Origin of the sequence: Amycolatopsis thailandensis (assembly GCF_042723255.1) — a bacterium.
GTDB classification, from domain to species: domain Bacteria; phylum Actinomycetota; class Actinomycetes; order Mycobacteriales; family Pseudonocardiaceae; genus Amycolatopsis; species Amycolatopsis thailandensis.
Genome location: NZ_JBHXJK010000031.1, coordinates 1 through 56,915, shown reverse-complemented (window position 1 = coordinate 56,915; position 56,915 = coordinate 1). Strand labels below are relative to the sequence as shown.

51 protein-coding genes and 1 pseudogene (1 of these 52 running past the window's edge) are annotated in these 56,915 nt (G+C 69.3%); 22 read left to right on the top strand and 30 right to left on the bottom strand.

All coding sequences use genetic code 11. The features are described 5' to 3' along the window. Positions 1 to 662, top strand: a pseudogene (locus ACFWMR_RS15170) (ABC transporter ATP-binding protein) (it extends 249 nt beyond the left edge of the window). After that, a complete protein-coding gene (locus ACFWMR_RS15165) occupies positions 659 to 1,423 on the top strand; it encodes an ABC transporter permease (RefSeq protein WP_378378779.1) in 765 nt (254 codons plus the stop codon). Before ACFWMR_RS15170 ends, ACFWMR_RS15165 begins: the two are co-directional and overlap by 4 nt. A 9-nt stretch (positions 1,424 to 1,432) precedes the next feature. Here the strand turns inward: ACFWMR_RS15165 and ACFWMR_RS15160 are convergent, their stop codons facing one another. From ACFWMR_RS15160 to ACFWMR_RS15150, 3 genes are all read right to left on the bottom strand, one after another. Beyond that, a complete protein-coding gene (locus ACFWMR_RS15160; RefSeq protein ID WP_378378778.1) occupies positions 1,433 to 2,935 on the bottom strand; it encodes a SulP family inorganic anion transporter in 1,503 nt (500 codons plus the stop codon). Positions 2,936 to 3,143: 208 nt separating this feature from the next. Next, positions 3,144 to 4,523: an amino acid permease gene (locus ACFWMR_RS15155; protein WP_093939044.1), complete on the bottom strand. Its 1,380-nt coding sequence runs from the start codon at positions 4,521 to 4,523 to the stop codon at positions 3,144 to 3,146. 163 nt (positions 4,524 to 4,686) lie between these two features. Then, positions 4,687 to 5,592, bottom strand: a complete 906-nt coding sequence (locus tag ACFWMR_RS15150; RefSeq protein ID WP_378378799.1) for a LysR family transcriptional regulator — start codon at positions 5,590 to 5,592, stop codon at positions 4,687 to 4,689. A 72-nt stretch (positions 5,593 to 5,664) separates the two neighbouring features. Between ACFWMR_RS15150 and ACFWMR_RS15145 the strand changes: the two genes are divergently transcribed. Next, positions 5,665 to 6,660, top strand: a complete 996-nt coding sequence (locus ACFWMR_RS15145) for a YeiH family protein (protein WP_378378777.1) — start codon at positions 5,665 to 5,667, stop codon at positions 6,658 to 6,660. A 2-nt stretch (positions 6,661 to 6,662) separates the two neighbouring features. Here the strand turns inward: ACFWMR_RS15145 and ACFWMR_RS15140 are convergent, their stop codons facing one another. The 3 genes from ACFWMR_RS15140 to xsc form a co-directional block, all read right to left on the bottom strand. Then, positions 6,663 to 7,649, bottom strand: coding sequence for a phosphotransacetylase (locus tag ACFWMR_RS15140; RefSeq protein WP_378378776.1), 987 nt, complete (start codon positions 7,647 to 7,649; stop codon positions 6,663 to 6,665). 70 nt (positions 7,650 to 7,719) lie between these two features. Next, entirely contained in the window at positions 7,720 to 9,084 is a 1,365-nt protein-coding gene (locus ACFWMR_RS15135; protein WP_378277880.1) for an aspartate aminotransferase family protein, read from the bottom strand. Between the two features lie 208 nt (positions 9,085 to 9,292). Further along, a complete protein-coding gene (gene xsc / locus ACFWMR_RS15130) occupies positions 9,293 to 11,101 on the bottom strand; it encodes a sulfoacetaldehyde acetyltransferase (RefSeq protein ID WP_378378775.1) in 1,809 nt (602 codons plus the stop codon). A gap of 144 nt (positions 11,102 to 11,245) precedes the next feature. Here xsc and ACFWMR_RS15125 point away from each other — a divergent pair, with 144 nt between their 5' ends. From ACFWMR_RS15125 to ACFWMR_RS15115, 3 genes are read left to right on the top strand one after another with little or no spacing between them, the layout of a single operon-like run. Continuing rightward, on the top strand, positions 11,246 to 12,046 hold the full coding sequence (locus ACFWMR_RS15125) for an IclR family transcriptional regulator (RefSeq protein ID WP_378378774.1): 801 nt from the start codon (positions 11,246 to 11,248) through the stop codon (positions 12,044 to 12,046). Positions 12,047 to 12,055: 9 nt separating this feature from the next. Beyond that, positions 12,056 to 12,988, top strand: a complete 933-nt coding sequence (locus ACFWMR_RS15120) for an AAA family ATPase (protein ID WP_378378773.1) — start codon at positions 12,056 to 12,058, stop codon at positions 12,986 to 12,988. Then, a complete protein-coding gene (locus tag ACFWMR_RS15115; RefSeq protein ID WP_378378772.1) occupies positions 12,985 to 14,673 on the top strand; it encodes a cobaltochelatase CobT-related protein in 1,689 nt (562 codons plus the stop codon). The genes ACFWMR_RS15120 and ACFWMR_RS15115 overlap by 4 nt, the downstream gene beginning before the upstream one ends. Here ACFWMR_RS15115 and ACFWMR_RS15110 read toward each other — a convergent pair. Continuing rightward, positions 14,656 to 14,862, bottom strand: a complete 207-nt coding sequence (locus tag ACFWMR_RS15110; protein WP_378378771.1) for an antitoxin — start codon at positions 14,860 to 14,862, stop codon at positions 14,656 to 14,658. The two genes, ACFWMR_RS15115 and ACFWMR_RS15110, sit on opposite strands and share 18 nt — an antisense overlap. A gap of 117 nt (positions 14,863 to 14,979) precedes the next feature. Further along, the gene (locus tag ACFWMR_RS15105) at positions 14,980 to 15,159 is read right to left on the bottom strand and encodes a hypothetical protein (RefSeq protein WP_378378770.1); all 180 of its coding nucleotides are present in this window, start codon (positions 15,157 to 15,159) and stop codon (positions 14,980 to 14,982) included. A gap of 31 nt (positions 15,160 to 15,190) precedes the next feature. Between ACFWMR_RS15105 and ACFWMR_RS15100 the strand changes: the two genes are divergently transcribed. After that, entirely contained in the window at positions 15,191 to 15,706 is a 516-nt protein-coding gene (locus ACFWMR_RS15100) for an OmpA family protein (RefSeq protein ID WP_378378769.1), read from the top strand. Beyond that, complete coding sequence (locus ACFWMR_RS15095; RefSeq protein ID WP_378378768.1) at positions 15,703 to 16,905, top strand: polysaccharide pyruvyl transferase family protein; 1,203 nt, start codon at positions 15,703 to 15,705, stop codon at positions 16,903 to 16,905. Before ACFWMR_RS15100 ends, ACFWMR_RS15095 begins: the two co-directional genes overlap by 4 nt. Positions 16,906 to 17,048: 143 nt before the next feature. Here the strand turns inward: ACFWMR_RS15095 and ACFWMR_RS15090 are convergent, their stop codons facing one another. From ACFWMR_RS15090 to ald, 5 genes are all read right to left on the bottom strand, one after another. Continuing rightward, positions 17,049 to 18,488 (bottom strand): sodium:solute symporter family protein, encoded by a 1,440-nt coding sequence (locus tag ACFWMR_RS15090; protein ID WP_378378767.1) that lies wholly within the window; start codon positions 18,486 to 18,488, stop codon positions 17,049 to 17,051. Continuing rightward, positions 18,488 to 18,700 (bottom strand): DUF3311 domain-containing protein, encoded by a 213-nt coding sequence (locus ACFWMR_RS15085; RefSeq protein ID WP_378378766.1) that lies wholly within the window; start codon positions 18,698 to 18,700, stop codon positions 18,488 to 18,490. Before ACFWMR_RS15085 ends, ACFWMR_RS15090 begins: the two co-directional genes overlap by 1 nt. Further along, positions 18,697 to 20,355, bottom strand: coding sequence for an amidohydrolase (locus tag ACFWMR_RS15080; RefSeq protein ID WP_378378765.1), 1,659 nt, complete (start codon positions 20,353 to 20,355; stop codon positions 18,697 to 18,699). Before ACFWMR_RS15080 ends, ACFWMR_RS15085 begins: the two co-directional genes overlap by 4 nt. Before the next feature lie 112 nt (positions 20,356 to 20,467). After that, positions 20,468 to 21,931, bottom strand: a complete 1,464-nt coding sequence (gene pdxR, locus ACFWMR_RS15075; protein WP_378378764.1) for a MocR-like pyridoxine biosynthesis transcription factor PdxR — start codon at positions 21,929 to 21,931, stop codon at positions 20,468 to 20,470. A 65-nt stretch (positions 21,932 to 21,996) separates the two neighbouring features. Beyond that, on the bottom strand, positions 21,997 to 23,100 hold the full coding sequence (gene ald, locus ACFWMR_RS15070) for an alanine dehydrogenase (RefSeq protein WP_378378763.1): 1,104 nt from the start codon (positions 23,098 to 23,100) through the stop codon (positions 21,997 to 21,999). A 326-nt stretch (positions 23,101 to 23,426) separates the two neighbouring features. On the opposite strand from ald, the gene ACFWMR_RS15065 reads away from it, so the two are divergent. The 3 genes from ACFWMR_RS15065 to ACFWMR_RS15055 all read left to right on the top strand — a co-directional run bounded on the left by ACFWMR_RS15065 (position 23,427) and on the right by ACFWMR_RS15055 (position 26,703). Further along, a complete protein-coding gene (locus ACFWMR_RS15065; protein ID WP_378378762.1) occupies positions 23,427 to 24,137 on the top strand; it encodes a TSUP family transporter in 711 nt (236 codons plus the stop codon). Positions 24,138 to 24,224: 87 nt separating this feature from the next. Beyond that, on the top strand, positions 24,225 to 25,439 hold the full coding sequence (locus tag ACFWMR_RS15060; protein ID WP_378378761.1) for a DUF1800 domain-containing protein: 1,215 nt from the start codon (positions 24,225 to 24,227) through the stop codon (positions 25,437 to 25,439). Between the two features lie 10 nt (positions 25,440 to 25,449). Next, complete coding sequence (locus tag ACFWMR_RS15055; RefSeq protein ID WP_378378760.1) at positions 25,450 to 26,703, top strand: DUF1501 domain-containing protein; 1,254 nt, start codon at positions 25,450 to 25,452, stop codon at positions 26,701 to 26,703. On the opposite strand, the gene ACFWMR_RS15050 is transcribed toward ACFWMR_RS15055, so the two are convergent. Next, the gene (locus ACFWMR_RS15050) at positions 26,684 to 27,964 is read right to left on the bottom strand and encodes a sensor histidine kinase (RefSeq protein ID WP_378378759.1); all 1,281 of its coding nucleotides are present in this window, start codon (positions 27,962 to 27,964) and stop codon (positions 26,684 to 26,686) included. The genes ACFWMR_RS15055 and ACFWMR_RS15050 overlap by 20 nt on opposite strands. Continuing rightward, on the bottom strand, positions 27,961 to 28,635 hold the full coding sequence (locus ACFWMR_RS15045; RefSeq protein ID WP_378378758.1) for a response regulator transcription factor: 675 nt from the start codon (positions 28,633 to 28,635) through the stop codon (positions 27,961 to 27,963). Before ACFWMR_RS15045 ends, ACFWMR_RS15050 begins: the two co-directional genes overlap by 4 nt. Positions 28,636 to 29,004: 369 nt before the next feature. Here ACFWMR_RS15045 and ACFWMR_RS15040 point away from each other — a divergent pair, with 369 nt between their 5' ends. From ACFWMR_RS15040 to ACFWMR_RS15020, 5 genes are all read left to right on the top strand, one after another. After that, positions 29,005 to 30,198 (top strand): DUF418 domain-containing protein, encoded by a 1,194-nt coding sequence (locus ACFWMR_RS15040; protein WP_378378757.1) that lies wholly within the window; start codon positions 29,005 to 29,007, stop codon positions 30,196 to 30,198. Positions 30,199 to 30,330: 132 nt separating this feature from the next. Continuing rightward, a complete protein-coding gene (gene eno, locus ACFWMR_RS15035) occupies positions 30,331 to 31,614 on the top strand; it encodes a phosphopyruvate hydratase (protein WP_378378756.1) in 1,284 nt (427 codons plus the stop codon). A gap of 97 nt (positions 31,615 to 31,711) precedes the next feature. Then, a complete protein-coding gene (locus ACFWMR_RS15030; RefSeq protein WP_378378755.1) occupies positions 31,712 to 32,929 on the top strand; it encodes a cytochrome P450 family protein in 1,218 nt (405 codons plus the stop codon). An 85-nt stretch (positions 32,930 to 33,014) separates the two neighbouring features. Then, complete coding sequence (locus ACFWMR_RS15025) at positions 33,015 to 33,515, top strand: GNAT family N-acetyltransferase (RefSeq protein WP_378378754.1); 501 nt, start codon at positions 33,015 to 33,017, stop codon at positions 33,513 to 33,515. 35 nt (positions 33,516 to 33,550) lie between these two features. After that, the gene (locus ACFWMR_RS15020; RefSeq protein WP_378378753.1) at positions 33,551 to 34,195 is read left to right on the top strand and encodes a hypothetical protein; all 645 of its coding nucleotides are present in this window, start codon (positions 33,551 to 33,553) and stop codon (positions 34,193 to 34,195) included. Here the strand turns inward: ACFWMR_RS15020 and ACFWMR_RS15015 are convergent. Continuing rightward, positions 34,192 to 34,971 (bottom strand): endonuclease I family protein, encoded by a 780-nt coding sequence (locus tag ACFWMR_RS15015; protein ID WP_093937138.1) that lies wholly within the window; start codon positions 34,969 to 34,971, stop codon positions 34,192 to 34,194. The two genes, ACFWMR_RS15020 and ACFWMR_RS15015, sit on opposite strands and share 4 nt — an antisense overlap. Before the next feature lie 184 nt (positions 34,972 to 35,155). On the opposite strand from ACFWMR_RS15015, the gene ACFWMR_RS15010 reads away from it, so the two are divergent. After that, positions 35,156 to 35,551 carry a hypothetical protein gene (locus ACFWMR_RS15010; protein ID WP_378378752.1) on the top strand — a complete coding sequence of 132 codons (396 nt, stop codon included), beginning with the start codon at positions 35,156 to 35,158 and terminating at the stop codon, positions 35,549 to 35,551. Positions 35,552 to 36,006: 455 nt separating this feature from the next. Here ACFWMR_RS15010 and ACFWMR_RS15005 read toward each other — a convergent pair whose 3' ends face one another. Beyond that, positions 36,007 to 37,203, bottom strand: coding sequence for an FAD-dependent monooxygenase (locus ACFWMR_RS15005; RefSeq protein WP_378378751.1), 1,197 nt, complete (start codon positions 37,201 to 37,203; stop codon positions 36,007 to 36,009). A 14-nt stretch (positions 37,204 to 37,217) separates the two neighbouring features. Beyond that, on the bottom strand, positions 37,218 to 38,660 hold the full coding sequence (locus ACFWMR_RS15000) for an MFS transporter (RefSeq protein WP_378378750.1): 1,443 nt from the start codon (positions 38,658 to 38,660) through the stop codon (positions 37,218 to 37,220). A gap of 96 nt (positions 38,661 to 38,756) precedes the next feature. Between ACFWMR_RS15000 and ACFWMR_RS14995 the strand changes: the two genes are divergently transcribed. Beyond that, a complete protein-coding gene (locus ACFWMR_RS14995; RefSeq protein WP_378378749.1) occupies positions 38,757 to 39,392 on the top strand; it encodes a TetR/AcrR family transcriptional regulator in 636 nt (211 codons plus the stop codon). A 25-nt stretch (positions 39,393 to 39,417) separates the two neighbouring features. After that, positions 39,418 to 39,855: a PPOX class F420-dependent oxidoreductase gene (locus ACFWMR_RS14990; protein WP_378378748.1), complete on the top strand. Its 438-nt coding sequence runs from the start codon at positions 39,418 to 39,420 to the stop codon at positions 39,853 to 39,855. A gap of 8 nt (positions 39,856 to 39,863) precedes the next feature. On the opposite strand, the gene ACFWMR_RS14985 is transcribed toward ACFWMR_RS14990, so the two are convergent. Further along, positions 39,864 to 40,928 (bottom strand): DUF6348 family protein, encoded by a 1,065-nt coding sequence (locus tag ACFWMR_RS14985; RefSeq protein ID WP_378378747.1) that lies wholly within the window; start codon positions 40,926 to 40,928, stop codon positions 39,864 to 39,866. Positions 40,929 to 41,010: 82 nt separating this feature from the next. Here ACFWMR_RS14985 and ACFWMR_RS14980 point away from each other — a divergent pair, with 82 nt between their 5' ends. Beyond that, positions 41,011 to 41,532: a MarR family winged helix-turn-helix transcriptional regulator gene (locus tag ACFWMR_RS14980; protein WP_378378746.1), complete on the top strand. Its 522-nt coding sequence runs from the start codon at positions 41,011 to 41,013 to the stop codon at positions 41,530 to 41,532. A 10-nt stretch (positions 41,533 to 41,542) separates the two neighbouring features. Further along, positions 41,543 to 42,688 carry a cytochrome P450 gene (locus ACFWMR_RS14975; RefSeq protein WP_378378745.1) on the top strand — a complete coding sequence of 382 codons (1,146 nt, stop codon included), beginning with the start codon at positions 41,543 to 41,545 and terminating at the stop codon, positions 42,686 to 42,688. Here ACFWMR_RS14975 and ACFWMR_RS14970 read toward each other — a convergent pair. Genes ACFWMR_RS14970 through ACFWMR_RS14925 form a run of 10 tightly spaced genes read right to left on the bottom strand, consistent with a single transcriptional unit; the run spans position 42,648 to position 55,172 of the window. Continuing rightward, positions 42,648 to 44,765 carry a S9 family peptidase gene (locus ACFWMR_RS14970; RefSeq protein WP_378378744.1) on the bottom strand — a complete coding sequence of 706 codons (2,118 nt, stop codon included), beginning with the start codon at positions 44,763 to 44,765 and terminating at the stop codon, positions 42,648 to 42,650. The genes ACFWMR_RS14975 and ACFWMR_RS14970 overlap by 41 nt on opposite strands. Next, on the bottom strand, positions 44,731 to 46,260 hold the full coding sequence (locus ACFWMR_RS14965) for an isochorismatase family protein (protein ID WP_378378743.1): 1,530 nt from the start codon (positions 46,258 to 46,260) through the stop codon (positions 44,731 to 44,733). Before ACFWMR_RS14965 ends, ACFWMR_RS14970 begins: the two co-directional genes overlap by 35 nt. Beyond that, positions 46,247 to 46,900 (bottom strand): SRPBCC family protein, encoded by a 654-nt coding sequence (locus ACFWMR_RS14960; protein WP_378378742.1) that lies wholly within the window; start codon positions 46,898 to 46,900, stop codon positions 46,247 to 46,249. Before ACFWMR_RS14960 ends, ACFWMR_RS14965 begins: the two co-directional genes overlap by 14 nt. Continuing rightward, positions 46,897 to 47,397 (bottom strand): (2Fe-2S)-binding protein, encoded by a 501-nt coding sequence (locus ACFWMR_RS14955; RefSeq protein ID WP_378274942.1) that lies wholly within the window; start codon positions 47,395 to 47,397, stop codon positions 46,897 to 46,899. The genes ACFWMR_RS14960 and ACFWMR_RS14955 overlap by 4 nt, the downstream gene beginning before the upstream one ends. Further along, on the bottom strand, positions 47,394 to 49,787 hold the full coding sequence (locus ACFWMR_RS14950; RefSeq protein ID WP_378378741.1) for a xanthine dehydrogenase family protein molybdopterin-binding subunit: 2,394 nt from the start codon (positions 49,785 to 49,787) through the stop codon (positions 47,394 to 47,396). The genes ACFWMR_RS14955 and ACFWMR_RS14950 overlap by 4 nt, the downstream gene beginning before the upstream one ends. Continuing rightward, on the bottom strand, positions 49,784 to 50,650 hold the full coding sequence (locus ACFWMR_RS14945; protein ID WP_378378740.1) for an FAD binding domain-containing protein: 867 nt from the start codon (positions 50,648 to 50,650) through the stop codon (positions 49,784 to 49,786). Before ACFWMR_RS14945 ends, ACFWMR_RS14950 begins: the two co-directional genes overlap by 4 nt. Next, positions 50,647 to 52,047 (bottom strand): MFS transporter, encoded by a 1,401-nt coding sequence (locus ACFWMR_RS14940; protein WP_378274939.1) that lies wholly within the window; start codon positions 52,045 to 52,047, stop codon positions 50,647 to 50,649. The genes ACFWMR_RS14945 and ACFWMR_RS14940 overlap by 4 nt, the downstream gene beginning before the upstream one ends. Before the next feature lie 35 nt (positions 52,048 to 52,082). Then, positions 52,083 to 53,354, bottom strand: coding sequence for an FAD-dependent monooxygenase (locus tag ACFWMR_RS14935; protein WP_378378739.1), 1,272 nt, complete (start codon positions 53,352 to 53,354; stop codon positions 52,083 to 52,085). Beyond that, positions 53,332 to 54,129, bottom strand: a complete 798-nt coding sequence (locus ACFWMR_RS14930) for a maleate cis-trans isomerase family protein (RefSeq protein ID WP_378378738.1) — start codon at positions 54,127 to 54,129, stop codon at positions 53,332 to 53,334. The genes ACFWMR_RS14935 and ACFWMR_RS14930 overlap by 23 nt, the downstream gene beginning before the upstream one ends. Then, positions 54,126 to 55,172, bottom strand: a complete 1,047-nt coding sequence (locus tag ACFWMR_RS14925; RefSeq protein WP_378378737.1) for a leucyl aminopeptidase — start codon at positions 55,170 to 55,172, stop codon at positions 54,126 to 54,128. Before ACFWMR_RS14925 ends, ACFWMR_RS14930 begins: the two co-directional genes overlap by 4 nt. Before the next feature lie 187 nt (positions 55,173 to 55,359). Between ACFWMR_RS14925 and ACFWMR_RS14920 the strand changes: the two genes are divergently transcribed. Continuing rightward, positions 55,360 to 55,860, top strand: coding sequence for a MarR family winged helix-turn-helix transcriptional regulator (locus ACFWMR_RS14920; protein WP_093937165.1), 501 nt, complete (start codon positions 55,360 to 55,362; stop codon positions 55,858 to 55,860). Positions 55,861 to 55,993: 133 nt separating this feature from the next. On the opposite strand, the gene ACFWMR_RS14915 is transcribed toward ACFWMR_RS14920, so the two are convergent. Beyond that, positions 55,994 to 56,782: an alpha/beta fold hydrolase gene (locus ACFWMR_RS14915; protein ID WP_378378736.1), complete on the bottom strand. Its 789-nt coding sequence runs from the start codon at positions 56,780 to 56,782 to the stop codon at positions 55,994 to 55,996. Between the last annotated feature and the right edge of the window lie 133 nt (positions 56,783 to 56,915).

Sequence of the window (56,915 nt, the reverse complement as noted above, 5' to 3'; positions counted from 1 at the left end):
GTCCACGGCGGACGCGTCGCCTTCGACCACCTGTACTGCCTGGCCCGCAGCAACGGCATCGGCAAGGCACGCGTGCGCGCGGTGCTGGACCGGGTCGGCCTCGCCAATGTGGCCGACAAGCGGATCGGCGGCTTCTCCCTCGGCATGAAACAACGGCTCGGGATCGCGGCGGCCCTGCTCGGCGACCCCGGCGTCTTCCTGTTCGACGAACCGGTCAACGGGCTCGATCCGGAAGGCATCCGCTGGATCCGCGACCTCATGCACTCCCTGGCGGCCGAAGGCAGGACCGTCCTCGTCTCCAGCCACCTCATGAGCGAAATGGAACTCACCGCCGACCACATCGTGGTCATCGGGCGAGGCAGGCTGATCGCGGAGGCCTCGATCGCCGAACTCGCGGAGCGGTTCCGGCGCGACGTGCTGGTGCGCACGCCGAACGATGCCGAGCTGACCCGCCTGCTGCGGTCGGCGGGCGCGACCGTCACCCGGCAGCCCGACGGAAGCCTTGCCGCACAAGGCCTCGCGCCGTGAGCATCGGCGACATCGCCGTACGGCACCGGATCGCCGTGCACGAGCTCACGCCGCGCAGCGACTCCCTCGAAGACGCCTATCTCAAACTCACCGACGACAGCATCGAGTACCGCGCGGGAAGGACGACCTCGTGATCGACGTCATCGCTTCGGAGACCATCAAGGCGAGATCGGTCCGCTCGACTCGCGCCCTGCTCGCTTTCTCGGCCGCGGCCGTTCTCGTCGGCGGCCTGATGGCCCTCGTCTCCGCCGGGGCCTGGGACGCGGCCACCCCGGACGAACGCTCCCATTTCGGAGGCCTCGGTGACGGCGCCTCCGTCCTCACCGTCGTGCAGCTGTGCCTGATGACGTTCGGCATCCTGACCGCCACTTCCGAGTACTCCACCGGAATGATCCGCACCAGCCTCGTCGCCGTCCCCGTGCGGCGGAAACTCGTGCTGGCCAAGGGCCTGCTCGTCGCGGCGATCACCCTGGTCGCGGGTGAGGTGATCGCGGTCGCGACGTTCTTCGCGAGCAGGCTGCTGATCGGCGACCGGCCGATCGGGTCGCTGACGTCGGTGGCCATCGGGCTGCCGGTGGTACTGGCCGAGGGCCTGCTCATGATGGTCGTCGCCCTGATCGCGTTCGGCCTCGCTACGTTGATCAAGTCCACCGCCGGAACCCTGGTCACCATGGCGGTGCTGCTCTTCGCCCTCCCGATGGTGCCGCGGATGCTGCTGCCCGCGCCCTGGGGCTGGCGGATCGCCTCGGTCCTGCCCTCGGAACTGGCGGGCCAGCTCAGCGGGGCGGCGACGGAAACGTCTCTCTCGCCGCTGGGAGCGCTCATCGCGATGGCGGTGTGGGTGACGGTGGCGATCTGGGCCGGACTCGCCGCCATCACCAAGCGAGACGCTTGATCGAGCCCGTCAGTGGCCACCGACGAGTTCGCCGGACAGCTTCCCGTGGATCCGGGCGCTGTGCTTGTCCAGGCCGACGATGTCGACGGTCTTGCCCCGCGACCCGTACTTGGCGGTGATCGCGTCGAGCGCGGCGACGGTGGAGGCGTCCCAGATGTGGGCGTCGGTCAGATCGATGACGACCTGGGCCGGGTCGTTCGCGTAGTCGAACCGGTGGACCAAATCGTTGCTGGAGGCGAAGAACAGTTCGCCCGTGACGGCGTAGACGACCTGGGTGCCGTCCGGGTCGAGAGCCGCGGTGACGTCGACCAGGCGCGCGACCCGGCGGGCGAAGATCACCATCGCGACGATCGAACCGACCACCACGCCGATGGCGAGGTTGTCGGTGGCCACGACGACTCCCACGGTGACGACCATGACGATGATCTCCCCCGCGGGCATCCGCTTGAGCGTGGCCGGGGCGACGCTGTGCCAGTCGAACGTCCCGAACGCGACCAGGACCATCACCGCCACCAGGGCGGCCATCGGGATCCGCGAGACCAGCGGGCCGAAGACGATGCACAGGATCATCAGGAACGTCCCGGCCAGGAAGGTCGAGAGTCGGGTCCGGGCGCCGGAGGTCTTCACGTTGATCATGGTCTGCCCGATCATCGCGCAACCGCCCATCCCGCCGAAGAAGCCGGTGACGACGTTGGCCACACCTTGGCCGATCGCCTCGCGGGTCTTGTTGGAGCGGGTGTCGGTGATGTCGTCGACCAGCTTCGCGGTCATCAGCGACTCCATCAGCCCGACCAGCGCGAACGCGAGCGCATAGGGCGCGAGCAGGCCGAGGGTGGCGAAGGTGAAGGGCACGTCCGGCACCCCCGGCGTCGGCAGCGAGGAGGGCAGCGCGCCCTTGTCACCGACCGTCGGGATCGCGATGCCCGCGGCGATCGTCAGCGCCGTCAAGGCCACGATGGACACCAGCGGCGCGGGAATCACCCTGGTGAGCTTGGGGAACAGCACCATCACCACGAGTCCGGCCGCGAACAGCGGGTACACCGGCCACGGCACGTCGATCAGCTCCGGCACCTGCGCCAGGAAGATCAGGATGGCCAGCGCGTTGACGAAGCCGACCATCACGCTGCGCGGCACGAACCTCATCAGCTTGGCCACTCCCAGCGACCCGAGCACGATCTGGAACAGACCACCCAGGACGACCGTGGCGACGAGGTACCCGAAGCCGTGTTCCCTGGCCAGCGGCGCGACGACCAGCGCGATCGCCCCGGTCGCGGCGGAGATCATCGCCGGCCGTCCACCGACGATCGAGATCACCACCGCCATGGTGAACGAGGCGAACAGCCCGACGCTCGGGTCGACACCGGCGATGACGGAGAAGGAGATCGCCTCCGGGATCAACGCGAGCGCGACCACCAGACCGGCGAGGATCTCGGTGCGCGCCACCTTCGGCGACAACCACGACGGGCGTGTGCCGCGCAGCCGCGCCGACACCTGAGTCACGAGACTCGACACAGACGGACAACCTGACTTTCTCGGGCGCCGCGAGACGCGGAACGACCTCACGCGATGGGCCGGTGGGCATGATCGTCACCACCGTCGACGACGCTCACCTTACGTCAGAGGCGAGACCGGCCGGCCCACGACGTCGCCCGGCTCGGGCCCGTCGGGAACAGCGACCCTGACGAACGGCGCGGCGCACCGTCCATCAGGGATCGCCGGGTCACTCCCGGAGCGCCGCGGGGGCCGCGCCCCGCTCGGGTTCGACGGGGGCGGGCTCGGCAGGCACCCCGGCCACCGGCTTGCCGCGACGCCTGCGGAACTCGAATCCGACGAGGATCAGCGCGAGCGTCACGGCGCTGAGCCAGAACTGCGAACGGGTCGACGGCAGCAGCGCCATCGCCAGGATCACCCCGGCCATCAGCGCGATGGTCGCGTAGCTCAGCCACGGGAACAGCCACATCTTGAGCGTGAGCTTGTCCGGGTCCTCCCGCTCCAGCCTGCGTCGGAGCCGCACCTGCGCGAGCGCGATCGAGAGGTACACGAACAACGCGACCGCGCCGTAGGAGTTGACCAGGAACTGGAAGATCAGGTTCGGCGAGGTGTAGGCGGCGATGACGGACACGTACCCGATGACCGTCCCAGCCAGTATCGCGCGCCTCGGCACACCGCTGCGGGAAAGCCGGGTGAACGCCTTCGGCGCGTCGCCGTTGCTGGTGAGCGCGAACAGCATCCGCGACGAGGTGTACAGGGCCGAGTTCAGGCAGGACAGCACCGCGGTCAGGACGATCGCGTTCATGATCGTGGCGACGGCCGGGATGCCGAGCACCTCCAGCACGGCCGCGTACGGGCTGACCGCGGTCGCCGGATCGTCCCAGGACTTGATCGCGACGACGAGGAACACCGAACCGACGTAGAACAGCACGACCCGGAGGATGATCGACCGCATGGCCTTCGCGACCGCCTTCTGCGGCTCCGCGGACTCGGCGGCGGCGATGGTGACGATCTCCGCGCCGGTGTAGAAACCGATGCACGGGACCACCGCCGCGAGCACCGCGCCGATCCCGAGTGGCGCGAAGCCGCCGTGGGAGACCAGATTCGTCACACCGCCGTGGGCGCCAGGCCAGAAACCGAACAGGTACAAGGCGCCGACGACCAGGAAGACGACGATCGCGACGACCTTGATCGAGGAGAACCAGTACTCGAACTCGCCGTAGGAGCGGGCCGAGACCATGTTGGTGCCGGTGAGGATCAGGAGCAGGCCGAGACTGAGCACCCACAGTGGCACGTCCGGTACCCACAGCTGAAGGATCCGGCCGCCCGCGACCGCTTCGACCGCCACGACGATGACGAAGAAGTACCAGTACATCCAGCCGACGGCGAAGCCCGCGCGGTTGCCGAGCGCTTCCCTCGCGTAGACGTAGAACGACCCGAGCGCGGGTTTGGCGATCGTCATCTCGGCGAGCATGCGCATGATGAGCACGGTGATCAGGCCCGCGATGAGGAACGAGACCACCGCGGCCGGACCGGCCGACTGGATGACCACGCCACTGCCGACGAACAGTCCGGCTCCGATGACGCCGCCGAGGGCGATCAAGTTCATATGTCGCTGCTTGAGCCCTGGTTTCAGGCCGCTGCTCTGTGCCGGGTCGGACGCTGAAGTCACGTCTCCTCCTTCTCGCACGCACCGCCGGAGCGGTGGCGCTGGGAGCTCCATTGTGGTTCCGGTCACCGTAGGAACAAGTCGGGCCGTGGGCGAGTGCCAGTTACGATGTGGGAAAGGGGTCCAGATCCCGGCGCACCGCCAGAGCGAGCAGTTCCGCCGCGGGACCGGCGAGGCGCCGTCCTTCCGGCCACACCGCGCGCAAGGTCCGGCCGAAGTCGACGCCCTCCACCGCGACGGGCACCAGTCCGGGGTCCGCGACGTCCAGCGCGCTGATTACCGCAGGGCCGGCGCCCGCGATGACGGCGTTGCGGACGGCGGACGCGGAACCCAGCTCCAGCAACGGTTTCACCGGCCCGACCCCGGCCTCGCGCAAGGTGTTGTCGACGGTTTCCCTGGTTCCGGAACCGGGTTCCCGCACGATGAGCGGCGTGCTCGCCAGCTCCGCCGGGGTCAGCGGACGGCTTACGCGCGCCCAGGGATGGGCGCCGGGGACGACGACCACGAGATGGTCCACGGCGACCTTCAGCGACGTGAGCCCGGGCAGCGCGCCGGGTGACTCGACGAAACCGAGGTCGACCTTGCCTTCTCGGGCGAGTTCGGCGACCTGATCGGAGTTCGTGACTTCGAGGCCGAGGCGGAGGCCGGGATTCGTGCGGTTGAGCTCGCCGATCCACACCGGGACCAGGTGCTCGGCCGGTGTCATGCTCGCCGCGACCCGGAGTCCGGCCTGGTGCCGGGCCCGCAAGGCCTCCGCGCCGTCGAGCAGTCCGCCGAGTTCGTCGAGCACACGCCGCGCCCAGCCCGCGATCACGCGGCCGTCGGGGGTGAGCACGGAGCCGCGGCGGGTCCGGTCGATCAGCACAAGGCCAAGCCTGCGTTCCACAGTGGACAGTCGCTTGCTCGCCGACGGCTGCGTCGTCCTGAGGACGGCGGCGGCCTGGCCGATGCTGCCCAGTTCGCCGACGAGCACGAGCAGGCGCAAGGCGTCCAGCTCCGGCGCTGTCATAGCCAAGGTGCATGACCTACCCGTCGCTCTTCCGGCTACCGGCACGGTTCTCTCCGGACGACGCTCGTCGGCATGGGCACCATCACCGCGCGGCGAACGAAGCCGCACCTGACCGGTCTGGCCGTCACCGCCCTCGGTGTGGCCGTCGCGTACCTGCTGAGCACCGCGGTTCCCGTACTCAGCGCGCTCACCCTCGCCGTCGTACTCGGAGTGCTCGCCGGTTCGCTGCCGGTGCTCTCGGACGGCACCCGGCAGGCGATCGCGAAGGTGACGAAGAAGCTCCTGCGGGCCGGGGTCGTCCTTCTCGGCTTGCAACTCGCGCTCCCGTCCGTGCTCTCCCTCGGGCCCGGCACCCTGCTCGCGGTCGTGCTGACCGTCGGCCTCACGTTCCTCGGCACGATCGGCCTCGGCAGGCTCATCGGTGTTCCGCGCGGGCTCGCGATGCTCGTCGCGACCGGGTTCTCCATCTGCGGCGCGTCGGCGATCGCGGCGATGGAAGGGGTCGTCGAACGGGAGGACTCCGACGTCGCGACCGCGGTCGCCCTGGTCACCTTCTACGGCGGCCTGGCGATCGCGGCGGTCCCGCTCCTCGGCGGCTGGCTGGGGATGGACGCGCTGCGGATCGGCGGCTGGGCCGGGCTGGGAGTGCACGAGGTCGCCCAGGTGGTCGCGGCCGCCACCCCGGCCGGGACCGCCGCCGTCGCGGCCGCCGTGGTGGTGAAGCTGAGCCGGGTCGTCCTGCTGGCGCCGATGGTCGCCGCGGTCAGCGTGCGCGAACGCCGTCGCCGTCCGTCCGCGGGCGGGAAGCGCGCCCCGCTGGTCCCCTTGTTCGTCCTCGGGTTCCTGGCGATGGTGGTGCTGCGGAGCACCGGGATCCTGCCGGGCGTGGCGCTCGACGTCGCCAAGGTGGTGTGCACGCTCCTGCTGGCGGGAGCGCTGTTCGGGCTGGGCTGCGCGGTCCGGATCGGCTCGCTGATCCGGACCGGTGGCCGGGCGCTGCTGCTCGGCCTGCTCTCCACCCTGCTGGTCGGCACCATCGCCTACGTCGCGCTGGCCCTCCTCGGCTAGCTTCACGGAACGTCCAGGGCTTGAGCGGCGGTCAGGAGGGCGAGCGTCTCGATGTCGGAGGCCGAGCAGCCGCGGGAGAGGTCGTTGAGCGGGGCCGCGAGCCCCTGGAGGATCGGGCCGAGCGCGACGGCGCCCCCGAGCCGTTCGGCGATCTTGTAGCCGATGTTGCCGGCGTCCAGATTCGGGAACACGAGGACGTTCGCGCGGCCGGCGACAGCGGAGCCGGGCGCCTTCGCCGCCGCGATGGACGCCACCAGCGCGGCGTCGAACTGGAGCTCACCGTCCACCGGAAGGCCGGGTTTCCGCCGTCGCACCAGTGAAGTCGCCTCACGGACGACCTCCACGCGCTGATGGTCGGCACTGCCCTGCGTGCTGAACGACAGCATCGCGACCACCGGCTCGTCCCCCGTCAGCCCGCGATGGGTCGCGGCGGCGGCGAGGGCGATGTCGGCCAGCTGCGCGGCGCCCGGCTCGGGAACCACGGCGCAGTCCGAAAAGGTCAGCCGCCGTCCGTCCGGGAGCAGCAACAGGAAGCAACTGCTCAAAGTGGACACTCCCGGCGCCAGGCCGACCACCCGCAACCCCGCGCGCAGAACGTCCGCGGTCGGCCGGGTCGCCCCGGCGACACAGGCGTCCACCCGGCCCGCCCGCAGGGCCGCGGCCGCGACGAACACCGGATCGCGCCGGGCCTCGGCGAGCTTTTCCGGACGACTCGCGAATCCCGCCGCCAGCGCGGCCGCCGTCCCCTCGTCGGCGAGGGCGTCCGCGACGTCCACGATCACGTCGGCCGGCACTCCGGCGGCGCGAAGCCTGCCCTCGTCACCGAACAGCGAGGGCCGCACGACCCCTTCGGCCCGGAGCGCGAGGGCGGCGCGGACTGCGCGGTCGTCGTCGCCGTCCGCCAACGCGACGCGGAGATTCCGCCCGCGCAACACTTTCCGCCATCTGTCGAGTGTCACGTCCGGCGTGGCCTCGGTGGTCAGGCTCATCGAAGTACCTCCGCAAACGAAGCGGGGGCCGCCGGAAGACGGCGACCCCCACCGGGTGAACTGGGCTGGTTCAGGGCTGGACGGCCTTCTCGACGTCGTTGAGCATCGCGTCGACGCCGTGGAGCAGTTCGGTGAGCACCTCGCGATCGGCGACCAGCGGCGGGGAGATCATCAGCATCGTCGCGCCGCGGTCGTCGCCGCGGAGGATGACGCCCGTGCGGCGGAACGCCTCCGGGAGCACCTCGCGGAGCACCTTCAGCGACTCCGCCTCGGTCAGCTCCCGGCCGCTGTCGCTGTCGGCCATCAGCTCGATGGCGTAGAAGAACCCGGTGCCGCGGACGTCCTTGACGCAGCGGTGCGCGGACTTGAGCGAGTTCAGCGCGGCGAACAGTTCCGGGCCCTCGGCGAGCACGTTGTCGAGCACCCTCTCGTCCCGCATCGCGGTGAGGTTGGCGACGGCGACCGCGGTGGCGACCGGATGCCCGCCCCAGGTGGCGCCGTGGGTGAAGACGCCGCCCTTCGGGGAGTCGTACAGCTCGGTGACCAGCTTCTCGCGCACGATCACCCCGCCGAGCGGCGCGTACCCCGACGTCGATCCCTTGGCGAAGGTGACCAGGTCCGGCACCACCCCGGTGACACCGTGCCCGAACCAGTGCCCCAGCCTGCCGAACGAGCAGATGACCTCGTCCGACACGAGCAGGATGCCGTACTTGTCGCACAGCGCGCGCAAAGCGGGCCAGTACCCCTTCGGCGGGACCAGCGCGCCGCGGCCGTTCTGTACCGGCTCGGCGAACAGCGCCGCGATGGTCTCGGGCCCTTCTTCGAGGATGACCCGTTCGATCGCGGTGACACAGTCCAATTCGGCCGCCGGGCCGCAATCGCCCAGCAGTCCCAAGGTGTTCGGCACGTGCCGGACGCCGGGCATGAGCGGACCGAAAGGTTCCTTGATCTTCGCCAGCCCGGTCACCGAGAGGGCGCCGATGGTCGTGCCGTGGTAGGCCATGTCGCGGCTGATGATCTTCGTCCGCTCGGGCTGCCCTTGGCTGCGGTGGTACTGCCGGGCGAACTTCAGCGCGGTTTCGACCGCCTCCGAGCCGGAGTTGACGAAGAACGTCGTCCCGAGATCGCCCGGCGCGAGTCCGGCCAGCAGCGTGGCCGCTTCGATCGCGGGGGTGTGCGCCGAACCCCAGTTGCTCGCGTAGGCCAGGGTGCCGACCTGGTCGGCGGCGGCCTTGGCGATGTCGGCGCGCCCGTGGCCCATGTTGACGCAGAAGAGCCCGGCGAGGCCGTCGAGGTGGCGGCGTCCCTCGGTGTCGATCAGGTAGCTTCCCTCGCCGCGTACGAACACCGGGAAATCCGAGGCCCAGGTGTCCTTGCGGGTGAAGTGCGGGCCGAGATGCCGTCGAGCCTGCGCTCGCAGCTGGGTGACGTCCACGGAGACCTCCTTCGAGACACGAGTCTGTGCCTTGACTTTCGCAATCCGCGTGGCCCTGGCCCAGCGCCAGAGCGGCGGCGTTCGATGGGTCCAGTTGGTCGTGAGCGGCGGTGCCCTTTGAGAGGCCGAGTACGTGAAGGCCCCCTTCATTGCGCTAGACGCAGTGAAGGGGGCCTTCATGTACCGCAGGCGAGCGAAACGAAACGACTTACACGTAGTCCTTGTACTTCTCCAGGAACCGCACGGGCTTGGACAGCGCGTCGCGGCGGAACGGGTCGCCCAGCTCGCGGGTGCACATGATCTCGACGACGGTGGTCTTGCCCTCGTTCATCTGCGCCTCGACGGCGCGCCGCAGCGCGGGGCCGACCTCGTCGAGTTTCTCCACGACGACGCCCTCCGCGCCCATCGCCTTCGCGATCCCCGCAAAGCTCTCGCTTTCCAGCTCACCCGCGACGAACCGGCGGTTGTAGAAGTCGACCTGGTTCTTCTTCTCCGCGCCCCACTGCCGGTTGTGGAACACCACGGCGGTGACCGGGATGTCGTGGCGGACCGCGGTCATGATCTCGCCCATGCTCATCCCCCACGCGCCGTCACCGGCGTAGGAGATCGCGGGCCGGTCGGGCGCCGCGGCCTTGGCGCCGATGATGGTCGGCAGCGCGTACCCGCAGTTGCCGAAACTCATCGGAGCGAAGAAGCTGCGTGGTTCCTCGAAGCGCAGATAGCTGTTCGCGACCGAGTTGATGTTCCCGATGTCGGTCGACACCATCACCCGCGGCGGCATGGCCTTCTCCAGCTCCCGCAACACTTCCCGCGGGTGCAGCCAGTTGCCTTCCTCGGTCTCCTGCTCCGCGATCATGTCGAGGCTGAACGGGTCGTTCTCGTGGGTCCAGGCGTCGAGTTCGGCCTCCCACTCGTCCTTCTCCGCCTTGATCTTCGCCGCGCGGGCGTCCCTGGTGGAGTCACATGCCAGGGTCCGGTCCTGAAGCCGCCGGGTCAGCGCGACCGCCGCGTCCTTGGCGTCACCGCAGATGCCGACGGTGATCTTCTTGACCAGTCCGAGCATCTTGTGGTCCGCGTCGATCTGGATGATCTTCGCGTCCTTGGGCCAGTAGTCCATCCCGTGCTGCGGCAGCGTGCCGAACGGGCCGAGCCGCGAGCCGAGCGCGATCACGACGTCCGCCTGGGAGATCAGCTTCATCGCGGCCTTGGAACCCTGGTAGCCCAGCGGTCCGCACCACTGCGGGTGGCTCGCCGGGAACGAGTCGTTGTGCAGGTAGCTGTTCACCACCGGCGCGCCGAGGCGTTCGGCGAGCGCCTTGCACTCCTCGACGCCGTCGGCCATCACCACGCCGCCGCCGGAGATGATCACCGGGAACTCCGCCGTGGCCAGCAGGGCGGCGGCTTCGTCGAGGCTCCGCTCCCCGCCGGGACCGCGATCGAGCCTGGCGGGCTCCGGGATCTCGGCCTCGATCTCGCCGTAGAAGAAGTCACGCGGGATGTTGAGCTGCGTCGGGCCGAGTTCGGAGTGGGCCCGGTCGAAGCAGCGGCCGGTGTACTCGGCCATCCGCTTCGCGTTGTTGACGTGCCCCTGGTACTTGGTGAACTCCTGGAACATCGGCAGCTGGTTGGCCTCTTGGAAACCACCGAGGCCGGTGCCCATCGTGCCCGCCTCCGGGGTCACGATCACGACCGGGCTGTGCGCCCAGTAGGCGGCCGCGATCGCGGTCACGCAGTTGCTGATGCCGGGGCCGTTCTGGCCGATGACGACGCCGTGCCTGCCGCTCACCCGGGCGTAGCCGTCGGCCATGTGCCCGGCGCCCTGTTCGTGCACGACCGGTACCAGCCGGATGCCCGCCGGCGCGAAGATGTCCATCGCGTCCATGAACGCCGACCCCATGATGCCGAAGATGTCGGTGACGCCGTTGGCCACGAGCGTCTCGACGAAGGCCTCGGACGGGGTCATCTTCTTCCGGCCGCTGACGACCGCGCGGCCGTCACCCGTCTTCCGTTCCGTCATGTTCCGCTCCTTCGACAGGCGATATTTACAAAAAACGATACGTGGCGTTCCTGAAATCAGGATGCGGTCGACGATAGGACGGCTGACGCCCAGGGTCAACGCCGGATTCTGAAAATCGAGACGCCATGTGCTACTTTTCGGAACATGGAGCTGCTTCGCGAACCCGAGCCGATCAACGGGGACACGCCGACCATCCGGCTGTTCTCCCTGCTCGAGCTGATCGCCGCCAAGGATCAGCTGGTCTCCCTGCAGGGCCTCGTCGAAGAGACCGGCCTGCCGAAACCGACCCTGCACCGCATGCTCCAGCAGCTCGAAGGCGCGGGCCTGCTCGTCCGCCAGGCCGACGGCCGCCACTACGGCACCGGCCACCGGCTGCGGCAGCTCGCGGAGAACCTGCTCCTCAACGCGACCCACCACGGCGCCCGGCACGCCGTCCTGCGCCATCTCGTCGACGAACTCGGCGAGAGCTGCAACGTGACCACCTTGTCGGGCAACGAAATCGTGTACCTCGACCGCGTGGAGACCCCGGAACCGCTGCGGTTCTACCTCCGGCCCGGCTCACGCGTCCCGATCCACTGTTCGGCCAGCGGCAAGATGATCCTCGCGCAGATGAAGCCCGCGCAGCGGCAAAAACTGCTCGCGCACGCGCCGCTCAAGCAGTACACGAACAAGACCCTCACCGACCTCGACGCGCTCGAAGCCGAGTTCACCCGCATCCGCCGTGACGGATTCGCGCTCGACGACGAGGAGTTCCTGCCCGGCTTGGTCTGCGTCGCGGTCCTCGTCCCGGGTCGCGCCAACCTTTGCGTCGCCGTGCAGGCGCCGGTCATGCGGCTGACCCCGGACAAGGCGCTGCAAACGCTCCCGGCGCTCCAGCGCGCGGCCGAGGCGATCAGCCGCGTCGACGCCGAGGGCGGGTCCGAACCGGAAAGTGTTCCGTCGTAAGGAGTTCTCATGGTCCCCGAGCTTCGGCTCCCGGTGCGCGACGTCTTCGGCATCGATTCGGATCTGGTCGTCGGCGCGTTCCGTGAACGCGCCGAGCACGTCCCCGAGATCGACGAGGCGTACCGCTTCAACCCGGAAGTGACGCTGGCCCTGCTCGCCGGGTTCACCCGCGACCGCCGCGTCCTGGTGCAGGGTCTGCACGGCACCGGCAAATCCACCCACATCGAGCAGGTCGCCGCGCGGCTCAACTGGCCGTGCGTGCGCGTCAACCTGGACGGCCACCTCAATCGCCTCGACCTCGTCGGCCGCGACACCGTCGTATTGCGCGAGGGCAAGCAGGTCACCGAGTTCCAGGAGGGCATCCTCCCGTGGGCGCTGCAGCGGCCGGTCGCGCTGGTCCTCGACGAATACGACGCCGGCCGCCCGGACGTGATGTTCGTGCTCCAGCGGGTCCTCGAACGCGACGGCAAGTTCACCCTCACCGATCAGAACCGGGTCCTGTGCCCACATCCGTCCTTCCGGCTGTTCGCCACCGCCAACACGGTCGGGCTCGGCAACCTCAACGGGCTCTATCACGGCGCGCAGCGGCTGAACCACGCACAGATCGACCGCTGGAACATCGTGGCGTCGCTGAACTACCTGCCCGCAGCCGAAGAGATCGCGATCGTGCGAGCACGGGTGCCTAGTGTTCCCGAAGCGCTGGCGGCATCCCTGGTCGCGGTCGCCGCCTTGACCCGCAAGGGTTTCCAGGCAGGCGACCTGTCCACTTTGATGTCCCCGCGCACGGTGATCACCTGGGCGGAGAACATCGAGATCTTCGGCGATCCGGCGACGGCGTTCCAGCTGTCCTTCGTGAACAAGTGCGACGAAGCCGAGCGTGCCATCGTGGCGGAGTACTTCCAGCGGTGCTTCGACGACGAACTCCACTTGCTCTCGGCATGACCGCCGGACAGGCGGAAACCCGGCGCCGTCATCAGGTCGAGGAGTTGTGCGCGGCCGCGGTCCGGGCGCTCAGCGGCGATCCGGCCCTGCACTTCCGGGCGCGGCGGCTGCATCGGGGACGCGAGCCGTTGTCCTTACACGCGCCGCATCTGCGCCAGTCCGCCGATGACGATCTGTTGTCCTCACGCGGGATCGCGGACGGCATGGCGTTGCGCCTGACCGTCTCGGACGCCGCCCTGCACCGGCGCCTGCGCCCCGCCGATCCGGCCGAGCGCGGGATTTTCGAGCTGCTGGAACAGTTCCGTGTCGAGTCGCTCCCGCCCGCGGAACTGCCGGGGATGCGGCGGAACCTGCGCCTCCGGCACGTCCGCTGGTCGCTGGAGTTCCATCGGTCCGGGCTGACCGAGACCGCGCGCGGCCTGGCGCTGTACACGGTCGCGCAGATCTGCCGGTCGCGGATCACCGGCGAACCCGTGGTCGAGGAGACCGAGGACCTCATCGAGGCGACCAGGTTCGCGCTGGCGCCGTCGCTCGGTCACGACCTCGCCGGACTGCGGCGGCACCGGATGGACCAGGAGGCGTTCGCCGGCCACGCGCTGGGGATCGCCCGGACGGTGAGTGTCCTGCTCGCCGGGACCGAGCGGGACGCCGAGGACGACGGCGATCCCACCGACCCGCGGTTCAGCCTCGTGCTCGACTTCGACGCGAGCCTCGGCGAGCAGATCCCTTCCGCGACCGCCGGGACCAGCCGGACCTTGGGCGAATCCGGGGCGGCGTACCGGGTCTACACCACCGCGTACGACCGCGAACGACGTGCGTCGGACCTGGTGCGCCCCGGGCAGCTGACCGAACTCCGCGAACGGCTCGACAGGCGCGTCGGGAGGCAAGGTGTCAGCCCGGGACGGCTGGCTCGCGACCTCAAGGCGGTGCTCGCCGAGCCCGCGCGCGACGGCTGGGACGGCGGGCAGGAGGAAGGCCACCTCGACGGCCGCACCCTGGCGCAGCTGATCAGCTCCCCCACCGAACGACGGATCTTCCGCACCGAGCGGATCGAACCGGTGGCGGACACGCTCGTGACTTTCCTGCTCGACTGCTCGGGTTCGATGACCGCGCACGCGGAGCCCGTCGCCGCGCTGGTCGATATCTTCGCGCGCTCGCTCGAACTCGCCGGCGCGACCTGCGAAGTACTCGGCTTCACGACCGGCGCCTGGAACGGGGGCAGGCCCGGACGGGACTGGAGGCGAGCGGGACGGCCACGGCATCCCGGCAGGCTCAACGAGCGGCTCCACCTGGTGTTCAAGGACGCCGAAACTACCTGGCGCCGGGCACGCCCGGATCTCGCGGCCCTGCTGAAGGCCGATCTGTTCCGGGAAGGCGTCGACGGCGAGGCGGTGGCCTGGGCCTGCGACCGGATGCGCGCGCGAACGGAAGCGCGCCGGATCCTGCTCGTCCTCTCGGACGGCAGTCCCATGGACACCGCGACGAGCCTGGCGAACGATCCGCACTACCTGAACGAACATCTCCGGGAAACCTTGCGGCGTCAGGAAAGTACCGTCGAGATCCGCGGAGTCGGCGTCGGGCTCGACCTCAGCCCGTTCTACCGCCGCTCGCGGGTACTCGACACTTCGGTCACGTCGGGGTACGCCCCGTTCCGGGACGTCCTCGGGTTACTGACCCGGGGGTGAGTCCTGCTGCTGGTCGCCCTGCTGCTGGTTACCGGAGTCGCCGGAGTCGCCGAGGAAGCCCTTCGCCTTGTCGGCGGCCGTGTCGATCTTGTCGGAGTGCTCACCGAAGCGGGATTTCGCGAAATCGGCGGCCTTGTCGACGTGCTCCCCGCTCACTTTGTCCTTCATGCCTTCGAAGTCGATACCCATCAGAACTCCTCGTATTCACTGGCGCCGAAGATCGACGCGTATCTCCATCAAAGGCCATCGGCGCCGTACTGCAACCTGAGGCGGACGACTGGGTGAGTTTCCGCGATTTCACCTCATTTACCCTTTCCAGGTAAGGAAATCAGCCTCGACCACCGTGAAGGACCAGCCATCGAGGTAGCTCAGTCGGGTGGTCTTGCCGTCCGTTCGCCCGGCCACGATTGGCGCTTTTAGCTCTTTCGTGTTCGTATCCCTGGCGTCGGCCAATACGGAGACAGCCAAAAGGAGTTCGAACCTCATGCGCAGGACAATTGCCCGGACGGTGGCGGGTGTGGCGATCGTGGCCGGCCTGGTCGCCGCATGCGGCTCCGAGGGCGAAAACGGTGCGGCCGGAACAAATGGCGCGAATGGAAACGCTTCAAGCGCGCCGGCCGCGTCGTCCTCCGGCACCGGAGCCGACACGCCATCGGGAGCGGGCACCGGGGACGCGGGTCAGGCCGGCGGCGAAGCGGCCCAGAAGGTGACCGCGGCGATCCAGCAGGCACTTCAGCAGTCACCGGTCATGTTCACCACGGAAAGCGCCGAGCTGTCCGAGAAGAGCAAGTCGGCGCTCGGCGAGATCGCCAAGGCCATGCAGGGCAACGACGTCAAGATCGCCGTCGCCACTCACGCGGGTTACCCCGACGCGGAAAAGTCCAAGGCACTCTCCGAAAAGCGCGCCGAAGCCATCAGCGCCGCCTTCGAAGGAGCGGGCGTGGCCAAGGATCGCGTCAAGAGCGAAGCGACCGGTAACGAAAAGGCACAGGGCGACAAGGCGTTGGACACGCAGATCACCGTCGCCCAGTGACCTTCGACGGACCCCGGCGCCGTCACTACCTGATCGGTCCGAGCGGTTTTCCCAATTTCGGCGACGAGCTGATCGCGGCGACGTGGTTGCGGTATCTGGCCAGGACCGAGCCGGAGGCCGACGTCTGGCTCGACACCCACTCGCCGGGGCCCGCTCAACTGCTGCTGAACGATCTGCACCCGCGCCTGCGCTGCACGGACACCCTGTGGCGGCTGTGCGGTGAGGCGCCGTCCGACGATCCGTGGGAGGTGGCGCGCTGGGTGCAGTCGGCGGTGGACGATCCCGGTCTCGCGCCGCGGTGGGACGCGGGCATCGGTCTGCTTGGCCGGACCGACGTGGTGCACCTGATCGGCGGCGGGTATCTCAACGCGCTGTGGCCTCGGCACATCGGGCTGATCGCGGGTGCCGCGGCCGCCGCCCGGCGATCGGGCGCCCGCACGGCCATGACCGGGCAGGGGCTCACGCCGTTCCCCGCCGGTGCCACCGATCTTCTCCGCTCGCTCGCCGACCGCTTCGACGTCGTCGACGTCCGTGACGATCCGTCGGCCGAACTGCTCCCCGGGGTCGTCCGGACAGGCGACGACGTCTTCCTCGAACCCCACGACCAGCCGCCCGTCGCGCACGCGCGCGAATTCGTGCTGTGCGTGCAGTCCGACATCGGCACCTTCGAGCCGTCCGCGCTGGCCGCCCGGGTGCTGGGCTTGTTGCGATCGTGGGAGGTGCACCCGGAACAAATCGCGGTCGTCGAAGGGATTCCCCGGATCGACCGTGCCGTTCCGGCGCTGCTGGAACACGAGCTCGCCGGTGCGGAATTCCATCCGTTCCGCGACATCTGGCGCCACGGCCTGCCGGTGGCGCCAGGCCAGACCTGGATCTCCAGCCGCTACCACCCGCACCTTCTCGCCGCGGCGGCGGGCGCGACCGGTCTCGCGATCAGCGTGTCGCGCGGGTACTACACGACCAAGCACCAAAGCCTGATCGACCTCGGTTCGGGCTGGACGTCGTTCGACGCCGAGGCGGGCGGGACACCGGACCGGCCGACCGGTACCGGATTCCCGCCGCACGTCCTCAGGCGGTGCCGGGAGTCGAAACTTTCGGTCGCGAAGGCGGTGTACGGGAGCCGGGTAGCCGAAGAAGCCACGGCGCCTCCCCCGGTGCGGCGCCTCGCCTTGCGTTCGTGGCGGGCGCGATCGAGCTAGCCGGATCATGCGTGCTCAGAGCCGGATCTCGCGTGCTTGGAGGCGGATCTCACGTCCAAGCACGCGAGTTCCGCCTCCAAGAACGCGAGATCCGCCTCCAAGAACGCGAGTTCGGTCTTCAAGCACGCATGATCGGTCTTCAATCACGGGCTGAGTGACGGCACCGCCGCAGGGGCCGGGACGCTTTCGGGAGACAGCGCCACCGGCATCCGCGCCTTGTCCGGCGACGCCAGGCTCCAGACCGCCACCACGGCCATGTTCAGCCCCATCGACACCAGACCCGCGTTGAATCCGCCGAACGTCGCGCCGGTGACATACAGGACGATCGCGGCGAGCACCCCGGTGATCATCCCGGCGGCCACCGCGGCCGTCCGCACCCGGCGCACGAACAGGATCGCGAGCCAGCCGGGGACGACCTGGGCCAGCAGGTTGTAGGTCAGGTTCAGGATGGTGAGCATCAACGTCGACGCGACGAGGGTCAGGACCGCCGCCAGGACCAGGAAACTCGCCACCGCGACGACCGTCCACCGTCGTTGCGCGGCGGCCGGGATGTTCGGCGCGAGGTTGCGGCAGACCATGCCGCCGATGGTGAGCGCGGTCGCGGCGAGGACCAGGACACCGGACAGTGCGGCGCCCGCGGCGACGAGACCGAGCAGCCAGTCGGGCAGCAAACCCTTGGCCGTCACCATGAACACCGTATTCGGGTTCTTCAGGTCCGGATGCGCGCGCACGCCGTAGTAGGCGGCCAGCACCAGGAACGGGTAGATCAGCATGTACAGCGGCATCCACACGGTCGAGCTCTTCACCGCGCGTTCGGACCGGGCCGGGAACACGTACGCGCCACCGAAACCGAGGTAGAACACGATGCTCTGGAACAGGATCGTCGTCATCGCGAACGTCAGTTCCGAACCGCCCATGGTGGTCTGCGCCGCGCTGAGCACCTCGGGTCCGCTGACCTTCGCGGTGCCGCCGGCGGCGAGTACGACCGCCACTCCGACGAGCACGACGCCGACCAGCATGAACAGGTCCTTGAGGATCGAAACGAACGCGGGCGACCGCACCCCGGAGACGGCGATGTAGACGAACGCCACGATGCCAGCCAGCACCACGCACTGCACGGGATCCAGCCGCAGCCCCAGATTGCTCAGCACCACCTGCAGACCGATGAACTGGTACTGCCCCCACGGGACCAGCGCGATCAGCATCGTGACACAGGTGATCAGCTCGAGCCGCCTGCTGCCGAAATGCCGTCCGAACACGTCGGGCACGGTCATCGCGTCGTACCGTTTCGCCGCCCGCCACACCAGCGGGGCCAGGAAGTAGCCCAGCGAGTACGCGAGCAGGATGTAGCCGATGAACCAGATCCCGTAACTCGCGCCGTGCGCGTAGATCCCGCTCGGGAACCCGATCATCGTCCCGATGCTGTACACCTCGCCGACCGCGAGGAAGTACACCAGCCACGCCGGGAACGAGCGGCCGCCGACGAGGAACTCGGAGATCCCGCCGCCGCGCGTGGACCGTCCGGCCCACACCGCGAGCCCGATCGAGCCCGCCATCACCACCGCCACGATCGCGATCAGCATCAGTCGTCCTCCGGGTAGTGGGCGCGGTCGAAGAAACGCCAGCTGATCCACAGGCACAGGGTGGTCAGCGGGCAGCAGCAGAACACCCAGAAGAACAGCACCGGGACGCCCAGTACCGACGCCGTCGATCCCGACAGCACCAGGATTCCCGCCAGCAGGGCGAAAGCGGGGACGAACAGTCCGATGAGGACACTGGGCCAGCTGCGGATCATCGAGTCACTCCCGCCGTCTCGCGCCGCCAGACGACCTCGCCGCCGCTGACGGTGGCTTCCACGGTCAGCTCACGGATCCGGTCGGGGTCGATCGTGGTGGGATCGCCGGACAGCATCGCGAGATCGGCGAGTTTCCCGATCTCCAAGCTGCCCTTGAGGTTCTCCTCCCCCGCCAGGTACGCGGCGTCGATCGTGTAGCCGCGCAACGCGGCGTCGACGTCGACGGCCTGTTCGGGACCGAGCACCTTGCCCTGTCTGGTGACGCGGCGCACGGCGCACCAGATCCCTTCCAGCGGCGGCACCGGCGTCACCGGGGTGTCCGAATGCAGGCCGAAGTGGATTCCGCGCGAGCGGGCCGAGACCAGCGGGCTGATCCGGCGCGCCCGTTCGGGGCCGAGGAAGACGTCGCGATGCCGGTCTCCCCAGTAGTAGACGTGCTTGACGAAGAACGACGCGAGGACGTCGTGGGCGGCCATCCGGTCCAGCTGGTCTTCGCGCACCGTCTGGCAGTGTTCGATCCGGTGCCGCCTGCCGGTTCCCGTCGGCGAGCCCAGCCGGGAGTAGCCGTCGATGATCGCGTCGATCGCCGCGTCCCCGTTTCCGTGCACGGCGACCTGCCAGCCCGCCGCGTCGAGTGCGGCGATCCGGCGGCCGAGTTCGGCGGGTTCGAGCAGCATCATGCCGTGCTCGTCCGGGTCGCAGGTGTAGCCCTCCGCGAGGCATCCCGTCTTGCCCTGGATCGACCCGTCCGCGACGATCTTCACCCCCGTCATCGCGAACTTGTCGTCCGCGCCGCCGGTGTCCGGCGCTTCCGGCGTTCCTTCCGTCAGGCCGGGAAGCAGATCGTGGAACAGGTAGCCGCGCACCCGGACGCGGAGTTTCCCCGCCCGCCGCAGCAGCGCGTACGCCTCCAGTTCCGCCGCTCCGCCGATGAGCCCGATACCGGTGTCGTGCACGGAAGTCACGCCGTTGGCGAGATATTCCTCGTCCGCCAGGAGCAGGGCTTCGGCCAGTTCGCCCGCGCTCTGCCCGGGCAGCCGCGACGTGACCAGGAAGGCCGCCGTCTCGACGAGCACCCCGGTCGGTTCGCCCCGGGCGTCACGCACGATGAGCCCGCCGGGCGGGTCCGGTGTCTCGGCGGTGATCCCGACTTCACGCAGGGCGAGCGAGTTCGCGGTGCAGAAATGCCCGGAAACGTGGGTCAGCACCACGGGATTCCGGCCGGAGACGGGGTCGAGGTCCGCGCGCGTCGGGTGACGGCCGTCGGCGAGCAGGGTGTCGTCGTAACGGAAACCCCGGATCCACTCCCCCGGCCCCAGCTCCTTGGCCGCCTGGGCGACCCGGCCCGCGATGTCGGCGATGGTGTCGTTGGGCGGGCTGCCGGCGTCGACCGGTGCGGCGAGGGTCATCCCGAAGAACGCCGGATGGTTTTGGGATTCGACGAAACCGGGGATCACCGTGCGCTCGGCCAGGTCGAGCACGGTGGTCTCCGGGCCGATCAACCCGGAGATCTCACGCTCGGACCCCAGCGCGGTGATCCGCCCGCCGGTCGCGGCCAGCGCACGGACCCGTCTCCCCGCCGGATCCAAGGTGAGCACGGTGCCCCCGAGGGCGACGAAATCTGCGGCGGGTTCTTCTCGAAGGGATTCCTGCACACGGACCTCCTGGCGACGTTGCCTGGCTCACGAAGGATCACCAGACAGTGCGGCACATCTGGCCGCCTGAACAGGTCCAGAACGGTCCGGTGCGGTGGTACCAGTTGTCTCCTCAGCCGCCGAGCAGGTCGCGGCAGGCCTCGCCGAGCAGCCGGATGCCGGGATCGATGTCGCGCAGGGGCACCGCCGCGAAGCCGATCCGGAAGTGGTTGCGCGGCGGGTCGTCCCCGACGAAGAAGATGTCACCGAGTTCGATCAGGACGCCGTCGCGTTCGGCGCGCTCCATCAGCGCCCGGCAGTCCAGTCCGGACGGTCCGGTCATCCAGAGGCTGACCCCGCCGGGCGGGTACGCCGTCTGCGCCCACGGCAGGTGCTCGGTGACCGCGGCGCAGGTCGCCTCCCATTTCCGCATGAGTTTCGTGCGGTATCGCCGCAGGGAACGGTGATACTCGCCGCTGTCGATGAGCAACGCCAGCGCCCGCTGGAGGTGACCGGGCGGATGCCGCAGCACGTACCGCCGGATCTCCCGCAACTCCCGCACCAGTTCGCGCGGTCCGACCAGGTAGCCCAGCCGCAGACCGGGTGAGAGGAACTTGGAGAAGGTGCCGAGGTAGATCGCGTCACCGGTGCCGTCGAGCGCCTTGAGCGCGGGCGTCGGGCTGCCGTGATACCGGAACTCGCTGTCGTAGTCGTCCTCGACGAGCACCGTGCCCGCGCTCGCGGCCAGGCTGAGCAGGCGACGACGGCGGCCGATGCTCAACGTCGCGTTCGTCGGATGGTGGTGGCTCGGGGTGAGATAGAGCAGGTCGACGCCGTCGAGTGTCTCCGGCGGGCGCAGGCCGCTCTGATCGACGTCGACGCCGCGCAACCCGGCTCCGGTGCGCAGGAAGATGTGCCGGGCGTCGAGGTACCCCGGGTTCTCCATCGCCACGACGCTGTCCTGGCCGAGCAGCGCGCGGCCGAGCAGGTCGAGCCCTTGCTGCGAACCGACGGTGATCAGCACCTCGGACGGGTCGGCCTCGATCCCCCGCGCGGTGAGCAGCTGACGGCAGATCAGGTCGACCAGCATCGGGTCGTCGGAGCCGACGCTGTCCTGCAAGCTCGGGAATACGTGCGGCCGGTACAGCGCGTCACGCAGGCACCGGGTCCACGATCGCGCCGGGAAGGCGGTGACGTCCACCTGCCCGGCGAGGAACGGGTACGGGTAGGTGTGCCAGTCCACGCGTTTCTCGATGTGCGGCACCCCGGCGTCCGGGTACCGGCGCACCCGCGCGCTCCAGTCGATGGAGGGGCTGGTGCCACGCTCCTGCACCGCGCAGTGCGGCCGCATCTCCGCGTTGATGAACAGCCCGCTGCGCTCCCGGCTCTCCACGAACCCTTCGGCGACCAGCTCCTGGTAGGCGAGGTTGATGGTGTTGCGGGAAACGCCGAGTTCGGCGGCCAGCTCACGCGAGCTCGGCAGCCGGTGAGCCGGGTCGAACGTGCCGATCGCGATGCCGTGCTCGATGGCGCGCCGCACCTGCCGATAGAGCGGTTCGGCGGACGTGCGGTCGATTTCGATCAACGTTCGCGGCAACGGCACCTCCCTCCCGGCGACGGGGCCGGGATCTGAACCTAGCTTCAGATCCCGGCCCGCACCACCTAGCCGAACGCGACCGAGTCGATCCCGAGCGCTTCGCCGACCGGAGCGGACGTCAGCCGTCCGTCCACCGTGCTGACCCCGCCGCGCAGCTCCGGGCACCGCTCGACAGCGCCGGACAGACCGTGGTTCGCCAGCTCCAGCGCGTAGGGCAGCGTGACGTTCGTCAGCGCGTACGTCGAGGTGTGCGGGACAGCGCCGGGCATGTTGGCGACGCAGTAGAACACCGAGTCGTGCACGGCGAACGTCGGTTCCGCGTGTGTCGTCGGCCGCGTGTCCTCGAAACAGCCGCCCTGGTCGACGGAGATGTCGACGAGTACGCTGCCGGGCTTCATGCGGGACACGAGCTCGTTCGACACCAGGCTCGGCGCCTTGGCACCGGGCACCAGCACCGCGCCGATCACGAGGTCGGCTTCGACCACGGCCTCCGCGATCGCGTAGGCGTTCGCCGCGGCGGTGCGGATCCGGCCCTGGTACATCCGGTCGGCGGCGCGGAGCTTGTCCACGTTCTTGTCGAACAGGACGACGTCGGCCCAGGTCCCGGCCGCGCCGGCGACCGCGTTCATCCCCGCGACACCGGCGCCGAGTACGACCACCCGCGCCGGGGCCACCCCGGAGACGCCGCCGATGAGCACCCCGCGTCCACCGTTGGCGCGCATCAGCGTCTGCGCGCCGACCTGCGGGGCCAGCCGACCGGCGACCTCGCTCATCGGGAACAGCAGGGGCAGCGACCCGTTCGGCAGCTGCACCGTCTCGTAGGCCACCGACGTCGTGCCGGCGTCCAGCAGCGCCCGCGTGCACGGCTCGCTCGCGGCGAGGTGCAGGTAAGTGAACAGCAGCTGGTCGCGCCGCAGGCGGTGGTACTCCTCGGCGATCGGCTCCTTGACCTTGAGCACGAGCTCGCCGGTCGCCCAGACATCGTCGGCGCTGTCCAGCACCTTCGCCCCGGCCGCGGCGTAGTCCTCGTCGCGGAGGGACGATCCTTCCCCGGCTCCGCGCTCGACGAACACTTCATGCCCGGCCGAGGTGAACTCGTGCACGCCCGCTGGCGTCACCGCGACCCGGTACTCGTGGTTCTTGACTTCACGAGGGACACCGATCCTCATCTCACGCTCCCGTCTGTTCCAAAGGCAGTGACGCCGAGCGTGCGGCACGACTGGAACGGCCAGAAGAGCCAGAACCGGCGCGATCAACGGGTCCAGTTCGCGTGAGGGTGTGTGGCACAGGCGTCCTGCCGAGGAGACCGCGAAAATGTCACTCAGGGTGAGGGGTGTGTGGAAATAGGGACGTTGAACGTCCCTATTTCCACACACCCTTCCGTGACCGGACCAGTCACGCGGGAGCGTGTGGATTTCTGGTCATAGCGGCAGGCTATGACGTCCTCGTTCGGCACCGGCTACCACCGGATCCACCTCCGGTCCACAGTGGCCGGGTGGGAACCCTGGCCATGACTTCGCTGGCGGCGGCGGCCGGGGTCGTCGCCCAGCGCCTTTCCGGCATGGGACTTTCCCTGCTGTGCGTACCGTTCCTGGCGCTGACGCTGGGCCCGCTCGACGCCGTCCGGCTCACCCTGCTGCTCGGCTTCCCGGTCTACCTCGCGGTCGCGATCACCCACTGGCGGGCGATCAGATGGGCGCAGGTCGCCTGGCTGACGGTGCCCGCGGTGGTGTTCACCCCGGTCGTCGCGCTCGTGGTGCGCGGCGTTCCCGAACGTCCGCTGCTGCTCGCGGCGGGTGGCTGCTGTGTCCTCGCCGTCGGCGTGCTGGCGAGCGGCATCACCAGCGGACGGCTGGCCGGCAGGACGGGCGCCGTCGGCGCGGGCGTGCTCAGCGCGGCGATGAACTCCGTCGCCGGGCTGTCCGGACCGGCCGTGGCGGTGTACGGGGCGAGCGCGGGCTGGGGCGCGGACGAGACGCGCGGGACGCTGTCGATCTACTTCTTCCTGCTCGGTCTGGTCGCGCTGCCCAGTCTCGGCTGGGTGGAGGTGCCGGTGAGCGTGCTCCTCGCGGTCGCTGGTGCCGCCCTCGCCGGGGACCTGCTGGGGCGGGCGCTGAGCCGCCGGGTCGGCGAACGCTCCGTCCGCTGGTCCGTCCTCCTGCTTTCGGCCGCGGGCGGCGCGCTGACGCTGGTGCACGCCGCCTGACCGGTGAGTCGGCCGCGACCTTCGGGTCACCTGAAGATGCGCCCGTGTTCCTGGCGGGCCCGGCAGGCCGCTGCCCACAATCGGGCCATGGCTGTTCTCGACGAACGCTCCGCGGCCCGGCGGCTGGCCGATCGGTTCGGCTTCGGCCCCCGCCCCGGTGAACCGCTCCCCGCGCTGGACGTCCTCCTGTCGCCGGGAAGCGCGCGACAGGCCCCGCGGCTGGCCGAGCTGCCCGACCGCAAGGACAAGAAGGAGAACAAGCAGGCCAGAGCCGAGCAGGAGCAGCGGCTGGCGATCTGGTGGCTGGACCGCATGGTCGCCGACGACGCCGAACGCCTCACCTGGTTCTGGCACGGGCATTTCGCCACCAGTGAGCAGAAGGTCCGTGAGCCGGCGCTGATGCTGGCGCAGAACGAGACCTTCCACAGGCTCGGCCGCGGCGGGTTCACCGAACTGGCCAAGGCGCTGGTGGTGGATCCGGCGATGCTGAAATGGCTCGACGGCAACGACAACAAGGTCGGCTCGCCGAACGAGAACCTGGCCCGGGAATTCCTCGAACTGTTCGCCCTCGGCGTCGGGCACTATTCCGAAAAGGACGTCCGAGAGTCGGCCCGCGCGCTGACCGGCTGGACCTTGGACAAGAAGACCGGTGCGGCCACGCTGAAACCTCAACGCCAGGATCGCGGTCCGAAAGAGATCTTCGGCCGGACCTCCGGCTTCACCGCGGAGTCCTTTGTGGACCTCGTACTCGAACGGCCCGAATCGGCGGCCTTCGTGACCGGTCGGCTGTGGTTCCGCCTGGTCTCGCCGACGCCACCGCCTCCGGACGTGCATCAGCGGATCATCGCCGCGTACGGGCCGGGCCGGGACATCCAGGCCGCGCTCCGGACGATCGCCGGGGAACCGGCGTTCCGGGACACGGCCGCGACGATCGTCAAACAGCCCGTCGAATGGCTGGTCGGCCTGCTGCGCGTGACCGGGCTGAAGGCGAGCGATCTCGATCCGAAGAAGCTGCTCAACGGCTTGCGCGGGATGGGACAGCTGCCGTTCCGGCCGCCGAGCGTCGGCGGCTGGCCCGCCGGCGCGGCGTGGCTGACTACGTCGGCCGGGGTGGCGCGGATGCACCTCGCGCGGCTGGTCGCCCGGAAAGCGCGGGACGACGCGCTGGGGCGGCTGCGCGAAACCTTAGGGATCGACTCCTGGTCCGACCGGACCAGAACCGCGCTGGACGGCGTGGCCAAGGACCCTCGCACACTGCTCACGGTGGCCGCGTGCGCGCCCGAGTACGTGGTGAGCGGATGAGGAGGACAGCATGAAAACCGTGACCCGGCGCAGTTTTCTCACCCTGACCGGGGTGACCGCGGCAGGCGCCCTCGCCGTCGGCGCGACCAGGGTGGACTGGGACTCGCTGATGACCGCGGCCGCGGACAGCCCGCTGGACCCGAACGCGGGAGTCCTGGTCGTCGTCACGCTCTACGGCGGCAACGACGGGCTGAACACGGTGATCCCGGCGGGTGACAAGGCCTACCAGGACGCGCGGCCCGAGCTGGCCTATCAGCCGGAGGAAGTGCTCGACCTCGGCGAGGGACTAGGGCTGAACCCCGGTATGAAAGGGCTGAAAGGCCTGTGGGACGAGCGGAAGCTGGCCGTCGTGCGGGGAGTGGGCTATCCGAAGCCGGACCACAGCCACTTCCGGTCGATGGCGATCTGGCAGACCGCCTCTCCCGACACCTCGGTGCCGACCGGCTGGCTCGGACGCTGGCTGGACACCTCCGGCGCGGATCCGCTGCGCGCGGTCTCGGTCGAGCCGGTCCTCCCTCCCCTGCTGGCCGGGGAAAGCACCGCGGCCGCGTCGATGCCGGTCGGCGGGCTGATACTCCCGAAAGGCGAACTGGGCACCGCCTTCGCCGCTCTCGGCACCCCGGCGCCCGGCGAGGATCCCTGGCGTGCCAGGGCCGCTCGTTCGATCGGCGACCTGCACAACGCCGTCCGCGTTCTCGGCGGCGCCGCGCACGACGCGTCCGAAAAGGACGATGAAGACGAGCAGCGGAACAAGGGAGCCTCGGCGGGCGGCGGCTCCGGTCTCGCCGCTCAGCTGGACCTCGTGGCGGGACTGGTCGAGGCCGGTGTGCCGACTCGCGCGTATTCCGTTTCGCTCGGCGGATTCGACACCCATTCCGACGAGCGCGGCACGCAGCAGCGGCTGCTCACGGAACTCGACACCGCGCTGACGCCGTTCGTGCGGCGGCTGCAGGGCAGCGACCGGGGCAAGCAGGTCACCGTGCTCGTGTACTCCGAATTCGGGCGGCGCGTGCGCGCGAACGCCAGTGAGGGCACCGACCACGGCACCGCGGGCCCGATGTTCGTGCTCGGCGAGCACGTCCAGGGCGGTTTCCACGGCGAGCAGCCGAGCCTGACCGATCTCGACGACGACGACCTCAAAGTGACGACCGATTTCCGGGACGTCTACGCCAGCGTGCTCGGCGACGTACTCGGCGCCGACCCGGGCCGGGTCCTGTCGGGGCACACGACCCGGCTGGACAACCTCATCCGTACGGCAGGGTGAGCCGGAATCCGGCGTCGCCGCAGGTCAGGTCCCCAGCGTGGGCCCTGGCCAGGCCGCGGGCGATCGTCAGGCCCAGTCCCGAACCACCGCGATCACGGCGCCGGGCGGTGTCCAGGCGCACCAGCCTGCCGAAGATCCGCTCGCGGTCCGCTTCCGGCACACCGGGCCCGGAATCGCCGACCACCACGAAGACCCCGCCCGGCGACTGTCCACAATGGAATTCGATCCGGCCGGTGTCGCCCGCCGCGGTCCGGGCGTTGTCCGCGAGGTTCGCCAGGATCTGGGTGACGCGGGCTTCGTCGGCGACGGTCGTGGTCTCCGGGCCGGACACCACGACCGTCAGAGTCGGCGCCAGCAGCATCAGCCGATCCGCCTGGTTCCGCGCCAGTTCCCGCAAGTGGACTGTTTCCTTCTCCAGCCGGACACCTGCGTCGATCCGCGCGAGGTCCAGCAGGTCCTCGACCAGCCGCCCGGCCCGCCGCGATTCGCGGATCAGCAGCAGTTCCAGATGTTCGCGCTGGTCGGGCCGTGCGTCAGGGCCCAGCTCCAGCACCGCCTCGGCGGCCGCGGTCACCCCGGCGATCGGCGTGCGCAGTTCGTGCGCGGCGTCCGCGACGAACGTGCGCATCCGCTCTTCGGAGGCCTCCAGTGAGTTCAGCATCTCGTCGAACGCCTCCGCCGTACGGCCCAGTTCGGTGTCCGTCCGCGAGGGCGACAAGCGGCCTCCCCTGCTGCCCGACGCGATCGACCGTGCCAGCCCGGTCATCCGGTCCAGCGGCAGGAGAGCGACCCGCATCCCGAGCAGCAGCGCGAACGCCGTCACCACGATCGCGACCAGCCCGCCGATCACCAGTACCCGGGCCAAGGTTCGCTCGGCGCCGTCGAGCAACGCGGTGTCGGCGGTCAGCGTCAGTTCGGCGCCGTTGATCCGCGGCGGCCCCGAAAGCACCGCCTTCACCCGTTTCACGTCACCGGAACGCTCCGGTGGCGTGCCGATGGTGTCCCCCGACGGCAGGCGCAGGCTCACCACCACTCCGCGCGCGTCGATCCGGCGCACCAGATTCGACGGCGCGACGTTCTCCTTCGCCAGCTGTTGAGCCAGCTGCACCCGTCCCGCGAGCAACGCGTTGAGGTTCCGCTCGCCCTGCGCGGAGAACACGGCGGCGATGGTGAACCCCAGCGCCACGAGCACCACCCCGAGCACCAAGGACGCGGTCACGGTCACCCGGCGGCGCAGGGAAACGGTGCCGAGGCGGCTCATGCGTCCCCGTCGCGCAGGACGTAGCCGAGGCCGCGCACGGTGTGCAGCAGGCGCGGGCCGTTCGCCTCCAGTTTGCGGCGCAACGCGCTGATGTGGACCTCGACCAGGTTCGCGGCGTAGTCGTCGTAGCCCCAGACTCCGGTGAGCAGCTGCGCCTTCCCGACCACGCGGTCCCGGCGGTTCGCGAGGAAGGTGAGCAACTTCAGCTCGGTCGCGGTCAGCTCGACCGGCACCCCGGCCCGGCGCACCACCCCGGATTCGACGTCGATCAACAGGTCGCCGACCTCGACGACCGGACGTGTCCGGCCCAGCCGCCGCAGCACCGCCTCCACCCTGGCCACGAGTTCGGCCAGCACGAACGGCTTCGTCACGTAGTCGTCGGCCCCCTCACCGAACCCGCGGAGCCTGTCGTCCACGGCGTCCCGCGCGGTCAGCAACACCACACCGGCCGTGGTGGACCGGCGCACGACCTTGAGCAGCTCGAACCCGTCGCGCCCGGGCAGCATGACGTCCAGTACCACCAGATCGGGCCGGAACTCGGCGAGGCACCGTTCCAGCCGGTCGCCGTCCGGCAGGCCGAGCACCCGGTGCCCGGCGCCGGTCAGCGCGGACTCGACCGCGGCGCGGATCGCCTCCGCGTCCTCGACGAGCAGTACCCGATCCGGTTCCATGCGCCCATTCTCCCCGCCAGGGCCGAACCCGCAGGGATCTTCAGCCGATCCTCAGGCAAGCGGCGAGCCGCAGCCCGGGCGCGTCACCTCCCGCAAGGTTCCGTCCATGACCGGTCCCGGTCCTTGTACCGACCAGACACCCGCGGCAAGCGAACAGGACACCTTCGCCCTCCCGCCAATAGCCGTGACTGGCCCACGCGCCACGAAAGCATGACATCCGATCAGCGCAATTTCGCCTGATCGGAATACGTTTCGTGACCGATCTTCCTCGGTAGGACGAGCGCGATGCGGAAATGCTACGAAGTGACCAGAGCAAGATCATCCCAACGACGGATGGGGCCGGATGGGGCCGCTGGCAAGGTCGAAGACATGATCCACCAGACCTCGGCCGTCACCGCCGCGCGTCAATCCCGCGGCGGACGTATCCCTTCTCTGGACCTGTTACGCGGGGTGGCGATTCTCGGCACATTCGGCACGAACGTATTCCTGTTCGCGCATCCCGGTGGACCGACGGGATTCTTCCAGGACTTCATCGGGACCGCGACCGGCTTCGCCGAATACGCCGAACTCGGCCTCCGAGTGATCTCCAACGGGAAATTCCTCGCGCTTCTCACAATTCTGTTCGGCGTGGGACTGGAACTGCAATATCAATCGGCCCGACGGCGCGGCGCCTCCTGGCCGGGAAGGTATCCACTCCGGGCGGGCATTCTCTTCCTCGAAGGCGTCGCGCACTACCTGCTCGTCTTCGAGGGCGACGTGCTCATGGCCTACGGGCTCACTTCACTGCTCGTCGCGTACCTCGTCGGCCGGAGTGATCGGGTCGTCCGCACCGTCGTCGCGGTGGTGGGTGGCGCGTACGCCACACTGTTGCTCGCCTTGACCGCGTTCCTCGTGTCGCAACCGGACGTTTCCGGCGAGCCGGTCCCGGTCAGCCCCGCCGCGACAGCCAGCTGGCCCGGTCAGGTCTCCCTGCGTCTGAACGAATTCCTGACGCTGCGGGCGGAGACCGTCCTGATCGTGCCGTCCGCCGTCGTCCTGTTCCTGCTCGGCTCCCGACTGCGCCGGGCAGGCGTCTTCGAAGACACAGCACAGGGCGGACGGCTCCGCGCACGACTGCTCGTACTCGGCTTCGCCGTCGGTCTGCCCTTGAACCTGCTGACCGGCTTCAGCGGACCGGACTGGCTGCTCGTGGACAGGTACCTGCTGCCCCCGCTCGTCGCACTGGGCCTACTCGCCCTCATCACCCATCTCTCCCTCCGGATGCGCGACCGGCCAGGGACCGTCCGAAGTGGACTCATCGCGGTCGGCCGCACCGCCCTCTCCTGTTACGTGCTCCAAAATCTTCTGGCCGGCATCCTGTGCTACGGCTGGGGTTTCGGTCTCGCCGAACAGTTCGCGGACGCCCGGCCATGGTGGATCGTCGGCCTCTGGAGCTTCGTCGGATTGGTGAACGTCGCCTTCGCCGTCGTATGGCTCCGTCACTTCGACCGCGGCCCGCTCGAACTGCTCATGCATCGCCTCCACACACCGCGGCGACCGACCGAGACATCCGAACAGCGGTGAACGTCGACCAGGGACGACTTTCACTGCACCGAAATGCCTGGTCAGAGCTCGGTATCGATTCAGCAGATTTCTGCTAGCCTCGGGGACGTCCCGCTGCTCACTGGGGGCCGCGCGACTCAGCAAGGAGTGCACATGACCGCCATCATCCGCGTCCACGGCCGTCAGATCCTCGACAGCCGGGGCAACCCGACTGTCGAGGTCGACGTCGAACTCGCGGACGGTTCGCTCGGGCGGGCGGCCGTGCCGTCGGGCGCCTCGACCGGGACCAAGGAAGCCGTCGAGCTACGTGACGGGGACAAGACCCGCTTCCACGGCAAGGGTGTCCGCAAGGCCGTCGATGCCGTCAACACCGAGATCGCCGAGGCCGTCGTCGGGCTCGACGCCGAAGCCCAGGCCGACGTCGACCGCGCGCTGATCGCGCTGGACGGCACCCCGAACAAGGCGCGGCTCGGCGCCAACGCCACCCTCGGCGTCTCCCTCGCCGTGGCCAAAGCCGCCGCGGCCGCGAAGCGACTTCCGTTGTACCGCTACGTCGGCGGCGTGTTCGCGCATCTGCTCCCGATGCCGATGATGAACATCATCAACGGCGGAGCGCACGCGGACAACCCGATCGACTTCCAGGAGTTCATGATCGGCCCGCTCGGCGCGGAAACCTTCGCCGACGCCGTCCGGATGGGCTCGGAGGTGTTCCACACCCTGCGCGCGTCGCTGCACGAAGCCGGGCACGGCACCAACGTCGGGGACGAAGGCGGCTTCGCACCGAACCTCAGCTCCGCCGACGAAGCGCTCGAATTCGTGCTGCGCGCGATCGAGCAGTCCGGTTACACCCCCGGCGAGGACATCGCCCTGCTGCTCGACCCGGCCGCGTCCGAGTTCTACACCGGCGACGTCTACGACTACACCGGCGAAGGGCGTAAACGCAGCGTCGAGGAACACGTCGCCTACCTGGCCGACCTGACCGCGCGCTACCCCATCGTGTCCATTGAGGACGGTGTCGCCCAGGACGACTTCACCGGCTGGAAGCAGCTCACCGACACCATCGGCGACCGCGTCCAGCTCGTCGGCGACGACGTCTTCTGCACCAACGTGAACCTGCTGAACGACGGTATCGAGCGTGGCATCGGGAACTCGATCCTGGTCAAGGTCAACCAGATCGGCACGCTCACCGAAACCCTCACCACGGTCGAGACCGCGCACAAGGCCGGCTACTCCGTCGTGATGTCGCACCGCTCCGGCGAGACCGAGGACACCACCATCGCCGACCTCGCCGTCGCCACCAACTGCGGTCAGATCAAGACCGGCTCGCTGTCGCGCTCCGACCGCACGGCCAAGTACAACCAGCTCATCCGCATCGAAGAGGAACTCGGCGCCGAAGCCCGCTACGCCGGCTCCACGACCCTCCGCGGCCGCCGCTGACAAACCGGACCGCTCTCACCGATTGGCTGGTACCCGGACGACAGGCTTTGCTGGCACGCTGGGATCACTTCTTTTCCCCGAGAAAGGATGATCCCCGGTGACGCGTCCGCTGGTGCTGGACCCGAACGGCCACGACATCCACGCAGAAAACGAACGCCTGCGCGAGCGCGGCCCGCTCACCCAGGTGGAGCTGCCGGGCGGTGTCGTGGCCTGGTCGGTGACGAGCTACGAATTGTTGCGCGGCTTGCTCAACGATCCGCGGGTATCGAAGGACGCCCGGCAACACTGGCCTGCCTTCGCCGACATCAGCGAGGACTGGCCGTTGCTGGTGTGGGTTTCGGTGCGGAACATGTTCACCGCTTACGGCGCCGACCACCGGCGGCTGCGCTCACTCGTCGCGCAGGCCTTCACCGCGCGCCGGATCGCCACGCTGCAACCGTGGATCACCGCGATCGTCTCCGATCTGCTGGAGACGATCGCGGCCAAGCCCGCGGGCGAACCCCTCGACCTCCGGGAGAGTTTCGCCTATCCGGTGCCCATCGAGGTGATCTGCCAGTTGTTCGGGGTTCCGGACGCGGCCCGGGCCAGGCTGCGCCAGTCCGTCGACGTCTTCTTCCAGACCTCGGCGAGCCAGGTGGCGATGCTGGCCGCGTACCAGGAAATCCACTCGATCTTCACCGACCTCGTCGCCGCCAAGCGTGCGGTCCCCGGCGAGGACCTCACGACCGCGCTCATCTCCGCCCATACCCAGGACGCCGGTGCCGACCTGGACGAGACCGAACTGATCGACACCCTGATCCTGTTCATCTCGGCGGGCCACGAAACCACCGTTAACCTCCTGGACCAGGCCATCACCGCGCTGCTGACCCATCCGGAGCAGCTCGCCGAGATCCGCGCCGGGCGCGTCACCTGGTCGGACGCGATCGAGGAGACGCTGCGCTGGCAGGCACCGGTGGCGCACCTGCCGCTGCGCTACGCCGTCGACGACATCCATGTCGCCGACGTGGTGATCCGGAAGGGCGACGCGATCCTGGCCGGCTACGCCGCCGCCGGCCGGGACCCGGCACTGCACGGGAAGGACGCCGACACGTTCGACGTCTCCCGCGCCGACAAATCGCATGTCGCGTTCGGCCACGGAGTACACCACTGCCTCGGCGCCCCGCTGGCCCGGCTGGAAGCGGCGATCGCGCTGCCCGCGCTGTTCGAACGGTTCCCGGACATGACGCTCGCGACCTCCGCGGCGGACCTGCGGCACCTCGATTCCTTCATTTCCAACGGACATCGCGTACTGCCGGTCCTGCTGAACGGCCGCTAGCGAGGCCCGGCAACCGGCCCGGATCGCTCACGACCGGTTCCTGATAGAACGGTGGCGAAACCCTTGGCACCGAAGAAGGAACGACATGCCCGAACTCCGTCAAGCCCAACTCTCCGACCACGGCGCGATCGTCACCCGTGTGCAGGAGTGGTGGGGCGACTCGCGAACCCCTGAACAGGCCCGCGAGCTTTCCCTTCTGCTGCCGAAACTGTTCTTGCAGTTCTTCTCCGGCACGAGTCTGGTGCTGGAGGACGAGGCCGGGATCAGGGCCTTCCTCGTCGGCTTCCACTCCCCCGACGACGACACCGAGGCGTACATCCATTTCGTGGGAGTGGATCCGGCGCTTCGCGGTCAGGGGACGGCACGCCGTCTATACACGGCCTTCTTCCAGCGTGCCGCCGAGGCGGGCCGTACGGAAGTGCGGGCGATCACCTCGCCGGGAAACACCGGATCCATCGCCTTTCATCGCGCCATGGAGTTCACGCTCGAACCCGGTGACCGGCTGGTCGACGGGCTCCCCGTCCACAGCGACTACGACGGGCCTGGCCAGGATCGCGTGTGCTTCCTCAAGTGGATCGGGCGTTAGCGCCCACTCGAAACTCGGCGGACAGGATGGCCGGGGTGCGAGACACTGCCCGGGTGATCACGATGCAGCCCGTCCTGGAGGTTCACGCGTCCGGCGACTTCGACCTCTGGCCGGTCGCCGACGTCGACTCGTTCGACTTTTTGGCGCTCAGCGGCGAACTCACGCCTCGGGAGGTCGGGACAGCGGTGATGCGCATCGTCGCCTGCAACGACATCGACCCCGAACAGGGCGACCGCCCGCCCCGGCCCGCCGACCCGCTGGGGTCGTTCCTGCACGGTTTGCTCACCTTCGACACGCTTTTCGCGGCCGGAGGGTTCAGGGTGACGGACAGCGCGACGGGCGTGACGTTCCTGCCAGGCTGCTGCAACGGCCTCGAGGACTGGCGCGAGTGGCACCGGGTCTTCGACAGCGGCTGGCCGGTCGACTTCGGGCATGATCCCGATCCTGCCGCCGAACGTCTCGGCGAAACCGTCCTGTTGACCGTCGACGCCGAACGATCCGACAGCCCGGTGATCGAGTTGCCCGTCGCCGATCTCCGGCGGCTTCTCGCCGGAGCCGAGGACGACCTCGCCGGTTTCCTCGCGCTGGCAACGGAGTGGGCCGACCGGAACCTGTCCCACTACGCCGTCCCGGTCGTCGCGGCCCTCGCTCGCGTCCTGGACCTGCCGCCTGCCCGCTAGCCGTAGATGGAGGCCGCCCATTCGGGGTGGTCGATGAACGGGTTGCGGTTGTGCTGGAACTGGTCGTAGATGACCTGGTTGCGGCGCTGCTCGGTGGAGTCGGGCGGGTCCTGGGTGTTCCAGGTCAGCAGGACCGAGAGGCGGCCGATGTTGGGCTTCGAGCCGTTGTCGACGGCGTCGTTCGGTTCCAGGTCGGGGAAGCCGTCGGTGCCGTCGTAGCGCACGGCCATGTAGAGGATCATGCGGGCCACGTCGCCCTTGACCGCGTCCCTCGGCTCGAACGAGTCGTCATCGGTCAGGCTCCCGGGTGCCTCTTCGACCGGAGAGCCACCGGCGTCGAAGTCCTTGTTCCCTCGGGTGCTGTTGACCGACGCGTCCTCGGCCCGCAGGTGGTGCAGGTCGGTGCCGGGGCCGACGGCCGTGCCGAAGTCGCCGTGCGACTTGGCCCAGACGTGTTCCCGGTTCCAGTCGTCGACTCCCCCGCCGTTGGCGGTCTTCGCCTGTGAGCGGCCGCTGTAGAGCAGGACGACGTTCGACGGATTGGCCGGATCCTCGTCGGTGGCCCTGATTCCGTCCCACACCTGTTCGTACGTCAGTTTGGTGCCGGTACCGATGATCCCGTGCAACGCCGCCTTGAGCTCGGCACCGGTCTTGCCCAGAGCGTCCTGGTAGTAGTCGTCACCGGACACCGGTCCCGCGAGAGCCGGTGGCGCGACCGCGATCCCCAGCGCGGCGCCGAGTGCGAGAACCAGCGGGATACGGCGGACTGGCTGCATGGACAGGTCCTCTCCCCAGAGGCGCCGACCCGGATCATCGTCCGCACGACCACGATCCCGGCAACGCGTTAGTCGTTCAGTTGGAAAAATACTGTCATGCATGTCAAGGAAAACCACCTCCAAAAGTCGTATGCATACGCATATCATCTACACTGATAGACGATTACGGAGGCGAGGAGCGCGCGTGTTCAAAAGCAGGTGGATCATCGGCCCGGCGGCGGACATCGCGGGAGACGTACTGGTCAGCGTCACCGAGTTGACCCTCGACGACTTCCGGCGAACGCCCGGCGCGTACCGGGCGGGCTACACACTCGGCCGCGAGTGGCCGCGGCTGCCCGGCGCGGTCGGCCAGTGGTTGTGGGCCGAACCGTTGCGACGACGCCTGGGGTCGGTCTCGGTCTGGCGCGACCGCGCCGCCCTGCGCGGGTTCGTCGGGCTCCCCGCGCACGTCGAGATCATGCGGAAGTACCGCGACCTCGGCAGCACCCGTGCCACCACCTGGCACACCGACGAGGTCGATCCGCAGGCCATTTGGCGGACGGCGGAGCGGTGGCTGAAGAACGAGCACATGGTGGAGTGATTCCTTCGAACCCGCGTCGGCTTCCTACCGTTGTCTCGCCGAGTATTACGCGCCGGGCGCGCACGCGGCCGACGATCCGCATCGCCCGACAATGCCGACGTTGCACGTCGACGACGAGGAAGGCTGCCACGATGCGCGGATCCTCTTCGAACAGTTCGACCGCCAACTGGGATCGCGACACCCGATTTGGGTGCCTTGCGCAGTCTTGCGAGAGGGTCGCGAGTGACAAAGGGGGTTCTATTGAGAGACGGGACAAAGGTGTCGGTTCATTGTGGCCGGCGAGAGCGTGAACTGTCACCCAGGATGAGAGGTCCGGTCACGCGGGACTGTGTGGATTTCTGAGCGTCCAACGCACCAAAATCCACACAGTCGGCACCCGAGGCCCGGTGCCACGCAGAGTCACGGACCCGTTCCGCGGACACGCCACGAACGGACTGGTTCGGGTGGCGCCCGCCTCACCCGCCCGACACGACCGCATCGGGCAGGGTGAGGGCGGTGTGCGCCGGTCGCCCGGTTTCCGGGGCCGAGGCGCTCAAGCCACGGAGAAGCTCGGTGCGTCGCGCGAGGGCTTCGGCGGTGACCGGGAAGAGCGCCGCGTCGCCCACGCCGACCTGTGCCTGGTTCAGTTCGACGAACGGCCGGGTTTCTCCTTCGTAGGCGGCGAAGGCGGCCGCGTGGTCGCGATCGGCGGCCAGGGACCGGGCCAGCATGTAGGCGCCGACGAGCGCGAGACTGGTTCCCTGCCCGGTCAGGAACGAAGGTGCGTAGGCGGCGTCGCCGACCAGGCCGATCCGGCCTTGGGACCAGCGTGGCAGGTGGATCTGGCTGACGGCGTCGAAGAACAGGTCGTCCGCCTCGCGCAGGGCGGTGATCATGGCCGGGATCTTCCAGCCGTCGCCGGCGAAGGTCTCCGCGACGACGTCACGTTGCGCTTGAGGATCGCGGAACAGTTCGTACGGCGGCTCGGGGCGAGCGGCGACCAGGAACCCGTGGACCCGCTCGCTTCCCTTGACCGCGTAGAGCGCCGCCCCTCGGCCGGGCTTGTTCCAGAGCACGCCTTCCCGCGAAAGCCCGAACTCGTTGGGCATGGTGAAGCCGGCGAAGCAGTATCCGAGATAGCGGTGGAACTGGTACTCAGGACCGAAAACGAGCTCCCGGGTGCGCGAGTGCAGGCCGTCGGCACCCACCACCAGATCGAAACCACGACGCGTTCCACCGCGGAAGGTGACGTCGACGCCGTGTTCGTGCTCGGCGAGCGCTTCGATCGAATCGCCGAACAGGTATTCGACGTCGTCGCGCGTGGCTTCGTACAGGATCTCCGCCAGATCCCCGCGACGTACTTCGACGTCGCTCCCCTCGACTCCGCCGATCACCGCCTGCGGATGCACCGCCGCCACCTCGTGACCCTCGGCGTCGACGAAGGTCAGCAACCGCGTTTCGATATGAGCTTCCCGTAGCCGTGGCAGGATTCCCATCCGGCGGGCCACTTCCAGCGCGGTACCCCGCACGTCGATCGGATAGCCGCCGTCGCGCAGTCCGTGCGCCTTCTCCACCACCGTCACCGAGAATCCGTGCCGCCGCAACCAGAACGCGACGGCGGGGCCGGCGATACTCGCGCCGGAGACCAGGACAGTACCTTTCACTGTGTTCATCTTGCTTCTCCTTGTCAAAGCGACGCCGGCAACGGCGTTTTCTCGCTGTGGCGCGACTTCCGCACCAGAAAGACGACGAGTACCGCGGCGAGCGCGAACGCGGTGGTGGCGATCGTGATGCAGGTGAAGACACCCGTGCCCGAGTTCACCGTTTCGCCGCCGACGGGAACGGCGGTCGACTTGAGCACCGCCGAGCCCACGAAGTCCAGTACCACTGAGCCGATCGCGACGACGACCATGACCAGGCTGGACACGATGCCCTGCCGGTCGGCGGAGGCCAGGCCGCCCGCCACGTTGAAGCCGGAGGTGCCGAGGACGCCGACCGTGAAACCCAGCAGGAAAGCGAAAAAGACCGCGACGGGGAACTGTGAGACACCGAAGAACATCCCGACGGTCCCCACCGTGCCGAGCACGACCCCGCCGGCCAGGGTCATGACGGGGCCGACGCGGGTGGCCAGCGCCCCGGCCACCGGACCGCCGATCATGACGCCGATCCCGGGCGCCGCGAGCAACAGGGCCAGCGTTCCCTGACCTGCCAGGCCATACCCGAGCCCCTGCTCCCCCGGCACATCGCTGACCAGCGGAATCAGCTGGAGCATGCTCTGGTACGAGCCGGTGCTGAGCACGAGCACCAGCAGCGTGAGCACCAAGGGCGTACCGAGATTCCTGACGTCGATCAGGGAACCGGGCTTCCTGCTCGACACCAGCGACCACCTGGCGAAGGCCACGACACCACCGAAGAGAAGGACCATCGGACCGACGGCGAACCAGCCGAACTCCGAACCGAGGCTGACATAGCTGAGCACCCCGGCCAGGCCGCCGCCGAGCAGCAGGGCGCCCCCGACGTCGATCCGGCCCGGTGTCCTGAGCGCGGATTCGGGAACGACGTTGTGTACGCAGACCGCCATCGCGATCGCGACGACGGCCGAGATGAGGAACAAGATCCGGAAGCCGAACTCCGCGGCGAGTTCCTCGGTGAGGAAACGGGAACCGATGTTGAGCACGGCGGACCCGGAGGTCACGATGCCGACCACGATCATCGCGATCCGGGGCGCGCAGGTCTCCCGGACGATCGCGACGGAAAGGAACAGGGCAGCCACGGCCGCCCCTTGCAACAGGCGTCCTGGCACGAAGACCCAGAGGCTGGGGGCCACCGCGCAGACGAGCGCGCCCGCGCAACTGATCAGCAAGGTCAGCACGAGCACCTTGCGCTTGCCGTGGACGTCGGCGCTCTTGCCGAGCAGCGGCGCCCACATCACGCCCGCCAGCATCGCGCTCGCGTTGATCCACGCCGTCTGGTCGGTGCCGAAGTGGTCGAGCATTTCCGGAAGGACGAGCAGCGGCGCGGTGATGGCCGTGTCGACCATGAAGTTGACCAGCACCAGGACGGCCACCAGGCCGATGAGCCGTCCAGTCCACCTCGTGTGCGGTCCTGCGTCGATCCTGCTCTCCTGCATGAGGACTCCTTGTGCGGGATTCAGGGAGACGGCCTGCCCGCCTCAAAAACTACACTACACAGTGCAGTTTTCTGAGACTGAGAATACGATGAGAACATGGCGACCCCGAAAGCGACCGCGCGGACACCTGGCCGGCGGTTGCAGGCCGAGACCAAACGAGCGGCCATCCTTGACGCGGCCGAGGCGTTGTTCGTGTCGGACGGCTACGAACTCACCAGTGTCGACGCGATCTCGGCGCGGGCCGGGGTGTCCAAACGCACCGTCTACGACCACTTCGGCGACAAGCAGACTCTCTTCCGCGGCGTTCTCGGGCGCGCGAACGACGCCGTGGTCGCGACCGTGCGCAAGGCGATCGACGAGGAACTGGTCGACGACAGGGACATTCGCGACGCCCTGCTCGGCTTCACCCAGCGGGTGACGACGGGGATGTTCCCCACTTCGGATTACGCGACGTTCCGGCGGTTGAGTTCGCAGGCACCCGTGGCGCCACGGCTACCGGAAGCGGCGCGCGACCAGCCCGAACGGATGATGGAGGAACGCTTCGCGAAGTTCGCGGCGGACGGCAAGCTCCGGCTGACCGATCCGCGGCGCGCCATGCAGCATTTCGTCGCCTTGACGATGCGTTTGGTCCTCGACGTGACAGACGAGGACCCCACGGCGGGAAAGCCGGAGATCCTCGCGATCCTCGCCGACGGCGTGGACGTGTTCCTGCGCGCCTATCGTGGAACCTGACGGGAGCGCCGACGAAGGAGATCTTGTGACCGGGTTGAGCGAAGAGGTCCGCGACTGGGTCGCGGCGGCGAAGTTCTGGCATCTGGCCACGGTGAACCGGGACGGTTCGCCTCACGTGTCGCCCATGTGGATCGACGTCGAAGGCGACCACATCGTGTTCAACACCGCCGTCGGCCGGGTGAAAGAGGAGAACCTGCGCCACGATCCTCGCGTGTCACTGTCCTGTATGGACACGGACAATCCGTACGACCGGGTGGTCATCCACGGCCGGGTCGTCGAATTCATCGAAGGCGACGAAGCGGAGCAGTGCATGGACCGGCTGGCGAAGAAATACGTCGGGACAGAGCGGTTCGAATGGCGGATCCCGGGAGAACGGCGGGTCAAGATCCTGGTCGAGCCGACCCGCGCCCGCCATGTCGTCGGGGTCGAGCCTTTCCGGCGCGGTGTCGAGCCTGGCGCCTGATCCGGGACTTACGCCTCGACGGGCACGAGCAGTCCGAACACCCGCACCGCGACCCGGCCTTCGGGCAGCGGCGCCGGGCTGTCCGCCACCACCGCCTCACCACCGGACCACGGCTCGCTGTCCAGCAGGACCTCGTTGTTCAGCAACTCGCCGTCGTGATGCGCGGCGAACAGCCGGAGCCCGTGCACCTTCCGGCCGAGCTTCTCCGCGCGCAACGCTTCCAACAGCCGGTCCAGCAGCGGCGCGACGGGCGGCACGGTCTCGGCGAACAGGTTGATCTGCGCGCCGAGTACCAGTTCGAACACCCCGTCCGGATGTTCGTACCGCTCGCGCTCGACCTGGCCGGGCGTGGCGCCGGGCAACAGCAGGCCGTCGATGATCGGGTGCAGCGCCCCGAGGCTGAACATGTTCACCGCGCGGCCGATCGCCTCGCGCCACGTGGTGCCGTGCCCGGCGAAGCTCTCGACCAGCCACGGTTTGGCCAGCGCGGGATGCGACACGGCGAAGTCGACCTGGGCCATCACCATGCCCGCGGGGGCGGGATGCACGACGAGACTCGCATCGACCTTCGTGCCGTCGTCGAGCGAGATTCCGTGCTCTCGCAGGAAACCCTCGAACACCGCCCGCGGTGACGGCACGCCGCCGTCGCCTTCGACCGCGGGTTCCAGATCCTTGAGCAGCCTCGGCTCGCTGAGCTCCAGGTCGGCCAGCTGCGATCCGGCGTTGAGCGCTTCGTTGATCACGGCGAACGTACTGCTGCGCAGCGCGATCCGCTCGAACTCCGCCCGGCTCGCGTACTGGGCACGCTCGAACGCGGCCACGAAGACCGGTTCCCGCGAGAGCAGGACCTTCCCCCGCGAATCGAGCACCGCGTCCGGGTACGAGACGTCCGGCAGCAAGCGCCTGACGTAGGCCATCGGCAGGAAGACCAGCAGCCGCTCGGCCAGCCACGGCTCGACTCCGGCGCCGGTCAGCCCTTCCCACACCTGGTCGTCGCCCGGCGGTTCCTCGCCGGCGCAGAACGCGGCGATCCCGACTTCGAGCGCGGCATCGAGCCCCCATGATCCGATCACCGCGGAAGTCTATGCGCGGTGGTCAAAGCCGGCGCCACCCACCGCTGGCGAGTTACATCGTTTTAGATGTATCGTTTTCGATATGAAAGCCGGTGAGCTGTACCTGCTCGGCAAGCACCTGATGGAGCTCGCGTCCCGGGGCATGCGCGACGACGCCGACCCCGAGGTCCCGGAGATCTACCTCGTGCTGATCTCGGTGGTCGTCGAGGCGCCGGGTCTGTCGATCAGCGAGCTGACCGCGCGCACCGGTTTCGCGCAGAGTCATGTCTCCGCCGCCGTCGCCAAGTTGCGTGAGCGAGGTGCCCTGCGCACGCGCCCGGATCCGGCCGACCGCCGCCGCACCTTGGTCACCCCGGTCGACGGCCTGGTCACGGCGGTCGCGCGACGCCAGCGGCGTGACGCCGAGCAGGTGCTCGCCGCCGCGCTCACCGAGCTCGATCCGGACGAGGGTTCGGCCGCGGAGCGCGCCGCGCGCCTGGTCCGGGCGGCCGACGAGCTGTATCGCCTGCTCACCGCCCGCGCCCTCAAGGTCGGCGGGGACTCCGCCGCGCTGATGCCACTGCATTCACTGGCCGAAGAGGCGACAGGCAAACCGAAGAAATAGGGGGAACCACGTGGACTACCCGTTCGCGACGACCGAGCCGATGCGCTGCCCGGCCGAACTCGTCCGGAGACAAAACGAAGAACCCGTCAGCCGCGTGCACCTCGCGACCGGCGAGGACGCCTGGCTCGTCACCCGCTACGACGACATCCGCACGCTGCTGACCGATCCGCGATTCCGCGTCTGGCTGCCTGGGGTTCCCGCGAGCGACGCCGGCGCGCTGCTCTTCACCATGAACGGCCCCGAACACGCGCGACTCAGGCGCATCGCGGGCAAGGCGCTCACCCCGCGCCGGGTGGAGTTCCTGCGGCCTCGCGTCGAAGCGCTCGCCGAAGACCTGGTCGCGAAGCTGATCGCCCAAGGCCCGCCCGCGGAAATCCTGGACGGGTTCGCGGTTCCGTTCGCCCTTTCGGTGCTGAACGAACTCCTCGGCGTCCCGCCGTCGGCGCGCGACGATCTGCGGAACTGGGCGGACGGCATGCTCGCGGTGTTCACGGCGCCGAGCTACGAGGAGATGACCGAGGCCGCCCGGAAGCTGGGTGACTATCTCGCGGAACTGGTCGAGGCGAAGCGCCGCGCGCCCGGCGAGGACCTGCTGACAGGCCTGCTCCAGGCCCGGGACGACGGCGACGCGTTGAAACCGGACGAGGTCACCCAGCTCGCCTTCGCGATCCTTCTCGGCGGATACGTCCCGCCCGCGAACGCCCTGGCCCAGATCATGCTGCGGCTGGCGGCCGAACCGGAGCTGCCCCACGATCCCGCCACGATGCCCGCGCTGGTCGAGGAATTCCTGCGCCAGGACCAAGGTTCGGCCGCCGACCAGGGACGGGTGGCGATCGAAGACGCCGACGTCGGCGGGGTCCCGATCCGCGCGGGCGAGTTCGTCCTCGCTCCCCTGCGCGCGGGAAACCACGATCCCCGAAGGTTTCCCGAACCGGCGCTGACCGATTCCCTGCGCACGCAAGGGCATCTCACCTTCGGCCACGGACCGCACCACTGCCTCGGCGCGGCACTGGCCCGGCTTCAACTGCGGACCGGTGTCGCCGCGCTGCTGGCCGCCGCTCCAGGACTGCGCCTCGCGGTGCCGTTCGAAGAAATCGCCTGGCGGCGGATGTTCCTTACGCTCCAAGGTCCGGCCGCGGTTCCGATCGACTGGTGAGGTACCTGTCGAACCACCGCAGCACTCGCGCGAGGAGGTCGATCTGCGCGGGGTACGCCCGGACGCCGTGCCCTTCTTCCGGATAGATCACCAGCGCCGAGGGCACGCCGTGGGCACGCAAAGCCTGGTGGAATTCCCTCGCCTGTCCCGGAGGCGTGGCTCGGTCGAGCGCGCCCGCGACGTTCAGGCACGGGGTGCGGGCCTTGCTCGCGTGCAAGACCGGGCTGCGCGTGTGCACCAGGCTTCCCGGGGTTTCCGGGTCGGCTTCGAGGTACCGGTTGCCCCAGGACGCGATGTTGCTCGTGAAGGCCTGGCTGTACCAGTCGGTGACCGGGGAGATCGGGACAGCGGCCGCGAAACGGCGATCCTGGGTGACCAGCCAGGACGACATGAACCCGCCGTAGCTACGGCCGATCAGGCCGATCCGGTCCTTGTCGGCGATGCCGCGGTCGACCAGCGCGTCGATGCCGGACAGGATGTCATGGGCGTCGGCACCGCCCATGTCGCCGACGACGCGGGCGGCGAACTCCCTGCCCCGGCCGCCGCTGCCTCGGGGGTTGGGGTTCAGCACGGCGTAGCCCTGCGCGACCAGGAGCGGGACCCAGGGGTAGCGCATCGACCAGCAGTTCTGGAACGCCCAATTGGGTCCACCGTGGACGTTGACCACCAGCGGGAACGGCCCCTCCCCCGGCGGGCGGCACAGGATTCCGTCGATCTCCAGTCCATCTGGTGCGGTCCAGATGATCGCCTCTGCCTCACCCGCGACGGAGAGGAGGTAGTCGGTGCCCGGATCTGCCACCGAGGCAAGCACTTTTCGGCTGTCGTGTCCGGAGAGCACGAGCTGGGGCGGCAGGGAGTAGGAGTCCTGGACGGTCAGCACACGGCCGTCCGACGTGAACGCGCCTTGTGGATAGAAGGTGCCACTGGCGCAGGACAGCTTCGTGGCGAGCACCTCTCGGACCGCGCCACTCGGCAGGTCGGCGATCCCGGCGACCGAGTCGAGCCGACGCTGTCCGAGGTAGCCGAGGCGGTCCGCGTCCAGCCATTCGACCTGGGTGACATCGGTGCCCGCGGTGTCGATCCGCCGCACCGCGCCGGTGGCCGGATCGACCAGCAGCAGCTCACCGGCGACTACCCCGCGGTCGCTGCACACGGCTTCGACCACCGCGACCCGCGTCCCGTCCGGCGAACCGGCGGGCAGCGCCAGTTGCACGGGGCTGTCCAGTAGCTTGCGTACCTCGCCGCCGAAGTCGAGCAGGCTCAGCCGCGCGGTGAACCACGCGTCCTCCCCTGGCTCACCGGACGAGATCGCGACGACCTGATCCGGCCCGCACCAGCCGGCTTCCCAGCAGTTGAGGCCTAGCGGAGACAACCGATCCAGAGTGCCAGTGGCCGGGGTGTAAACCCATAAGCCGCGCCAGGCGTCGACGTCCTCATCCTCGACCTCCGGGAACCACGGCGGTCGTTCCGTGTTCCTCCGGCTGTTCGAACCCGAGCCCTCGCCGCTGGAAAGGTCCGCACCGCGTCCGGCGACACCGAGCAGGAGCACGCGGCCGTCGGGTGACCAATGGGCGTATTCCACGGTGCCTGGGGCCTCCGGCGCGGGCACCGCCTCACCGAGTCCGCCGTTCCGGAGCAGATGCAGCTGGAACACCCCGGCCTCGCGGCGATCGGCGAGGAACGCGAGGGTGCCGCCGTCCGGCGAGAATCGCGCCCACCGCGCCGATCCCCGCCCGGCCGACACGGCGCGCAACTCCCCGCCCACCGCGGCGTACACCGCGGTCCTGGGCAGCCCGGTGAGTTCGTCGAGGACCACGCCGGTCACCACCGCGCGCCCGCCGTCACTGGTCACGCGTGGCTCGCGGAGCGCGTGCGGACGACCGAACGCCGGCTCGTGCAGGGCGCGCAGATGTTCCGCGACCTTGCGGTAGGCGGGCGTGTTCTCCAGGTCTTCCAAGGTCTCCCCCTGTCTGCCGCCGGTCAGGAAGATCGAGGTGTGATCACGCGAGATCCGTTCCTGATCACGCGAGTTACGTCTTCGCTCACGCCGAACCGCGCGGGCAGGCGGCGTCGGCACGCGGACCGCCGCTCGATGACAGCAGTTTCCCCAAAGCCTCACGCAGTGCCGACAGCCCCTCTTCCGGCCGGTCCCAGAAGACCATGTGCCCGGCGTCCGGGACCTCGACGAATTCGGCCGACGGATTGCGTTCGACGGCTTCGGCCGCACCGGCGGCGGTGACGACCGGGCTCACTCCACCGTACAGAAAGAAAGCCGGGGCGGGCACCTTCGGCCAGTCGTCGAAGAAGTCCTCGGATTCGAACCCGGTGTGGGTGGCGATGATCGCGCCGCGGGAGCACGAAGACAGCCAGCGGGCACGCAATTCCTGTTCCCTGCGCGGCCATCGCGGCCACGAGCGGGCCACCTCGTCGGCGTCGGTCCCCCTGCGGGCCTGGTCGAGCTGGCCGAGGAAAGCGTCGAGCGTGGTCGGGTACGGCCCGCGCCCGGGGCCGCTCAACGGAGGATCGACCAGCACCGTGCCGCGAAGTGACCTCCTGCCGGTGGCGGCGGCCCGCGCGGCGATCCGCGCGCCCATGGAGTGCCCGAGCAGGATCGGATCGCGCAGGCCGAGCCCGTCCACGACAGCGTCGACATCGGCGGCGTAGCTCGCCAGGTCGTAACCAGGTGCGTCATCGGACAATCCACGGCCGCGGACGTCGAGGACGAGCGGGCGCACGAGGTCGGTGAGCCGCCGCGCCACGAAGTCCATCGTGACGGCGGGGCTGGTGATCCCGGGCAGCACGAGCACCGGGACTCCGTCGGCGGGTCCGTAGTCGAGCACGTGCAACCGGACCGGACCCGAAGTCACCCAGCGGCTGGTCGCGGGCACGTCACCGAGGTCCGCCAAGGCGGACTGGGTGACCGTGCGGCGATCCGAGGTTTCCGCGAGATACGCCAAGGCCTCGCCCAATTCGACGACGTCGGCGTATTTCGCCTGCAGGTCGAACAGTGCGGCGTCATGCGGCCCTTGGGCGCGATCACCGCAGGCCTCCCGGACGACGAGAGTGTCGAAACCGGACTGGACGGCGTCGACGGCGGTCGCCCGGACGCAGCCCGAAGTGGTCGCGCCGCAGACGAGAACGGTGTCCACGTCCAGACCCGACAGAAGACCGGCCAGCGCTGTCCCGTGGAACGCCGAAGCGCCCTTCTTCATGACGAGATGGTCGCCGTCGCGCCGTTCGAGGCGGGGGTCGAGGGCGACGGCGTCGCTCCCTTCGCGCAGTGCCCGCATCCCCGGCGCTTTCCGGAGCCACGCGACGGAGTCGCCGCCCGCCTCGGCGGGGGTGTAGGCGATCGCGGTGTAGATCACCGGGAAGCCGTGCCGCCGGGCCTCGGCCACGAGCGTGGCGGCGGCGGTCACCTCAGCGGTGAGGTCGGCGCCACTGGGGAAACCCGGTTCGGTGAATCCGCGGGTCAGGTCGACCACGACCAGCGCCGGCCGGGATCCGCGGCGCACTGCCGCGCCGAAGCCCGCCCGGTCGTACACGCTGTCGAGACTTTCATCGACGGGCACGCTGCAACTCCTTGATCAGTTTGTCCTGGGTGCGGATCCGGCCCAGCAGCCAGCCCTGGAACAGGCCGAGCGCCGCCGCTGCCGCGATCACGCCGTAACGCTTGACGCCCTCGGGAAGCAGGATGGCCAGCCCGTCGACGGCCTCCGGAGCGGGAGCGGGAGCGACACTCGCCGACGCGGGTTCCGCCGCGCCGGGCCGCGCCTGCAACTGGTCCGCGAGGTTGCGGGCGAACTGGTCGAGCAGGCGGGTGGAGACGGCGCCGATCGCGCCCTTGCCGAACTGGGCGAGCTTTCCGCGGATCGACAGGTCGGTGCGAAGCTCGATGGTGGCGCCGCCGGGCGCCTCGCGCACGGTCAGCGTGACCTCGGCTTCGGCGTCGCCGTTGCCGTGGCTGTCCGCTCCCCTGGCCAGCAACCGGAGTCTGCGCTCGTCCTCGGTGACCTCGGTGAAGCGCACGGTGCCGGAGTACGCGGCGGTGATCGGGCCGACCTTGACCTTCACCCGGCCCAGGTACGCGTCGTCCTCCTTGCCGTCCAGCGTCGCGCCGGGCAGACAGCCCGCCACCCGCTCGACGTCGTTGATCAGGGCGAACACCGCGCGGGGGTCGGCCGGGACGGAGAGCTGGTTCTCCAGGATCACGCTGTCGCCTCCTTTTCCTGGGCGTGGCAACGACGGACGGCCGTCGCCTCGACCGCGTCCACGATCGTCTGATAACCGGTGCAGCGGCACAGATTCGCCGACACGGCCTCGCGGATCTCCTCGCGTCCGGCGTCCGGCCGCTGGGCGAGGAAACCTTCGGCCAGCATCAGGAATCCGGGCGTGCAGAAGCCGCACTGAAGACCGTGGTGCGCGCTGAAGGCCTGCTGCAGATCGGAAAGTTCGCCATCGCGGCTCAACGACTCGACCGTGCGGATGTCGGCGTTCTCCGCCTGGACGGCGAACATCAGGCACGCCCGCACCGGTTCGCCGTCGACGAGGACGGTGCAGGCGCCGCACACCCCGTGCTCGCAGCCGACGTGGGTGCCGGTGAGCCCGAGGTCGTGGCGCAGGACGTCGACCAGGGTCTTTCGCGGCTCGGCGAGCACCTCGTGTTCGGAGCCGTTGACGTTCAGGACGATCAGGTGCCGGTCGCTCATGTCGGGATGCTCATTTCCCCGTGGCGCACCGCGTCGAGCGCGGCGAGCACGGTCTGCGGATGAACCGGTGTCGCGTCGAGTTCGACACCCGTGTGGCGCAGGGCGTCGTTGACCGCGTTCAGCACGGCGGCGGGCGCCCCGATGGTGCCGCCCTCCCCCGCGCCTTTCGCGCCGTTTTCCGTGAACGCGCAAGGCGTTTCGAGATGAGTGACGGAGATGTCGGGGATCTCGGTCGCGGTCGGGACGAGGTAGTCGATGAAGCTGGCGGCCGACGGCTCTCCGTTGCCCGCGTAGGTGATCTCCTCGAACAGCGCGCCGGCGATGCCCTGCGCGATCCCGCCGCGGCACTGTCCGTCGACGACCTGCGGATGGATCACCACGCCACAGTCCTCCACGCACGCGTAGCGAAGGATCTTGATCCGACCGGTTCCCGGATCGGCTTCGACGACCACGGCGTGCGTGGCGTTGGAGAAGGTGCCGTCGCCGGGTACGTCGAAGCTCGCCGTGGCCGTCAGCGTCGGTTCGACGTCCTTGGGCAGCAGGTGACTCCGCAGGTACGCCACGTCGGCGATCTCCTCGAACGACGCGCGCCTGTCCGGCTCGTCGATCTGGACGACGCCTCCGTCGCCGTCGAGGCGGACGTTGTCGGGGCTCGTTTCGAGCAGGTGCGCGGCGATCGTGCACAGCAGCTCGCCGAGTTTCCCGGCCGCGAGGGCCACCGCCGAGCCGCCGATCGTCACCGAACGGGACGCGAAAGTCCCCCAGCCGTAGGCGATGCGTTCGGTGTCGCCCTGGCGGAGCTTGACCCGGTCGAGGTGCAGCCCCAGCCGGTCGGCCACGATCTGCGCCAGCGTCGTCTCGTGCGACTGGCCGTGGTTCATGGTGCCGCTGGTGACGACGACGGAACCGGTGGTGTCCATGCGGATCTCGGAGATGTCGAACCCGGGGACCACGGCCATCTTCCGTTTGGCGAAGGCTCCCGAGCCGTACCCGGTCCGCTCCGAGAAACAGCAGTAGCCGATGCCGATGTTCCTGCCCTCGGCGGCGGCGCGGTCCCGGATCTCGTACCACCCCTCGTCGCGGATCGTGGCTTCGGCGAGTTCGAGCGATTCGCGGTAGGTGCCCGGGTCGTAGGTGATGGCGTTGACGCCGGTGTACGGGAACTGGGTAATCACGTTGCGCCGCCGGATCTCGACCGGATCGAGCCCGAGTTCCCGGGCGGCGCGTTCCATGACCCGTTCGATCGCCATCACGTACTGGGGACGGCTGACGCCGCGATAGGGTGCTGTCGGCGCCTTGTTGCTGGCGATGGCGCGGGCCCGGACACGGTACGCGGGCACCTGGTACACGCTCGGCATCTCGGCCGACGCCATCAACGGCTCGATCCCCGCCGTGAACGGATAGCAGGAGTACGCGCCCATGTCGCAGACGACGTCGACGTCCAGCGCGGTGATCCGCCCGTCCTCGTCGAACGCCGCCCGCGTGCGGTAACGCTGTTCTCTGGCAAGGAATCCGGCCGTGAGCGCCTCGCGACGGTCCTCGATCCACTTCACCGGCCGGTTCAGCCGTCGTGCCACCGCCGCGACCGCGATCTCCTCACGGCCGACGACGCATTTCTGGCCGAAACCGCCGCCCATGTCCGGGACGGTGACCCGGACGGTGCGCTCGGCGACCCGCAGCGAACGGGCCATCGCCGTGCGCACCTGATGCGGCACCTGGGTGCACATCTGCACCAGCAGCTGATCGTCACGGTCGTCCCAGGACGCGACCACTCCGCGCGTTTCGAGCGGGAGCGCGTTCTGCCGCCCGCTGTTCGTGACGACCTCGACCACTGCGCGGGCCGCTTCGAACGCGGCGTCGACGCCTGGTGTGTCGAACATCGAGACGTCGACCAGGACGTTGCCGGGCGCTTCCTCGTGCACCAGCGGCGCGCCCTCGGCGAACGCCGTCTCCTCCGAAACGATCGCCCCGAGCGGCGCGTAGTCCACCACCGCGGCCTCGACGCCGTCCTCGGCGCTGTACGGATCGCGTGCGACGACCAGCGCCACCGGCTCCCCGGTGAACCGAACCTTTTCCCGGGCGAGGATCGGCATCGCGGTCGGCGAGAACTCCTCGGGCGGCCGGTCGAGCAGCGCGACGATGTCACCGAGCTCCAGGTCTGCCGCCGTGTACGCGGCGACGACCCCTTCGACAGCCAAGGTGGCCGACAGGTCGATCCCGGTGATCGTGCCGTGCGCGACCGTCGAGCGGACGAACGCCGCGTGCAGCATTCCGGGCAGCTGGATGTCGTCGACGAACCGGCCACGGCCGGTGAGCAGGCGAGGGTCTTCGCGCCGGGGCACCGACGCCCCGACCCAGCGCCCGTTGCGCCCGTCGAACCGCGGAGTCATCGCGTTTCTCCTTTCTCCCAGGCCTCTTGAAGCGCCTGGGTGACGAGGGTGCGCGCCAGCCGGCGGCGGTAGGCGGCACTGCCCGCCGCGTCGTCGGGCGGATCGATGGCCGCCGCCGCTGCGTCCCCGCAGTCGGCGAACAGCGCCGGTCCAGGGACGCCACCGGCAAGCACGGCCTCGGCCTCGGGCACCCGGACTGGCGCGGGGGCGACGCCGCCGAGCACGACCCGTCCCCCGCGTTCGGCATCGAGGCTCACCGCGGCGACGACGATCGCGAAGTCGCCATGACGCCGGGCGAACTCGGTCAGCGCGGCCTTCGGCGCCGGGCGGGTGAACGTCACGGCGGTCACGACCTCGTCCGGTTCGACGGCCGTGGTGTAGAAGCCGTGGAACATCTCCGCGGCCGGGATCTCCCGGGGCCCGCCCGGGCCTTCCGCGACGATCACCGCGTCGAGCAGCAGCGCGAGCAGGCACCATTCCGCGGTCGCGTCACCGTGGACGATGCTGCCCGCGACCGTGCCGCGCGACCGGATCGGCAGGTGTCCCACCCAGCGCATCGCACGGGAGAGTACGGAGAAATCCGGTCCCAGCTCGGAGATCTCCACCGTCCGATGGGTGACCATCGCGCCGATCGTGAGCGTGGAACCGTTGCGCCGCAAGGAGTTCAGTGCTGGTTCTCGGCGCAGTGGGCCCAGATCGACCAGCGCCGTCGGCCGGGCGAGCCGGAAGTTCATCATCGGCATCAGGCTCTGGCCGCCGGCGATGAGTTTCGGGTCCTCGCCCGCCGCGGCGAGCTCGCCGAGCAGGCCGACGGCGCCGGTGACGTCGTGGGCCCGGTGGTAGCGGAACGCGGCGGGTTTCACAGAGCGGACCTCGTGGCGGCAGGCGTCTCGGCGACGGGTTCGGCGGTCTCGACGATCCGGTCCAGCTCGCGGCCGCGGGTCTCCGGCGCGCCCATCATCATGAACGCGACCGCGGCCACCACGAGGACACCCAGCACGGTGAAGGTCAGCGGCAACCCGAGCACCGGCCACAGGACGCTGCCGAACAGCAACGGCGCGAACCCGGTGATGGCCCGGCTCGACGACGACGCCCAGCCGAAGCCCGAGGCGCGGAGTTCGGTCGGGTAGAGCTCGGAGACGTAGGCGTACATCACCGGGATGACGCACAGCGCGAACAGGCCGAACGCGCCGATCGCCACGATCGCCGCCGTGGGCGTGTCCAGGAGCAGCGAGAAGACGACGAGCGACAGGGCGGTGAGCGGCCCGGCGACGGCGATGATCCGCTTCCGGCCGACCTTGTCGACCAGGAGCACGGCCACCGCGACCCCGACGATGCCGAGCGCGTTCATCAACGCTGTCGAGGCGAAGGCGGCGATCTCGCTCAATCCCTGTGCCTTCAGGATGGACGGCATCCAGCTGAGCGCGGCGTAGTAGACCAGCATGACGCTGATGAACAGCGACCACGCGACCGCCGTGATCCGCGGGTTGTACGCCCACACCCGGCGCAGCTGGTCGAACGCCGCCGCGATCGCGCCGCCGCGGGTGTCCTCCACCACCGCCGGCGGGATCGAATACGGCTCCGGCGTCGTCCCCGTGCGGCGGACGAGATCGTCGATGACGGCGCGGGCCTCGGCCTCACGGCCCTTGCGGACCAGGTACAGCGGTGATTCCGGCACCCCGCGCCGCACCCAGAACAGCAGCAGCGCGGGCAGGATCATCAGCACCAGCATCCAGCGCCAGTTCCCCTGGACCGGGAGCAGCAGCGTCGCGGTGACGGCGGCCAGCGTCGTCCCGACGGGCCACCAGCCGTCCATCGCCGACAGGACCCGGCCTCGATGGCGGCGCGGGGAGAACTCGCTGACGATCGCGTAGTCGACCGGGATGCAGCCGCCGAGCCCGATGCCCGCCAGGAACCGCAGCGCCAGGAAGGTCTCCACGTTCGGTGCGAGCGCCCCGAGCACGGAGAACAACGCGAACAGCAGGAGCGTGACGCTGAACGCCCGCTTCCGGCCGATCCGGTCCGCGACCGTGCCCCAGACGACCGCGCCCACGGCCATGCCGATCAGGTTCGCTGTCGCCACCAGTCCCTTCGTCCCGGCGGACAACCCGAATTCCGTCCCGACCAGCGGGGTGAGGAACCCGTTCAACGCGACGTCCCAGGCGTCGAACATGTAGCCCAGCCCGCCGATCAGGAAGATCTTTCCCTGCACGCTCCAACGCCAGGGCAGGTCCTGGACGATCTGATCACCAGTACGCATGAACCGCTCCGTTGCGATTTGCCGACCAGCGCGCCTCAGCGGGCGAACTGGTAGTGGATGGACTCGGTGTCGGGGTCGGTGAGCGGGCTGCCGTTCCACAGCCAGTCGTAGGACACGTCGGATTCGCCGTCGAAGCGACGCAGCTTCTCGTCCCGTTCGCGCTGCTCGGGGCCGTCGGGCAGGTGATAGAAGTCCATGTTCTGCAACGAAGCGTCCTGAACCATCCCGGCGTGCTTGGCGCGCCTGTCGACGTAGCGGACCAGGGCCCCGTCGATGCCGTCGCGGGTGACGCGGCCCAGCTCCTCGGCCAGCACGGCCGCGTCCTCCATCGCCTGGGACGCGCCTTGCGCCTGGTAAGGCAGCATCGCGTGGCACGCGTCGCCGAGCAAGGCGACCCTGCCGTCGACCCAGACCGGATCACGGCGCCGACGGTACATCGCCCACACCGAGACGTCCTCGTCCTTCGCCTTGGCCAGCATGGTCGGGACCCGATCGTCCCAGTCGTGGTACTCCGCGGCGAGTTCGGCGGCGGTCGCGGGTCCGCTCCAGTCCCTGGCGACCGCTTCGGTGCACGGCACGATCGCGACCACGTTCAGGTACTCCCCGCCGCGGATCATGTAGTGCACCAGGTGTTTGTTGGGGCCGTACCAGATCGTGGAGTGATACCGGTCGGCCAGGAAACGGGTGGCGGGGTCCTGCGCGATCAGGTCGCCGGAGATCAGCGCCCGGTAGGCCATCTCGCCGGAGAACACGAGCGTGTCGTCGAAACCGGCGAGGTCACGCACCGAAGACCGGATGCCGTCCGCTCCGACCACGACGTCGCCGGCGAACCGGCGCCCGTCGGCGGTGATCACGGCGGGCCGGTCCGGCACCGTCCGGTCGAGTTCGACCACGCGCGCGCCGGTCGCCACCCGCACCGCCGGGCCCGCGCCGTCCGGGTCGAGGCAGGCGTCGAGCAGGACGCGGTGCAGGTCGGCGCGGTGGTAGTGCCAATAGGGCGCGCCGTACTGGTCGATCACCCTCCCGCCGAGCGCCAGCTGGGCGATGATGCCGCCGTCGGCCCAGCGGCGGCGGACCTGGTCCTGCGGCTCCGTCCGCACCCGCTCCAGACTGGCTCGCAGCCCGAGTCCGATGAGGATACGGCTGGCGTTCGGCGCGGTCTGGATACCGGCGCCGATCTCGCCGAGTTCCGGCGCCGCCTCGACCACGGTGACGCGCAGGCCCCGCTGCCGCAGCGACAGCGCCGCGCAGAGCCCACCGAGCCCGCCTCCGACGACAACGACCTCAAACGACTGACTCGCGGCCATGCCCGCCTCCCGTCTTCGTCGAAGCTTTCGCGCCACCGAGCAGGCTTCCGGCGCCGGGGACCGTCGGCTCGACGCCGAGTTCCGACAGGATCCGGAACGTAGTGGCGGTCGCCGCCGACAGGACCGGGATCCCGACCTCGTCCTCCACCGGCTGGATCGCGGACAGCGACGGCATCTGGACGCAGGCGGAGAGCACCAGTACGTCCACATCGGACAGATTCAGCTTGCGGTGGTGCTCGCGCAACCCGGCCGGGTCCAGCCGGGCGACGGCGAGATTGTCCGGAACCTCAAGGGAAAGCGCGTCGGCGACCTCGAACCCGGCGTCCTCGATGTAGTCCGCCACCGCCTTGGTCAGCGGCTTCAGGTACGGCGTGATGATCGCGACCTTACGGGCCTTCAACGCGGCGAGACCGGACAGCAGCGCGCCGGCACTGGACACGACCGGCGACTCGCAGCCCTCCTCGCGCAGCACGCGAGTGATGTCGTCCTCGGCGGTGCAGTGATAGCCGGGCCCCTGGGCCATGATCGCCACGAGGCACGCGGTCGCGACCACGTCCGGCCGGGCGTCGGCGAGTTCGGCCGCGGCCCGGCCCGCCTGGGCGTTCATCGCGCGGAGCTGCTCGGGCTCGACGTGCCGCATCCGGGCCCGCGCCGAATGGAAGACGAACCGGTCCTCCGGCTCGATTTCCTCCCTGGCACGCAGCATCCGAGGCAGCTCGGTCTCCATCGTGAGGTTCGAGCTCGGGACGATCATCCCGATGTGGTGGTCGCTCATCGGCGTGCCGCCGGGCGCATGTCGGCGACGGTCAGCTCGCCGTTGTCGACGATCAGTTCGTCGTCCAGGTACAGGGAATTGCCGCGCATCGGGATGTCGAAGTGGCACGGGGTGTCGTTCGGGCCGCCCAGTTCGTTGTTGGGACCGATGGAGAACATGACGTTGCCGTAGAAACTCCGCAGTTCCATGCCCATCCCGCCGGGGAACTGGGTCAGGCCGTGCCAGTGCGCGCGCTCGTCGAGCCCCCAGCCGACGTGGCTCATGCCGTAGCCGCGGGGATCCTCGAAGCTTTCGATGTACGAGCGCAGCAGATCCGCGTCCAGGCCGGACGATCCGGCGCCGCCGCGGATGTCGCGGATGAAGCCCTGCTCGATGGTGATCTCGACCGGGGTCTGCACGTAGGTGTTGAACGGCAGCAGCACGTCTCCGGGTGAAAGCACGATCTTCCCGTCGACACCGTCGTCGGCGCCGCCGGTGAACACGAACGCCGCGGGCCAGTGGTCCCAGCGGCCGGGAGTGTCGGTGTAGCCGTATTCGGACAGCGTCGGGTACACGCCGAGCTGATAGGTGACGTCGGTGCCCGCCGGGCTGGTGATCCGCATCGTGCCCGCCTTGGCGAGGAGCTCGGCGCCGATCTCCACCCGCTCGCGCAGTTCCTTCGTCGGCATGAGCCGGGTCAGTAGCTCGGGCGGCTCGACGGCGGTGAGGATCCGGGTGCCCGCGTCCTGGATGGCGAACTGTTCCTTGCTGAACAACAGGAACGTGCAGTCGACCACCATGTCCACGCTCTTGAGCGCCTCGACCGCCAAGGGGATGTTCCCGAGCCCCGAGTCGCCCACCGCCCACGCGCCCGCGGCGCTGGACGGCGAGGGCAGCCTCATGTGGTACGCCGAGGCTCCCAGCTGCTGGGCGGCCCACAGGAAGGCGTCGGCGTACTCCGCGCGCTCGCCGCCGCGGGTCAGCACCACCACGGTCTCGCCCTCGTGTACCCCCGAGAAGGTCAGCTGGCGCAAGCAGATGTCGTTGAACAGGTTCTGGTCCATCGTCGAACACCTCCACACTAATCCGAGCACGTACTATCCGAGCACGCTCTTTCATCCGAACACGTACTATCCGGATACGCAAGAGGTCGTGGTGGACGGATGTCGGCGGGCTGCCCGTGAGCGACCGTCCGGACACGTAGGATCACCCCGGGGGCCCGGGCAGCGGGTGGAGCCGAAGGAGAAGGCGATGGGTGAACCGGCGCGCACGAGCCGACGCAGGGAAGACGCGGCGGCGGTCACGCCCGCGCCGCCCTCGGATCTGCTGGCGGCCCCCGGCTACGGAGCCCGGCGGCTGTACCAGGCCTACCTCGCCGCCTGGAACCGGCACGTGGACCCGGTCCTGACCGGACCGCAGTTCGCGGTCCTGTCCGCGGTCCGCGCCTACCCCGGCAGCGACCAGAGCTCACTCGCGGGCGCCGTCGCTCTCGACACCTCGACGATGGCGGACCTGTGCCGCCGGCTCGAACGGCGAGGACTGATCCAGCGTGTCGAGTCCCCGCACGACGCCCGGCGCAAGCTCCTGTCCCTCACCGACGAGGGCAAAACGGTCCTGAGTCAGGTGAACCGCCGCGCCCGCAGGCTGGACAAGGCGCTCCTTGGCGGCGAAGGCGACGTCGACACCGCGGCGCTGCTCAACGCGCTCAGCGCGCACTGGGAACGGATCGCCACGGTCGACAAGCTGCGCTGACGAACGCGGCTGGAATCCGGCTCGAAGTGCTCGTCGGACGACAGTAGGTGGCATGGCACCGCGGCGGCAACCTGGTCGTCGCCGCGGCGGACGTCCCGGAAATCGGGGCGCAGCGGGAAAACACGCCGTGAGCTCAGGCCACGCGGCCGACCAGTTCCCGTACTGTCGCCAGGGTTTTCTCGGGATGGTCGAGATGCACGCTGTGCGTCGCCCCCGGCCAGCACTCGATCCGCCCACCGAAAGCGGCGGCGAAACGCTCGTGAGAACGCCGCATCGCGGTGCCCGGCTTACGATCCGCGGTCACCACGACAGCGGGCAACCTGGGCAGAACGGCATCCTGCACCTCCTTCGCCAGCGCCGTGATCCCGCGGACCGCACGCGCCAGCATCGGGAGATCCGCGTTCGCCATCCGCACGAACGCGGCCTCGCAATCCGGCCGGAGTTCCTGCCGTCGCGCTGACCGGACGACAGCGGCGTTGAGGACGCGCGGAAAGACCTGGCGCAGCAAAGGAACGGCCGAGACCTTGCCGAGCGCACCGATCGCGCGCTCCAGTCCGGCGCACGTGCGAGGATCGTTGATGGGCGTCGGGTCGAGCAGAACGAGACCGGCGACCTTCTCGGGATGATCGCGGGCCAGCAGGACCGCCACGGCACCGCCGAGACTCTGCCCGACCACCACGACCGGACCACAGTCCAGGCTGTCGAGGAGCGCGCTCAGATGGGACGCGGCGTCCGCGAGCGTGCCGTCGCCCGACGCGGTGCCCGTTCCCGGCCGGTCGTGCACGATCACCCGGCTGCCCGGATCGGCGACCAGACCCTCCACGAGGCCGGGAAAGAAGCCGTCACAGGACTCGGCTCCGCCTGGCAAGAGCAGCACTGCCTGCCCGGACTCGCCGTGGACCCGGATTCCGCCTGGTTCCATCCGCTCTCCTCGTCCTGTCGATCATTCAGCGTAGCGCGGCTTGCCACCCGCGAGGGCCCCACAGGCTTCCGCCGCTTTGTGCCGATTCAAGCCCCAAGTCCGTGAAGGCCTCCTTGAGGGACTCTGGGTCCCC

Coding starts and splice junctions, on each gene's coding strand:
- ACFWMR_RS15155 (WP_093939044.1), bottom strand. CDS start 4,523: ATGAACTTGATCGCCCTCGGCGGCGTCATCGGAGCCGGACTGTTCGTC.
- ACFWMR_RS15150 (WP_378378799.1), bottom strand. CDS start 5,592: ATGACAGCGCCGGAGCTGGACGCCTTGCGCCTGCTCGTGCTCGTCGGC.
- ACFWMR_RS15145 (WP_378378777.1), top strand. CDS start 5,665: ATGGGCACCATCACCGCGCGGCGAACGAAGCCGCACCTGACCGGTCTG.
- ACFWMR_RS15140 (WP_378378776.1), bottom strand. CDS start 7,649: ATGAGCCTGACCACCGAGGCCACGCCGGACGTGACACTCGACAGATGG.
- xsc (WP_378378775.1), bottom strand. CDS start 11,101: ATGACGGAACGGAAGACGGGTGACGGCCGCGCGGTCGTCAGCGGCCGG.
- ACFWMR_RS15125 (WP_378378774.1), top strand. CDS start 11,246: ATGGAGCTGCTTCGCGAACCCGAGCCGATCAACGGGGACACGCCGACC.
- ACFWMR_RS15120 (WP_378378773.1), top strand. CDS start 12,056: ATGGTCCCCGAGCTTCGGCTCCCGGTGCGCGACGTCTTCGGCATCGAT.
- ACFWMR_RS15115 (WP_378378772.1), top strand. CDS start 12,985: ATGACCGCCGGACAGGCGGAAACCCGGCGCCGTCATCAGGTCGAGGAG.
- ACFWMR_RS15110 (WP_378378771.1), bottom strand. CDS start 14,862: ATGGGTATCGACTTCGAAGGCATGAAGGACAAAGTGAGCGGGGAGCAC.
- ACFWMR_RS15105 (WP_378378770.1), bottom strand. CDS start 15,159: ATGAGGTTCGAACTCCTTTTGGCTGTCTCCGTATTGGCCGACGCCAGG.
- ACFWMR_RS15090 (WP_378378767.1), bottom strand. CDS start 18,488: ATGCTGATCGCGATCGTGGCGGTGGTGATGGCGGGCTCGATCGGGCTC.
- ACFWMR_RS15085 (WP_378378766.1), bottom strand. CDS start 18,700: ATGATCCGCAGCTGGCCCAGTGTCCTCATCGGACTGTTCGTCCCCGCT.
- ald (WP_378378763.1), bottom strand. CDS start 23,100: ATGAGGATCGGTGTCCCTCGTGAAGTCAAGAACCACGAGTACCGGGTC.
- ACFWMR_RS15060 (WP_378378761.1), top strand. CDS start 24,225: ATGGCTGTTCTCGACGAACGCTCCGCGGCCCGGCGGCTGGCCGATCGG.
- ACFWMR_RS15055 (WP_378378760.1), top strand. CDS start 25,450: ATGAAAACCGTGACCCGGCGCAGTTTTCTCACCCTGACCGGGGTGACC.
- ACFWMR_RS15050 (WP_378378759.1), bottom strand. CDS start 27,964: ATGAGCCGCCTCGGCACCGTTTCCCTGCGCCGCCGGGTGACCGTGACC.
- ACFWMR_RS15045 (WP_378378758.1), bottom strand. CDS start 28,635: ATGGAACCGGATCGGGTACTGCTCGTCGAGGACGCGGAGGCGATCCGC.
- ACFWMR_RS15040 (WP_378378757.1), top strand. CDS start 29,005: ATGATCCACCAGACCTCGGCCGTCACCGCCGCGCGTCAATCCCGCGGC.
- eno (WP_378378756.1), top strand. CDS start 30,331: ATGACCGCCATCATCCGCGTCCACGGCCGTCAGATCCTCGACAGCCGG.
- ACFWMR_RS15025 (WP_378378754.1), top strand. CDS start 33,015: ATGCCCGAACTCCGTCAAGCCCAACTCTCCGACCACGGCGCGATCGTC.
- ACFWMR_RS15015 (WP_093937138.1), bottom strand. CDS start 34,971: ATGCAGCCAGTCCGCCGTATCCCGCTGGTTCTCGCACTCGGCGCCGCG.
- ACFWMR_RS15005 (WP_378378751.1), bottom strand. CDS start 37,203: ATGAACACAGTGAAAGGTACTGTCCTGGTCTCCGGCGCGAGTATCGCC.
- ACFWMR_RS15000 (WP_378378750.1), bottom strand. CDS start 38,660: ATGCAGGAGAGCAGGATCGACGCAGGACCGCACACGAGGTGGACTGGA.
- ACFWMR_RS14995 (WP_378378749.1), top strand. CDS start 38,757: ATGGCGACCCCGAAAGCGACCGCGCGGACACCTGGCCGGCGGTTGCAG.
- ACFWMR_RS14980 (WP_378378746.1), top strand. CDS start 41,011: ATGAAAGCCGGTGAGCTGTACCTGCTCGGCAAGCACCTGATGGAGCTC.
- ACFWMR_RS14955 (WP_378274942.1), bottom strand. CDS start 47,397: ATGAGCGACCGGCACCTGATCGTCCTGAACGTCAACGGCTCCGAACAC.
- ACFWMR_RS14950 (WP_378378741.1), bottom strand. CDS start 49,787: ATGACTCCGCGGTTCGACGGGCGCAACGGGCGCTGGGTCGGGGCGTCG.
- ACFWMR_RS14940 (WP_378274939.1), bottom strand. CDS start 52,047: ATGCGTACTGGTGATCAGATCGTCCAGGACCTGCCCTGGCGTTGGAGC.
- ACFWMR_RS14935 (WP_378378739.1), bottom strand. CDS start 53,354: ATGGCCGCGAGTCAGTCGTTTGAGGTCGTTGTCGTCGGAGGCGGGCTC.
- ACFWMR_RS14930 (WP_378378738.1), bottom strand. CDS start 54,129: ATGAGCGACCACCACATCGGGATGATCGTCCCGAGCTCGAACCTCACG.
- ACFWMR_RS14925 (WP_378378737.1), bottom strand. CDS start 55,172: ATGGACCAGAACCTGTTCAACGACATCTGCTTGCGCCAGCTGACCTTC.
- ACFWMR_RS14920 (WP_093937165.1), top strand. CDS start 55,360: ATGGGTGAACCGGCGCGCACGAGCCGACGCAGGGAAGACGCGGCGGCG.
- ACFWMR_RS14915 (WP_378378736.1), bottom strand. CDS start 56,782: ATGGAACCAGGCGGAATCCGGGTCCACGGCGAGTCCGGGCAGGCAGTG.